Source organism: Bartonella sp. AA83SXKL, assembly GCF_042196965.1.
Lineage (GTDB): Bacteria > Pseudomonadota > Alphaproteobacteria > Rhizobiales > Rhizobiaceae > Bartonella.
The window spans coordinates 1-57671 of record NZ_JBHIRG010000008.1 but is presented as its reverse complement, the minus strand read 5'-3'; the positions used below and the strand labels follow the sequence as shown (position 1 = coordinate 57671).

Genomic DNA, 57671 nt, shown 5'->3' with positions numbered 1-57671 from the left:
ACAATTGTTGTAGCAATAAGTTATTGGGGGTTAGGCCTATTTGGGGGAGCGCTAATGACGCATTTTTTTGAATATGACTTTATTGGCTATTGGCTTGGCATGATTGGTGCAAGCTTAATCGTTTCTATCTTTAATTATATGCGCGTGGGTTATTTAATAAAATGCAATCCTATGTTTGGGGCAGAGTGAGTGTTATAAAGCGCTTGTAAAGCACTAGCTGTGAAGGCTTAGCTACTCACCGTCCATAGAGGCTGTTTTACTTCTATAGAGATAACAATATAGCTTACAAAACTTGCTTAATATTGAAAAGAAGTGCCTTTGATTGTAGCCTTAATATTCTTTATTGAATTTTAAAATAATATGGATTTATTAAAATCATTCGGCTTTAATTTAAGAGTAAGCTCGGTAGATTGGAAGAGTTTAATACCTTAAAAAATGACGAGAAAAAACGTGCTTATATTCATACGCCGTTGAGGAGGCATTTAAAAAAGTTGTTGTTTTTATAAGTTATTACCATTGCGATGCTAAAGTGTATGCATTTGTTAAAACAATCGCAGCCGCGACGGTGTTATTCTTGCAAGTCCTATTTATCACGGATCTTATTCAGAGGAATTGAAGAATGCTCTTGATAATTTAGATTATGATGCTTTTTGGATAAAGCTTTTGGTCTTCTCTCTCATGACAATATAAGCAAAAATGCGCACTGCCATGTGTATATTTGGTACTAATTGTGCATATGCTTTATGGGCAAGCTCTGCAATATCAAGTTGCTTCAGCTAAAGATGATTTTGCGTTTGAGAATGAAAACCGTACATGGAGACTGAACAGTGTAAATGTATGGGCTCGCTGCGCACATCTTGTTGATGAAATGTACAATAAGGGTGGAGGATATGATCAAAATTGATAGGAAATACCGTTATTTAGTCGTTGGTGGTGCAGGAATATTGGCTCTCTTGTGCCGGTTATTAGGGCTGAACAACGTGATTATCGCAGCGCGTTTTCGTTCTCATCAATCCAAAATTGAGTTATTTCAGACAAGGGCTAAATGTATATTTTGGAGATTATTATAAGCCATAGGCACAATTTTAAAAAGGGATACCACTATAGACGGGCTTGAAATATTGCATATTATGGGGGGCATTCGCCTGCACATGCATTTTCGTGTAGGTTGAGATTGAGCGGTTGGTCTTCTTACCGAAGCTGCTTGCGTATTGTTCATGTTTTTGGTTCTAATGCAGAGGATAAAATAATCTCTGGATGTGCGCATCATAATAAGATTGATTCTACATCTGTAAAATTAGGTCGGAAAAGGCGATCATAGGGCCAACGGTGGTCAATGAGAAAAGTGTTTATGATCATGAGATTTGTGAGAGCCGTATTGAGAAAGAGTTTGCGCAAAATCTCGATAATGACTCTGATGTAAGATTGTTTTTTAAACTGCCAAGAAATTTAAAATAACCATTCCCATTGGTTCTTATACGCCTGATTGGGCGGTTTTTTAGAGTGAGATGGCGCGCAAAAGCTTTATTTTGTACTGGAAACAAAAGGAACGAATAGCGAGTTTGATTTGTGCCTTAAAGAAATGCTGAAGATTAAATGCAGCAAGGCGCATTTTACCGCTCTTGAGACTGGTGTGGTGTTTAACGAGGCACCGGTGATGAGTTGGCGCGATTCTAAGCGGGGATGGTGGTAGAGAGAGTGGGGGCTGTGGTAAGAGTGGGCGGCACGAATGACGCTGTCTTTAGTTGCGTACCGCCAAGCTAATTTTGTGCTTTGCGAAATTCGCTAAGGCTTTTGGACGTACCGCGTTTACCGCGTAATAAAATCTTATGAATATCATGCAGAAGGCACGCAGAAATGGGTGATTGCGTGTCTAGCTTCCCAATGCCGTAATTAGGTACAGCTACATAATGAGATAGCTCTTCAATATCATCAGTTGCACTGATACTTTTTCTTTATTTTCAAACAATAATAGGTCAGATGGTAACGATTATGTCCTTTCTATCTAAGAAAAGAGTAGCACCGCTTGCGTATATGTACGAGTAAAAGTCAATCAACATTGGTCTGAGGTAAAAACCGTCAATTATTTCTAATACACCTAAGGATTTCATAGCTTACTCTAACGGTTTATATAAAGCCGCCCTTTTAAAAGGTGGATTGGGTGGAAAATTTATTGGGATATAGGCTTTATGAATCTCTCGAACTAAGCTTTCTACTATGCAGGCCCTAAGGCGTGATTGCATATATGGTCGCATCTGTTGCTGCGTTGTGTAGGCAAAGATCCTAAACTAGGAAAGGAGGGCTGCTCTTTTAATTACAAAGGAAGAATACGGCGCGTAAGTGAAGCAAAATGTATTTTGAGGAGCAGAAGGGGTGAGGCATTTGATGTCCAGTGGGTGACGGATTAACTGGAGTATAAGTAGGCATTGCTAGGGCGGAGTTTTTAGTTAAGAATTGCACTTCGTACGCTATAAGCTCTCTGCATCCTTCATATAGGCGTTGGATCATCGCCCAATGCAACGTAAAGGGGCTGTTTTGTCTTTAGCGTTTGTTTGGCTGCTTCTATAGCGCCGCTGGCTCTATCAGCCATTATGGTGATAATTTTCTCGTCCAAAGAATAGATCAATTGATTGCGTAATAGGGTATGTGTGCCTTTTTCGACCGTGTCTTTTTTTAAAAGCAGCTGTTACCTCGTGGCAGGGTTGGGGGTGTCTATATGATCAGCCTGCCAAAGAAATGGAAGCGTTATCGCGATAGCTACCAATAGTAGTCCAGCGATAAAGGTGGCAGCAAACTGCAATGATATAAAAGAACCAAGGACGCCGACCAAAAAGCTTCCGACCGGCGTTCCAGCATAGCCTATCACCCGAAAAGCAGAATTAGCTCGCCCGAGAAGTTGCTTTGGTGTGAGGCGCTGCCTGAAGGCGGTAACACCAATAAACCATAAGCTTGCTCCAACGCCAGCAATAAAGGTGACGCCCCATACGACGACAGCACTTTTTGAAAAGGCTGGAATCAGCAGCAAGACAACCGTTCAAACCGTCAGTGAGAACAGCTAGGCGCACCGGTGCATAGCGTATACGCGGCGCAAATAGGGCTCCTGCCATTGTTCCAAGCGCGTAGGCTGCAAACATCACGCCATATTGGCTGCTATGTAGGCCCAGATACCGACTGTCGGTAACGAAGAAGATGAATGAGGTTAGGAATGCTCCAAATACCACCGATAGAAAGAATGTGAGTAATGTAAGGGAGTAAGATGCCGATTTGAAAAAATGAAACGAAAGCCGGCAATGATATAACGGAAAGTGATGTTTTCTTTATCAGGTGTTGGCGATGTCGGAACAGCATGGCGAGCGGTAAAAATCAATGCGATAAAAAGCACGATTAACAGGCCGAGAAATAGCAGTGTGCTATGCGCTAAAATGCTGCTTGTTATGACAGGGGCAAGAAAATAGGAGACCCCGAAATCTAAAAACAAGACAATAGAGTAGAAGGTCATCAATCGCTCTCCCTCCATGATAAGTGGTGGAATCGTCATTATATAAGCTTCGGCAGAAACGACGATGAATCCAGCAATGGTTGCATAGAAGAAAATTTGTTCGGCTGGAGCAATCTGTATCATAAGTAGTATGAACAGGACAATATGCAGTAGCATGAAGATGAGGAGAGCTGTGGTAGCAAGTTTTATTTTGTCGCAGCGATCAAGTAAAGCGCCTGCAAGGATGCCGAAAATTGGCCACGCTAATGAAAAGAGACCTTGCGCCCAACTTACTCCGACTACGCCATATCCAGATTGTCTTGCTAATAGCGGGATGGCAGTGCGCAAAGCACCGCTGAGTAAGGCGAGAAGACTAACGGTTAGGCAAAAATAGCGTATGTTCTTGTTGGAAAAAAGCGTGAACATTCTGTTCTCCTTAAGATGCCACACAGGTTTCCACTGTTCCATCAAGTACGGCGGTTGTATTCAGCATGTTTGAGACATAGCCGTCCAAGATATTCCTATCCGCCTGAGGTAGAAGAAAATACATAAGGTTGGAATACCATTGCCAACCACGCTGAGTCAGCTGGAGATCGTTATCACTTTCTGCGATGAGACCTGCATCTATGAGCTGTTGTAGGTTATTGTAAACGAAAGAGGGGAGTGCGGTCCAGTCAATTCTTTCTTTTTTGGCATAACCGTTATAAGGTAGCCTCATACACAAAGCCTTGGAGGCTTGTTGCTCTGCTGATACCCAATTGTAGTATACTTTGGATTTGCCTTTAAGTTGTATGTCGGTAATGTATCCGCTTCGACTGGGATTGGCTCGTGTGACGAGTGAGCCGAGAATCGACATTGCTGACGCCCCAAAGCCAACGACATAATCGTCATGATAACCATGCAAATATTTGTGATAGCGGAAATGATTAGCTGAACTCGTTTTAGCGAGCGTTAGAGGAGTGTTATTGGCAATTTTGATATAGGAATGCCCATTACACGGCGCATAGCCGCAGCTGCGCATAACGATATCGCTAAATAATCGAAGCATCTGTCGATGCTGTAGGCTGGATGGCTTTAGCCCTTTTTGTGCGTAAGACTTATGCAGTTGCGACGTGATAGCCAGATTGTTGATTGCATAGAGGTTGATGGTTTCAGGGTGAAGCTCGCTGGCTTGCTTCAAATCGTATAATAGTTCTTCGGCTTGCTGGCTGTGCATGCCATATAGTAGGTCGAAACCGACATGTCCAATGATCTCTTGTGACCAAGCCACGGTATTGTTGATTTGTTCACGTGTTGAGGTGAGGTTAAACAATGATCGGAAACGCTCAATGAAACTCTGTATACCGAAGCTGATCCGGTTAACGCCGATCTCACGGGCAGCATAAAGTTTATCACGTGTGACGCTCTTCGGTTCGCTTTCCAGTGTAAATTCGGTTAAGGAAGAGAGCTCAAATTCGGTATGCAATACTTTTCCGATGTGTCGGATATTATCTGCAGACAAAAGCGACGGTGTGCCGCCCCCTATATAGATGATGCGGATGGTCCCTCTAAGCGAGCGAATGAAATTTCCTTTGTTTCTGATCTCTGTGGTAAGCGCTGAAATATAAGATTCGATTTGTTTAACATGCTTGTAGGCCCCTTTCTGAAAGGGACAGAAGGAACAGATGGTTTCGCAAAAGGGAATATGCAAATAAAGAGAAATGGTACGCGCTTGTGGAATCTGCTTACTTTGCGCTAGTTTATTAAAGTCTAGGTAATCGTAAAATTCATTTGAAATAGTGCGAAATAACGGATATGTGAAGTTGTAAATCGGCTTGAGTTGATCGAACTTCACAAAAGGATGATCCACGAGTTGCATAGCTTACCTCCCCCAATTTCTTAACTCGCACTATATTATTGACGGGCGACAGGTGATCCAATCATCCGAGTGTATTACCAAAGATTTTTACGGAACATAATGAATCCTCCTTTTGTAGAAGTTATATGTATTATACATATAACTCATTATATGAACAGATGAGCTTGTTTAAGAGGCAATGTAAAGATAAAAATATAAAAGAACTTTCTCTTGCAGCCTTATGGTCTGATATTGTAATTGGTATCCTGTTTTACGTGGTCGGGCTATGAATGCCTAGGGCGAGAAAAAGCAGGGTATTTTAATGGACGTGCGGGGCATCATTGTTATGTTGCTGCGACTTGGAATTTGCGTCTGGTTATGAAATATCATTAGCGCAAAAAGATGGTTTTAAAGGTAGAGATACATTTTTTAATATCCCTGTAAAACTTCGAGAAGAGATAAAATTATCTATTAGAAAACATATAAATATCCAGTGTGATAATATTATCGAATTACATGACATCATCACTCTTGCACGCCATTTTGACATATTACCTAAAATCTCATTGAGATTGTGCCATGTACTGGCAAACGGGGATAGATCGTGTTTTGGTATGACTGCGGCGAAGTTACGTGCCGCATTATCTTTGCTAGAATCCAATAGGATTAGGCTTAATGGGGTGCCTTTGCATGTGAGCTCTAATTTGAATTCGACTGAGTTAATAGTATCCACCTTAACTAAGGCTGGAAAGGATATTTACGCATTGAAGGATCAAAAAAGTTTTATCAGTCTAGGCGGAGGATATCCGACTTCCACAGCATTTTGCGATGCCGTGACGGTCAATGACGAATACCCTCGTAAAATTTATGAGGCATTATCACAATTGGGTTGTGATTTACATAAGCTTACGGTAATTATTAAACCTAGGCGTATTATATCTAAAGATTATGGTTATTTATTCTCAAATATTAGCTCTATAAAAGAACAGAATGGTACGAACTTAATTATAATCTGGGCTCTGGGGATGTGTGCTCAATCTGCACAGTATCACTAGATCATAAGTCAAAGTATGTGAAAGCAACTGATACAAAAAAGATTTTACGATAGTGAAAGATCGACGTAAAGGACGTTAGTTCAAAGGAAATTGATATTATTGTGTTCTCATATCCTCATTTTTTGGCTTTTTAGATATAAATAACACACCTCCTAGTGGGCTGGAAACTATCAAATGTTGGATCACGCATGGCGCAATTAGCAAAAAATCCTATCTATTGGATTTGGTATGCTCTACTAGATTCTCAGCTCTAAATATTGTGTGCGAAGTGCAATGTCAAGCGGTGGGAATTGATATAAGTGCAGAGTCTGTACCATCCGCTCAGAACAAGGTTGATAGCTCTGTTATGCAGACGATGGTTAAGTTTCATGTCGGAAATGCTGAGCGTATGACTTATACTGAAAATACATTTACGCATATTATGGCGGGATGAGTGTTTGTAAGCACTAGCTGTAAAGGCTACTCACCATCCTAGGGTGTTTACTTCTATGTGGATAACAATAGAGTTACAAAACTTGCTTCATATTAAAAGAAAAGTTTCTTTTCTTTTAATATGAAGCATTGCTACAACCAAAAGGAAATTAAATATCTCGCCTTTATTATTCTCGTCAATGTTTGCTTATATATGATTATTTGAATCGGAATTAGGTTACGTACAATATGGTATTTCTCGCTGTTTTATATAAGGAGAAGGTTCGCACCGATGTATTGGGTGCAATATCAATTTTTTCACTATGGTGATAGGATAGCTTTTTGAGCGTAAAGTTCTTTTACCTTGATGGATCTTATAGTATTCTTCAAAAATATCAGTTGATAAATTTTTTTCGTGTCGTTTATGCATGGGCTGATACAATAAGAATAGGACTTGATTGTTTTTAAAGTTGGTATGTTATGGCTGTAAAAAATGGTAAACAAACGAAAAGTAAGAATTTTAAACCTGTTTCTCGTTTTCTCAAAAGTTTACGTGGTGTGCGCAATTGGGAACAAGTTTTACAATGGCTTGCTTTTCGTAAGGTAGAGGATATTGAATGTATTACGCCTGATCAAGCAGGGGTACCACGGGGCAAGATGATGCTTTCTAAAAAATTTACATCGGAAACATCATTGGCATTGCCTTCAGCAGTTTTTATGGCAACAATTTCAGGGGATTATCCGGAAGATGGTCATGGTTTTGAATATCCTAAAGCAGATGGTGATTTACGCCTTGAGCCTGATCTTTCTACGTTAAGCATTGTTCCATGGGAAGATGCTCCTACGGCACAGGTGATTTGTGATCTTGTGTATCAAAATGGTCAGGTTGTGGATTACACACCACGCAATGTTTTACGAACAGTGGTTCATTTTTACACAAAAATGGGTTTAAGCCCTGTTGTGGCACCAGAAATTGAGTTTTATTTGGTACAAAAAAATCCCGATCCTGATTATCCGTTAGTTCCACCGGTTGGTCGTTCTGGGCGTTCAATTGGTGGTGGACAGGGGTATTCCATTGCTGGTGTTAATGAATTCGATGATTTGATTGATGATATTTATCAATTTTCAGAGGCACAAGGATTGGAAATTGATACCCTCATTCATGAAGAAGGAGCAGGACAGTTTGAAATAAATTTACGTCATGGTGATCCTATTGAATTAGCGGATCAAGTTTTTATGTTTAAACGAACAATTCGTGAAGCAGCACTAAAACATAATATGTATGCAACTTTTATGGCAAAACCCATTCAAGGGCAGCCGGGTTCTGCTATGCATATTCACCAATCGGTTGTTGATAAGAAAACCGGTATGAATATTTTTACACAGGAAAATGGTGAAGAAAGTATCTGTTTTCGCCATTTTATTGGTGGATTGCAAAAACATATGCCAGGCGTACTTGTGATGCTTGCGCCTTATGTGAATTCTTATCGACGTCTTGTCCCTGATAATTCGGCTCCTGTTAATTTGCGGTGGGGATATGATAATCGTACTACAGCTTTTCGAGTTCCCCGTTCTGCTCCTCAAGCGCGACGTGTTGAGAATAGGCTTCCTTCATCAGATGCGAATCCTTATTTAGCCCTTGCGGCTTCTTTAGCGTGTGGTCTTATTGGTTTGCAACAAAAAATTGAGCCGGATGAGCCAGCGATAAATAATGTAAACGCTGATAATATTGAGTTACCGCGTGGGCTCATTGAGGCAGTCAATTTGTTTGAACAAGATACAGTGATACGTGCTATTTTAGGGGATGTGTTTGTCAGTACTTATGCTGCAATCAAACGACAAGAGTTTGAAACTTTTATGGAAGTAATCAGTCCGTGGGAGCGTGAATATCTCCTGCTGAATGTTTAAATTTTATGACGATGATTGATTATAATTCAATTTCTCCAGGAATTTCTTGGTATGAAGATGCTTTAAGAGAACGTCCCTCTTATCCTTCTTTTTGTGAAAACAGACAGTGTGATGTGGTCATTATTGGAGGCGGATTTACGGGTCTTTCGGCTGCTTATCATTTAGCCAAGGCTGGAGTAGATGTTGTTTTATTTGAAGCATCACGTTTTGGTGATGGTGCTTCAGGGCGCAATGGTGGACAGCTGGGAACAGGGCAACGGCAATGGGTAGAAACATTAGAAAAAAAGTATGGTTTTAAGCGAAGTAAGGCTCTGTTTGATTTAGCAGAAGAAGCTAAAAGAGATATTTTATCTTTATGCGCAATGCCTAATTGTCCTTGTGATTTGATAGGAGGACAGCTTTCTGTAACCCATAAAAGGCGTGAGCTTCTCTCTTATCAACGGCATATTGAGGCGATGCAGCGTTATGGCTATCACGCGCTTACTTTTATGGATAAGGCTGAAACATTTGAGCGACTTGGATCAACTTTTTATTGTGGTGGTATTTATGATGCGGATACCGGTCATATAAATCCCTTAAAATTGATTATTGGGTTGGCAAAAAGAGCCCAAGATGCTGGTGCTAAGCTTTATGAGAAGTCACAGGTAACGACCGTAAGGCGCAAGGGAGCACATTGGAAAGTAATAACAGAAAAAGGCAGTGTAACAGCAGAGCATGTTTTACTTGCAACAAATGGGTATAAATTTGGTCTGGAGCGTTTTATTGAAAAAAATATTGTTTCTATTCGCTCTTATATTGGAGCAACGGACCCATTACCAAAGCATAGTTCAATTCTTATAGGGGGGGAATCGGTTGATGATTCCCGTTTTATGGTTCGCTATTTTCGCAAAAGCATTGATAATCGTCTCTTATTTGGTGGTGTAGAAAGTTATGATAATAAGCATCCTCTAAATTTAGATGAACGTATAAAACGGCAAATTGTTGAAATTTATCCTCAATTACATTCTATCAATTTAAGCCATCGGTGGGGAGCAACGGTTGCCATCACAGTTGAACGCATGCCCTATGTTCGCCAAATTTTTTCAAGGATGACTTATTGTGGTGGTTATTCAGGGCATGGCGTTATGCTGGCTCCTTTCGTGGGAAAATTATACGCAGAATGGTTAACTGGAAAATATGAACGTTTTTCCTATTTCCAAGACTTAAAGATTTCATCTTTTCCGGGAGGAAGAGTTTTGCGTTATCCGCTTATATTTTTAGCAATGCGTTGGTTTTCTTTATTGGATCGCCTTTAATGGAAACATTGCTTGAAATGAAGAAAATTAATGGCTTATTTAGTATCTGTCTGCTTTAATGATGAAAGCTTTTATAAGTGATATGGGATTTCATAATCGAATAGAAAAATAAACAAGTTCATGGTGCGTAAAATTATTCCAGTTTCTTCCTTTGATTGTATTGTTTTTGGTGGCAATGGTGATCTGGCGTTGCGCAAGCTTTTGCCGGCTTTGTATCATTGTCAGTGTGCTGGGCAATTCAGTGAGCCAACACGTATTATTGGGGTTTCGCGCACTTCCTTAAGTCGTGAAGAATATCAAAATTTTGTCCGCATTTCTTTAGAAAAACATATCCATCCAAAAGATCTAAATTCAACAGAACTCAATCGTTTTCTTGCACGTTTAACTTACGTTTCTGTTGATGTTTCCTCAAATCGAGGGTGGGAGGATTTAGCCTTCCTTCTGTCACAAGATTCAGCGGATATTCGAGCTTTTTATTTGGCTGTTGGTTCGTTACTTTTTGCTGATATTGCGATGAAGTTGGAAAAAAATGATTTGGTGACACCACAAACACGGATTATTATTGAAAAACCAATTGGTTGCGATGTAAAAACAGCGGTTTCACTTAATGATGTATTTGCAAGCGCCTTTAATGAAGAGCAGATCTTTCGTATTGATCATTATCTTGGGAAGGAAACTGTTCAAAATTTAATGGCATTGCGGTTTGTTAATACACTTTATGAACCGCTATGGAACTCCAATTATATTGATCATGTTCAAATAACCGTTGCTGAATCTTTAGGGTTAGAGGGGCGTACAGAATATTATGAAAGCACTGGTGCTCTACGCGATATGGTTCAAAACCATATGCTACAATTACTTTGTTTGGTTGCGATGGAAATACCATTTACTAACAGTGCTAATGCTGTGCGCGATGAAAAACTTAAAGTTTTACATTCTTTAACACCGCTTGATGTCCATAATGTAGGGCAGCATACTGTACGTGGGCAGTATCTTTCTGGTCTATCAAATGGTATATCGGTAGAGTCCTATTTTGATGATCTGGGAAGAGTGAGTAAGAGTGAAACCTTTGTAGCACTTAAGGTTAAGATTGATAACTGGCGTTGGGCTAATACGCCTTTTTATTTACGGACAGGTAAGCGTATGTTCACGCGAATGTCTGAAATTGTTGTTGTTTTTAAACCTATTCCTCATAATATTTTTAATGTGGATTTAGATGAAATTTTTTCTAATCGGCTTGTAATTCGTCTCCAACCTGATGAAGGTGTAAAACAATGGTTGATGATTAAGGATCCAAGTTATGGCGGTATGCGGTTTCGTCACATTCCATTAGACATGAGTTTTGCTTCCGCATTTTCTGAACGTAATCCTGATGCTTATGAACGTTTATTAATGGATGTTATTCGTGGAGATCAAACACTGTTTATGCGTCGTGATGAAGTTGAGGCTGCTTGGCGTTGGATTGATCCAATCATTGAGGGATGGGAAGCAATAAAACAGCCTGTTCACAGTTATAACGCTGGTTCGTGGGGGCCGTCTGCTTCGATGAGCCTCATGGAACGTGATGGGCGTATATGGAACAATTTAGTTTAGAGCAATAAGTATGTATAGAATGAATATTGACCGTTTAGATTTTGAAACCCCTCAGACTTTAGCCTTGGCATTAGCAGATCGAGTAGCCGCAGAGCTTAGTGTATCTGTTCTTGAGCGCAAGAGAGCAGTTTTAGCGGTGTCTGGTGGTAAAACACCAGAATTGTTTTTTCATTATTTGTCAAAAGCGGATATTGATTGGCAAAAGATCATTATCACTTTGGTCGATGAACGTTTTGTCCCTACACACGATGAACGTTCAAATGAATATATGGTACGGTGTCATTTGTTACAAAATTTTGCCGAAAAAGCACGTTTTGTAGGGCTTTATCATAAAGCAATTACTGCTGAACTTGCTGCTTTTTCAGCGGCGAGTCGTGTTAATACTTTGCCTAAACCCTTTGATGTTGTTGTTTTAGGAATGGGGGAGGATGGACATACGGCATCTTTTTTTCCTGATGCTGATCGTTTAAAGCAAGCGCTTGATTTACGAACACAAGCACTTGTTTTACCCCTTCATGCTAAGAGTGCTGTTGAGCCAAGAATCTCACTAACTTTGCCAGTTATTATGCAATCTCGTTGTATTATTCTCCATTTCGAAGGTTTTCAGAAACGCGATTGTTTTGAAGAAGCTTGTCAAGACGGGTTTGAAATAGAAATGCCTATTCGGGCAATTTTGCGTAATTCCCCTCATCTCGTTCAGGTTTATTGGTCGCCTGCAGAAAATGAAATAAGTGAATCAAAGTATGCGACACAAGGTGAATAAAACGTAATCTCTCTCAATGAATGAGGGGAAGAAACAATGAAGGGGGAGAGAAATATGGCACTTTCCAAGACAATTGCCACAGTTACACGAAGGATTTATGAACGTTCTCGATCAACACGAGAAATTTACTTAGATCGTATTGCAAAAGCACAAGTTCATCGCCCCAAACGGAGTTTTTTAGGATGTGCCAATCAGGCTCATGGCTTTGCTGCTTGTAGTGCAATAGATAAAGAGCGTTTGAAGGGAAATATCGTTGGGAATATTGGCATTATCACGGCATATAACGATATACTTTCAGCGCATCAACCTTTTGAAAAGTTTCCTCACTTAATTAAAGAGTCGGCCCGTATGGTTGGTGGTGTTGCACAGGTTGCAGGTGGTGTTCCCGCGATGTGCGATGGTGTTACACAGGGAAATGCGGGGATGGAGCTTTCCCTTTTTTCGCGTGAAGTAATTGCAATGGCGACAGCTATAAGCTTATCACACGATGTCTTTGATGCAGCATTGTATCTTGGGGTGTGTGATAAAATTGTACCAGGTTTATTGATTGGTGCACTAACATTTGGTCATTTACCAGGAATTTTTATAGCAGCTGGTCCCATGACAAGTGGTCAAGGTAATGATGAAAAAGCGAAGATACGTCAACTTTACGCGGAAAATAAAATAGATCGCCAAACACTTTTAGCATCAGAAGCACGTTCTTATCATGGGCCAGGAACATGTACATTTTATGGAACAGCTAACTCTAATCAGGTGATACTGGAGATGATGGGGCTTCATATGCCGGGAGCTTCTTTTATTAATGCGAATACACCATTGCGTGATGCTTTAACAAAAGAAGCTACGAAACGTGTACTTGAAATGACAGATCTTGGTGATCATTATAGTCCACTTGGTATGATCATTGATGAGCGTTCTTTTGTGAATGCCATTGTAGGATTAAATGCAACAGGAGGTTCTACCAATCATACGATTCATTTGATTGCTATGGCTGCTGTTTGCGGTATTAAATTGACATGGCATGATATTGCAGAAATTTCATCCGTTGTGCCTCTTTTAGCGCGCATTTATCCTAACGGTTTAGCAGATATTAATCATTTTTATGCTGCGGGGGGAATGGGATTTATTATTCGCGAGCTTATCGAGGCAGGTTTGGTACATGAAGATGTCTCTACGGTTTTTGGTAAAGATCTCAATGCTTATGCAATTGAAGCAAAGCTTTCTGCTGATGGTCATGTGGTACGTGAAGCGGCTCTTAAGGAAAGTGGTGATCATAAGGTGTTAGCGGGGTGGAGAAAGCCATTTCAGCTTGATGGTGGTCTTCGTGTTTTATCAGGAGATTTGGGAACAGCTATTATAAAAGTTTCCTCTGTTAAACCAGAGTATTGGCAGATTAAAGCACCAGTCTTTGTTTTTAATGATCAAGAGGAACTACAAAAATCTTTTAAATCTGGAGTGTTGCATAATAAAGACTTTATCGCTGTCATTCGCTATCAAGGACCAAAAGCCAATGGTATGCCAGAGCTTCATAAATTAACGACCATTTTAGGCGTTTTACAAGATCGCGGTCAAAAGGTAGCATTGATAACCGATGGGCGTATGTCAGGAGCGTCAGGAAAAATTCCTGCTGCTCTCCATGTGACACCAGAAGCAGTGGATAATGGCCCCATTGCACGTTTGCAGGATGGTGATATTGTTTTTCTTGATGCTCATGAGGGTAAATTAACTCTTTTGGAGGATTTAGCAAAATTTAACGCGCGAAAAATCATACCTCCGGATCTTTCAAAAAACGAACATGGTGTTGGACGCGAACTTTTTCATGTTTTTCGTCAATTCGTTAATCGTGCAGATCAAGGGGCATCTGTTTTTATGACATGAAAAATGCAAAAATAAATAAGCTGAACCATATACAATGAAACCATATACAAGGAATTGTTACAATTTTTAGAATTTTGGTATAGGCAGATTGTGTGATCGCGCAGCTGCTTTGAGTGTATTAACCATAAGCATGGCAATTGTCATTGGTCCAACGCCTCCTGGAACAGGGGTGATCGCAGCAGCTTTTTCTTTTACGTTTTCAAAATCGACATCACCAACAAGACGTGTTTTCCCTATACCTTTTTCTGGTGCAGCAACGCGGTTAATACCGACATCAATAACAATTGCACCATCTTTTATCCAGTCTTTTTTAATCATTTGTGGGCGGCCTACAGCTGCTACTAGAATATCAGCGCTTCGACACACATCATCAAGGTCACGGGTACGACTATGGGCAATTGTCACAGTGGCATTGGCTGCTGTTAAAAGGGCAGCCATAGGTTTTCCAACAATATTAGAGCGTCCAACAACGACAGCATCAAGTCCAGATAAATCTTGCCCACAGTGTTGTTCAATCATCATCATGGCTCCAGCTGGAGTGCAGGGAATCATCGCATCTTCAAGTGCGTTTGCTGCGAGTTTTCCTACATTAATATAATGAAAACCATCAACATCTTTTTGGAAAGCAACGGCTTGTGTTATGCGATTTGTATTCATATGAGCAGGGAGAGGCAGCTGTACCAAAATACCATGAATTTTGGGATCAGAATTTAATGTTGCAATAAGTTGAAGGAGTTCTTTTTCTTGCGTTTCTTTGGAAACGACATGTTTGATTGAAAGAAACCCACATTCTTCGGCTTTTTTATTTTTTGAGGTGACATATACTTGACTTGCAGGATCATCTCCAACGATAATAACAGCGATACTAGGTTGTATATTATAGTGATGGCGGAGCTTTGCTGTTTCGGCCTTAACTTTCACAATAATCTCTTCAGCAAGTTTTTTTCCGTCGATAATATTATTCATTCAGAGATCCTTTCGGTAAGGCTGTTTGTTTTTTTTGTAAAGCATTTTCTAATAATACGATAGAGTTTTATAGCAATATTCATATGAGAACAGTAAGAATGGTTTTATAATGTTGTGGATTTATAGTTTTGAAGACTTTTAAATAATTGCTTTATAAAGAAGCAGCAACATTGCTGTTTGAATAAATTTTGGATAAAGAACAAAAATAATGAAGATACAAAGTGGATATAGTGAATTATAGGGTTATAAAAACTTTTTATGATCATTTAAGTTTGTTTTTAATCTGTTATAGGGGGATAAGTATAGAGGGATAATGTGCGCATCAGAATAATAAAATTTTTGAGCGGAGTTTTTATTACAATTATCTTTTTATTTGGAGTGGGGATTCTCGTTTTACCTTATCTTATTTCTACAGATGCGATTCGTATTCGTTTAGCGCAGGATTTAAGTGCATGGACGGGTTACAATGTGCAATTGCGTGATCCACCGCGGTTACATCTTTTTCCTTATCCTAAAGCATTTCTTTCTGGCGTTACTTTAACATCAAAAATGGATGATGTTGCGCCATTAATGGAAGCTGAATCAATAGAAGTTGATCTTTCTGTCGTCGATCTTCTTTGGGGACATATTTCTTTTTCAGAGACGCGGATTATGCATCCTCAATTTGTTATGGAAAAGCCTGTTAAAACAATAGCAGATTTTTTTGATCGGTTTTCTCGCTCACAAGGTGCATTAGGGGTGGCAATACGTAATACGCGTGAAATATTAAAACATAATCCTGAGCATCCAGAGATAGAGCACCTTTTAAAACAACCTTTTGGACGGATTGTCATTAAAAATGGTGTTCTTGTGTATCACGATAGTTTTTCAGGAGTAGCAGAAAAAATAACAGGATTAAATGCAACTTTAGATTGGCCGGAATCAACTCAGGAAGTACGGTTACGTGCAGATGCGCGTTGGCGCGGAGAGTTTACAAAATTATCACTTGATGCTTCTCAAGCATTACTGCTTTTTGCTGGAGGCAAAAGTCATATTAGGGCAAGTCTCAATTCTGTACGTGGGGGAATAACTTTTACAGGAAAGGCTCGATTATCTGAATATTATATTTTTGACGGAAAAGTGTCAATGCGTTCTCCTGGATGGAATCAGACATTGTCTTGGGTTGGTGGAAATCAGTTTTGGGGACATAAATTAAAAATACCCATTGTATGGGAATCTCATTTTTTAGCGCAGCCAATGCATATCCAAATGAACAATGTTACATTTACGATGGGGAAAGCCAATGCGCGAGGAGCTTTAAAACTCGATTTTCAAGATTATGTACCAAATGTCATGGGCTCTTTAGCCTTTGATAATCTAGACCTTAGCCTCTTGGGTTCAATGTTTTTTTCAGGTAAAAAGAAAAATGCCTGCTTTGACATTAGAACTTTTGATTGTATTGGCGTGGATATACGACTTTCTGCGCCACAAGCTAAAATAGGAAATATTTCACTCACAAATTTAGCTGCTGCAATACAAATAAGAGATGGTCATGGTATTTTTGATCTTGGACATGCGAATATTTTTGGTGGATCTGTGCAAAGTAATATTGAAGTTACCTCAGCTGGACAGAAAGTGCGTATTGGAGGAAATATTTCAGGTGCTTCTATTGATATGCAGGAGACTTTAGAAATCTTGGGATTTATTCCATTTATACAAAGCAAAACGAATTTTACTGCAACGGTACGAACACTTGCTGATTCTTGGCCAGAAATTTTTACGAAAATGCAGGGTGAGTTAACACTGAAGATGTCTTCTGGTCGGCTATTAGGGTATGATCTGAATGAATTACAAACAAGACTTTCAAATAAACAACAATTTCTTTTAATGAATAATGATACTTTTTCAACAACATTTGATCACTGGGATATTCAGACAAGCTTTTCAGAAGGTATGATGAAGGTAACAGAGTCATTAATGCGTACAGCAGACTTGAGCTTATCCATTCAAGGAATCATTGCAACTGCTATTGCGCAAGGGAAGGAAAATGAACTGATATTACAGGCACAACTACGCAAAAACTATAGATCAGAAACTTTATGTAAAGATGTCCAATGTCTTGCTAATAGCCTTGCATGGCCTTTTACATTTTCTCTAAGCTCTAAAGGACAAAATCATGGTGATTTTTGGGTTACAAAAGATATTAACGCAGATTGAGTATCGTTTTTCATCTGTATAATATTCTATCCTATAATGGTAATTCGTCTTTTTACAACTTAAAATTGTCTTTTAAATTTAAATCAGAGCTCCCATTATCGGAAGATTCTCTCATTTTAAATCCGTTCGTCGTGAAGCAGTAAAAACCATCCTCACCGTCATAATAAGTGAGGTTGGTATAGATAAATGACTGAAGAGAGGAATAAAAAACCTTCTTATGGAATCTTTCAAATACAAGAGATTCATAATATCGGTGCTAATCTTATAAAAATTGCTAAAAAACATTAAAATTTTAAGGAGGATGTTGGCCAGTGCTTATTGAATCGCAGAAGAAATACCATAGCCATCTTTGGTAATTGTATGCTTCCCGTCGGCTCCAACAGAACCAATTCCCACTGTAATCAAAATAAAGGCTAAGAGGGTTGTAATCGTAATAATTGTAGCTTTTTTAGCAGACATATTTTTCCTCCACGGATGCATCAATGACTGAATGCAAAGATGAATGGTGCATTATTTAAACTTTTATGAAAGCAGAATCACTTAAGGATCTATAAGTTCCTATTATTATCTCATAAAGCTAAAAAAACTCTATAATTCTTTAATATATTATAGTTCTATAGATATAATTTTTTCTTTTTGCTATATATTTTTCTTCATTTTCTCGATGACGATAGTGAGCATTGGCAAAATTTTTATGCGCATAAATTATAAACTTAAAAGATTATTTATCCGACAGACATTGGCTTTGAATGAAGAAATAAAGATAGAGGGGGCACAAGCTTCTTATCTTATGCATGTTTTGCGTATGAAAGAAGGAGCAGAAATTTTACTTTTTAATGGACAGGATGGTGAGTGGCTTGCTAAACTTATCACTGTTAAGAAAAAATTTGTTGTGGTTCAGCTTATCCATCAAGAAAGATTACAAACGACGCATTCCAATCTTATTTATTGCTTTGCTCCACTCAAAAATGCGCGGTTGGATTATATGGTGCAGAAAGCTGTTGAAATGGGGGTATCGATTTTGCAGCCTGTTATAACGCATCATACGCAGGTTAAGCGTATCAATATGGCGCGTATGGAAGCCAATGTTATTGAAGCTTCTGAACAGTGTGGAATTTTATCTCTTCCTGAATGCGTATCGGCTCTATCATTAGCAGAACTTTTAGCACAGTGGGATGAGACACAGCCTTTATTCTTTTGTGATGAAGAGCATAAATCGCATAATCCATTACCTTCTTTTAAAAAGCGTGGCGTTACAACACCTGGTATTCTTATTGGACCGGAAGGTGGCTTTAGTGAAGAAGAGCGGAGCTTTTTAAAAAAACATCCTTTTGTGGTTCCAATATCACTAGGTCCGCGTATTTTACGCGCTGACACTGCCGCTGTTGCTGCTTTGGCTCTTCTTAATGCTACCGTGGGGGATTGGGCAATGGATTGAGAAATCTGTAAAATCATTCTAAACAATTTATTTAAGATGATGATACCAATTATAGGATACGGTAAGTTATGGCGCTTGATATAACTGATGAAAGTGAAATTTATGACTTAGATTCTTTGGTTAGCTATTTCCAAGGGGGGTATAAAGCAGAAGATGATTGGCGCATTGGTACAGAACATGAAAAATTTCCGTTTTATAGAGATGGTTTTCACCCTGTTCCTTATGAAGGAGAGAGGGGAATCCGAGCGCTTTTAGAGAGGATGCAAAGCGCCTTAGGATGGAAACCTATTTTAGATGAAGAGAATATTATTGGGCTCGTAGGATCAGTTGATCAGGGAGCCATTTCTTTGGAACCTGGGGGACAATTTGAATTATCTGGTGCACCATTAAAATCAGTAAGCCATACATATTACGAGTTGATGGAGCATTTAACTCTTCTCAAAAAAATTGCAGAACCATTAGGTATAGGTTTTTTAGGTCTTGGAGCTAGTCCAAAGTGGACTTTAGCTGAAACGCCGCGAATGCCTAAATCACGTTATCAGATTATGACTGATTATATGCCTAAAGTGGGGTATAATGGTCTTAATATGATGTATCGCACATCAACAGTTCAGGTTAATCTTGATTTTTCATCTGAAAGTGATATGCGGCGAAAAATGCAAGTATCCATGAAGTTACAGTCCATTGCAACGGCATTATTTGCAAGTTCGCCCTTTACAGAAGGGCGCCCAAATGGCTTTTTATCGTGGCGTTCTGAAATTTGGCGTAATACGGATAATCAGAGGACAGGCGTTCTGCCCTTTGTATTTTCTGAGCGTTTTGGTTTTGCTGATTATGTTGAATGGGCCCTTGATGTTCCAATGTATTTTGTTGTGCGTGATGGTCGTTATTATGATTGTACACACATAACGTTTCGTCAGTTTATGAATGGAGCATTAAAAGGACAAGTTGCAAATTCAATTCCAAACATGGGAGATTGGATTAATCACTTATCAACGTTATTTCCTGAAGTCCGCTTAAAAAGATTTTTAGAAATGAGGGGAGCTGATTGTGGTTCTTGGAAGCGCATTTGTGCGTTGTCGGCTTTTTGGGTTGGGCTTCTTTATGATAGGGAAGCACTTAATGAGGCAGAGGCTTTGACAAAAGATTGGTGTTTTGAAGAAGTTTTAGAGTTGCGCCAACGCGTTCCTAAAGAAGGGCTAAGAACTCCTTTTCGTCAAACTATTCTTTTAGAGTTAGCACGTCAAGCTCTCGCTATTGCTCGCAAAGGCTTAAAAAATCGCAAACAGTATGATACGAATGGTTTTGATGAAACAAATTTTCTTAATCCTCTAGAAGAGGTTGTTGCAATGGGACAAACAGATGCTGAAAAATTTTTGTCCCATTACTATTCTATTTGGAATGAGTCGGTAGAACCTTTATTTTTAGAATGTGCCTATTAAATTTGAAGCAAAGATACTTCCTACTTTTTTAAAAATGCATATCACCGTGGTGGTTCATTCACTCATTTGCTCTAGAGAGCATATCCTACCTTGCTTTTAACATTTCTCATAACGGAAAGGATACAATACAAAAATCTCTTGGGCAGTGTGATTTTTATACCCAATAATATCACGATATTTCCGTAATCGTAATGTTGTCCCTTTGTACAAAAGATAGTTCATAAGAGATAAAGCTTATTATCAAACATTTTTTATTCACTTGGCTCATCTACTTATGAATAGGTCTGAAAATAATATTTTTCACTTTTAAAAGGGATAAAAAAATATAATTTGCGGTTAATAGTCAATTATTATAATTCAATATACAATGCTTATATGAAAGAGTATTTTATTATACAAAAATTACGATATCAATCTTTCAGTGCGCTAAAAAGACAGTAGAAAAAATACCGATAGATCTATGTATGTATAACTCAATTTTATTTTTATAAAAAAAAGAAATATATTATGTAAATAGATAGAAATAAAGATTATTATATATAATGAATGTGTTAATTACATCATTAAATATTGATAAATAAAAAATATTATCTTCATAGAGTTATATGAAATTATAAGCTATTCATAGATAAGAAATAACTATTTGTATGCAAAGGGGTATTATATTAAAATACTATTATTCTTGATAAAGAGGCACGAGATAAAGAGATTGAGCTTGTAACGAATGAGTGTTTGAATACGCACAAAAATTCAAAAAAGCACAACATTTCTATAGCAGAATAATCTTTATCAGTATGAGCGCAACTTATTATAGGCAATTAATTATCCCCATACATTGTAAATCTACTGTAAGACTGCTTTTAATGCTTTAAACTGTACTATTCATAAAATTTATAATATTTGTAGGCTTAAAGCCTCTCATTGTAATCATATATCCTCAGTCTTTTCCATTGTTTTCATTATCTAGAAATTTGTAATCGTCTTTGTTATGCTCCACTAGGATAAGCAGCTTTAAAATGTGCTCGTCCTTCATCCGTAATGGCATCACGCCTCTGTAAACCAGATGTTTTTCTTTCCTTTATTGAATTTGCAAATAAATGGGATTGTTTTTCATCATGAACAGTTACAGAGATTCAACGTTTTTATAAAGATACAGTGGAAAGCATTGACCTGTATCTATTGCATCTAGATTAGGCAAATTCTTAGCTATCAATACAGAAAAAACGCTTCGTGCTCCTATGCCTGTAATTTGTATCATCCTATTTTCAACTTTTTGTCCTATCAGGACTATACGAGGCATTTGGTAAATTCCATCGTTGAGATTCCGATTATAATAAAACCACTGTTGCGTAAAAGGATGATATGAACTCTGAGTGAGGCATGCCTCTTCAAATTCAAAACCTTTCTTCTTATTAGTTCTTGCGTAACATTATAACTCCAACTTATCTTTTTTATATCTAAAGTGACAAAATTATCTACAGCACGTGCACGTGTTGTTCGATCAGCATATGAATAGGTATCGTTAAAACGTTTTACTGCGCTATTATAAAAAGCAATCATATTATTTATATTTGCTGCTCAAGCTCCGCTCTCCAATGTTGCGACAGCTCTTGCACTAAGATGTTTCATCAGAGGTATTTCTACTCCTTTCTTATACATTTTTACCCATACGGCTAGCCCTGCTTGTGACGTGCAAGCAAATGATTTTGATTGATTCAAGATAAACAGGTTTGAAATGAGAGAATCTTACGTTATTCGGGACTCTCATTTAATATGCAAAACAGTAAATTATCATTATAAATCAACATCTTGTCTTTCAAAGCCTTTTTATGACTATAAAAAGAGTTTTGAAAAATAAAAAAGCTTTCATTGAGAGCAAAGAAAGAATGTATAAAAAGTATTTTCAATAAAATAATTATATTTGAAGTGCTGATCAAAGCTATTGAGAGTGCAGTCCATAAAATGAGCAGAAGTAGCTTGTTGGTGTATTTTCTAGAAAAATCATGAATGTTCGATTGTTAATTCATCCTTGCTTGGAAAGCTCGCTTCAGTTCAAATAGAAAAAGAGAGAGGTAAAGAGATTTATAGGATAAGATATGCTGGAATTATTCAGTATTAAGATGCAATGAATGTTGCTTATATTTCTCTTTTTTAACTATTTTATGAGAGTGAAAATTTAAATAATAAGAAAATAATTTTATTTATTTTCTTTAAACATTTATTAGTAGATAAAAAATTCTCTTTTAATCTATAAATTAAAAAAATAATGATTTTGTAAAAGCCTTGTAAGCTTTATAGGTTAATTTTAAATATCATGCATTGATTTTGAATTATGCAGATTATTTATGTCAACCATAATAATAGTGAGCATAGACAATGACATTTAATTTTTTCGTCAATTTATTTCTATTTGTTATTTTTTTATTGTTGGTTTCTCAAAGTAAGAAAATGCAATGGAGTCTTTCACTACGTGTTATGCTATGGCTTATCCTTGGCTTGATTTTTGGAAGTGTTTTGCAGTTTATTTATGGAGAGGGTGAAAGCACTTTATTGAAATCCGTTGAATGGTTTAACATTGTCGGTGAGGGCTATATTTTATTGTTGCAAATGATTGTTATGCCACTGGTTTTTATCTCTATCGTTTCAGCAGTTGCTCATTTACATTCTGTTTATGCTGTTGGAAAGATGAGTATAATAACAATTTCAATATTGCTTTTTACAACGGCTCTTTCAGCATTGGTTGGTGTGCTTGTGGTTAATTTTTTTGGATTAACAACCGATGGTTTGGTGCATGAAGGGCAAAATGTTTCTGCTCTTCTTGAAGGTCATATTTCTAAACTTGGAGATATGAATATACCAAAGATGATTTTGTCTATGATTCCTAAAAATCCATTTGCTGAGTTGAGTGGAGCTAAACGTACGTCAATTATTAGTGTTGTGATTTTTGCGTCATTTTTAGGTGCATCGGTTCTTCTTTTAAAGAAAGATGAGCCAGAAAAAGGAGAAAAAGCGCTTTTATTTATTCAAGTGGCACAAGCTTGGATTATGCGGTTAGTCCGTATTGTGATTGCTTTGACGCCTTATGGTATTTTTGCACTTATGACGAAAGTAGGAGCAATATCGCGTATTACAGATATTTTAAATTTACTGGTTTTTATCATTGCCTCTTATGTCGGTATTATTTTAATTTTTGGAATTCATGGTGTATTGCTTGGTATTTCTGGGATTAATCCCTTTCGTTTTTTCAAAAAGGTTTTACCGGTTTTAACATTTGCTTTTAGCAGTCGTTCAAGTGCTGCAAGTATTCCTTTGAATATTGAAGCGCAAACACAGTGGATAGGTGTACCACAATCCATTGCGAGTTTTGCAGCTTCTTTTGGGGCAACAATTGGACAAAATGGTTGTGCTGGTCTTTATCCAGCGATGCTTGCGACCATGATTGCACCCTCTATGGGGATTAATCCTCTTGATCCTACTTGGATTGCTACGCTTATTGGTGTTGTAACGTTGAGTTCTATTGGTGTTGCTGGTGTGGGGGGAGGTGCTATTTTCGCTGCATTGATTGTGTTACCAATTATGGGGCTTCCTGTTACTTTGGTTGCTGTACTTATCTCTATTGAACCGCTAATTGATATGGGACGTACTGCTCTAAACGTGAGCGATTCAATGATAGCTGGAACGGTCACCAGTCAAATATTACGGACAACAGATAAAAGTATTTTTAAAAAATAATTTTAGATTATATTTTTTGGGGCTGTAAAACATCTGTAAGAGATATTTGCGCTGAACCAGGCTGGAGCGGTTTTTGTTGATTGGGATGAGGAGCCCAACCAGAGAGCCAGATGAAAGAAAAATGTGCACGAATACGTCCATCAGGATCACTAAATCGTTGTGCATAGATTTCAGCTGCGCGGAGAAAAAAACGTTTGGATACAGGGCGTCGTGAACGATTTATGAGTGCATTTTGCATTCCCATAGCTTTAAGATCGTGCATAAGGTCGAACATTGTATTATAACGTATTGTGATATCTTCAACGTCTGCTACAGGAAGGGCAAAGCCAATACGCTGTAAAAGAGCGCCTGCATCACGAATGTCGGCAAAAGGGTAGACCCTAGGGCTTGCTCCATCATAAATTTCACTTTCAGCTTGCAGCAGGCTTTCGCGCAATTCTCTTAATGTGCCAGCTCCTGCCATAACAGCAAGAAATAAGCCATCTGGTTTAAGGGTATTTTTTATCTGGCTTAGAACACCAGGGGTATCATTGGTCAATTGTAATGAAAGAAGTGAAACAATAAGGTCACAGTAACTTTGAGGTAAATCAAGAAATTCTCGATGACGTAAATGAAATTTTTTATCATGGCTTTGATAAAGCGGATCGGTCTCAATGCGTTCTATAGAACAAACTTTTCCAGATTTCATTAAAGCTTGCGCAGCAAGGTCTGTATGGCTGTGTAAATCGAGAGCTAATGTAAAGAGGCGATCAACAGTGCTAAGGCGTTTATAGAGATCTTCTGCCATGTGAGAGAGTAAAAAGTCACATCCTTTTTTTGCTTTTTGAAAGGCACGTTTTCGGAATTGTTCAATGCGGTTATGATCAAAAATTAAAGGATGCGACATATTGTAGAACACTTTCGATCTATGAAAGAATATATTTTGAAAAGGTTCATTATTTGTACAAGCTCTGTCAAGTTTATAATATGAAAGAAATAAATTTATAGAAGGTAAGAGTTTTTAAAGGAATTAAAATTATAAATTGAGGAAATACAAAGGAACTTTTGTTCTAAGGGAAACTTGTAAAAGCCTAAATTTATAATGTTGTATTTTCGAGAAGCGGCGTTAAATAGCGGAGATATACTAAGTAAGTTCGTTGAACGCTTGAAAACGATGCTTTATCCACCAATTTGTCCTGGATGTAAGCAAAATGTTTCTACTTATGGTACGATTTGCTCCGAATGTTGGAAAGAACTTCAATTTATCACGAAACCTTATTGTCCTGTTATGGGGACTCCTTTTGTTTGTGATATGGGGGAAGGTTTTCTTAGTGGTGAAGCACTCCGTAATACTCATCCTTTTTCACGTGTTCGCTCAGTCATTGTTCATAAAGGGCTTGCACGAACTTTAGTAACGCGCTTAAAATATGGTGATCATATAGAATTGGCATCATTTATGGCCAATTGGATGATGTTTGCTGGACGCGAGGTTATTGATGATTGTGATGTTATTATTCCCATTCCATTGCATTTTCGTCGTTTTTGGGAGAGGCGTTATAATCAATCTGCTGAGCTTGCACGTTATATTGCAGCATCACAAAAAAAGCTTTTAAAACCGAGTTGGCTTGTTCGTTGTCGGCATACCCGTCCGCAGGTTAGTCTTTCTTCGAGAGAGAGAAAACTTAACGTAAAAAATGCTTTTAAGGTTTCGCATAAAGTTAAAAAATATCTCAAAGGATGTTCTGTTTTGCTGATTGATGATGTATTTACAACGGGTGCAACAGTTACAGCAGCAGCTGCTGCATTAAAAGATGCAGGTGCACGACAGGTTGATGTGCTAACATTTTCGCGTGTTCTCAAAGAAGATTCTATTTTTCCCTCTTCTTAAGAGGAATTTAAAATGAATATTATTAAAAAATATTGGAGGATAATACTATGAAAGAGATAATAATTTATACACGTCCTGGTTGTCCTTATTGTACAAAAGCACGTGATTTGCTTAATAAAAAAGGCGTAAAGTATACAGATATTGATGCTTCCACATCCCTTCGCCAAGAAATGGTACAGCGTGCAAATGGACGTAATACATTTCCACAAATTTTCATAGGTGATTATCACGTTGGCGGTTGTGATGATCTTTATGCTTTAGAGGCTGAGGGAAAGCTGAATTCTCTATTACAAGGCATATAATATTTGTAAATTACATATTCTTAAGACCGTTTTGCAAGAAGGAGATAGTTAACGCCCATGTCTTTTGAGCGATTCCAGCTGTCGTTTAATGGGTTATAAGTAATACCTATCTCATCAATGACAGTCAGAGCGTTTTTTGATAAGAAATTTTTAAGTTCTAGAGGTTTTAGGAATTTTTTATAATCATGGGTTCCTTTAGGAAGCCAACGTAGAATATATTCAGCGCCTACAATAGCAAGCCCCCATGCTTTCCATGTGCGGTTGAGTGTTGAGACAAACATCAACCCTTGTGGTTTCAACATTTTTGCTGTAGCTGCTATGAAGAGATTAACGTCAGCGACATGTTCAACAACTTCCATATTAAGGATGATATCAAATTTTTCTCCTTCATTGGCAAGTACTTCTGCTGTCGTCGTGCGGTAATCAATGGAAAGGTCATTTTGAGCTGCATGGGTTTTTGCGACTTCAATATTTGTTTGTGCAGCATCAACGCCTACAACCATAGCACCAAGACGTGCCATTGGTTCACATAACAAGCCTCCTCCACAGCCAATATCAAGAATTTTCAAATTGTCAAAGGGCGTAAGTGAAGAAGGGTCACGATTAAACTCTAAACAGATTTTTTCTCTGATGTAAGCAAGGCGTGTTGGGTTAAATTGGTGAAGAGGTCGAAATTTTCCTTGTGGATTCCACCATTCTGTAGCAATACGTGAAAAATGATCAATTTCACTTTGATCAATAGTTGTTTGTGTTTCATCGATCATGTTGCCTTCCTTTTATTTTTAATGATCAGGTCAAGTAGATTTTATACAAAGTCAAGAGAAATTAATATAATCATAATGAAACTTGCACAAATGATAGATATTCGCTATGTCGAGAAAATGGTTAATTGATACAGCATCTAATTCTCATTACTGTTTGAAATAAGAGATGTAAAGGTAAGAGTGTTATTAATGGCGCGCATTGTCATGAAATTTGGTGGAACATCTGTAGCAAACATTGAATGTATTCATAATGTTGCACGGCATGTCAAAAGAGAGGTTGATGCAGGCAATGAGGTAGCCGTTGTCGTATCTGCGATGGCTGGTAAAACAAATGAACTTGTTCAGTGGACAAGTGATGCTTCCTCTATGCATAGAGATGCTCGTGAATATGATGTTGTGGTTGCTTCTGGTGAACAGGTTACTTCAGGTTTGTTGGCTTTGACACTTCAAGAAATGGGGGTGAATGCACGTTCATGGCTTGGTTGGCAAATTCCTATTCATACAGACAATGCGCATGGCCGTGCACGTATTACTAATATTGATGGATCTTTTTTAATCGAGTGTTTTCAGGAAGGTCAGGTTGCCGTTATTGCTGGTTTTCAGGGGTTATCTCCGGATAACCGGATTTCTACCTTAGGGCGTGGGGGATCAGATACAAGTGCTGTTGCTATAGCCGCTGCTGTACAAGCTGATCGCTGTGATATTTATACAGATGTGGATGGTGTGTATACAACGGATCCACGTATAGAGCCGAAAGCGCGTCGTTTACCAAAAGTAGCTTTTGAAGAAATGCTAGAAATGGCTTCTCTTGGTGCAAAGGTTTTACAGGTTCGTTCTGTTGAATTGGCAATGGTTCATAAGGTTCGTACCTTTGTGCGTTCAAGTTTTGAGGATCCTGATGCGTTAGGCATGGAGGATCCAATGAGTTCTTCTGGAACACTTATTTGCGATGAGGATGAAATTGTGGAACAACAAAATGTTACTGGTATTGCTTTTGCTAAGGATGAAGCACAAATTTCCCTTCGGCGGCTTGCTGATCGTCCAGGGATTTCGGCAGCAATTTTTGGTCCCTTGGCTGAAGAACGCATTAATGTTGATATGATTGTGCAAAATATTTCTGAAGATGGCTCAAAAACTGATATGACTTTTACGGTACCATCATCAGATGTAGAAAAAGCCGTTACACTTCTTGAGAAGAATCGCAAAGAAATTGGATTTGATGTTCTCCAATTTGAAAGCGATCTCGCCAAGGTATCTGTGATTGGTATTGGAATGCGTAGTCATGCAGGTGTTGCCGCTACAGCATTTAAGGCTTTGGCTGAAAAGGGTATTAATATTCAAGCAATTACGACCTCAGAAATTAAAATTTCTATTTTGATTGATAGTGCTTACACTGAACTTGCGGTTAGAACATTACATGCTGTTTATGCACTTGATAAGGGATAAGTATTTTTTAGTTTCAACAGAGTTTCAATAACGTAAAGCTTTAATATATAATTAATAATTTTTGTTAAGGATAATTTATATTTTAAACTTAAATGGAATATTTAATACAGCAGAACTCTCTTATTTTAAACTTGTTCATGATGAATTTAAAATGGTCACTTATATATTACAAGAGAAAGATGTTTAGGTAAAAAACTCTGTTTAAGAAGGGATATAAAATATGCCGTCTATAAACGTTTTAGAACCTATAGAGTGGGATGGAGAAGACTTATACGATAAGCCTTAATAGAACTAAGGAACAATGCACTGCGTTTATTCAAAGAATGCATGTTACATGAGGGACAGCCTCGTGAATACAGATTTAATATTATAAATCTTAGAGAAATGGGCGCTCATTGGATTAGTGACGGAATTACCAAAAATAGAATTGATGATGTATTTTCTAGAGATGTTTAGTTTGTCATCAAATGATTGTTTATGACTTTATGTATATCTTGAAAATTTAATTTTTCCATATTATGAGGCAATAAAAAAATATATCTTTATAGACAATATTTATGTTGCACTATAAGTTATAAAATTACCATATCTTATGCGTTTATAGCTTATTCAGAAGTACTTTTCATAAAATCATGTAAATATAGATCAAAATTAATGATAATGTTACAGTGTGTTGCTTTTATGATTTTATTAATTAAATTTTTTTTCATGTCTATTTCTCTTTTTTGAATTATGATTAAGATTTTCAAAGTTTTGATACCTCCATATGTTCTTTAGGTTAACTTTCTGCCCTTAACTACTCTATTATAAGTATTTTCTGTGTCATACTGCCAATCACACATGAAATACATTCTTTCGTTTTTGCAGTATATTGTGCTAGTTTCTTATCATATTTACATATTTTGCAAATGGTGGTCTTTGTAAGCAAAACTCTTCTTGTGAGAAATATAGCCATATTATTTTACTCTTCTTGTATTTTATGTGGCGTTGTATAATTTGAAAGTCTCGAAAATATTGCTTTTTAAATTATCTATGAAGAGTATTTTATGGTATCAAGAAATATAGAGCGAGCTCTTTAAACAAAAAGAAAATAAATATCAAATAAGAGCGGAAAAAGGGGAGAACAACGATATATATGCTCTATTTTTCCACCAATCATATGTTTTAGAATAGTCTAAATGACTAGGATTTTCTTTTTTCCCGCGAGTTAATTACGTAAACTAGAGTGCTCCCTATGGAAGCATGCTTCAAGTTTAATTCTTTCATGGAGTGAGACAAGCGATGTGTCGATGATAAAAAACGGGAATATTTTTCCACTCCATTGTCAATCTAGTAGTAATGTTATGACGTTGTTATTCCAAAAAAATCTTTTGTTTTTTGTTACCTGTATCAATATCTAGTATCAGCGTAGATGCATGTTTGACGATATATATTGAGATGGGTAAGGGGACTACGAGAAACTCCTGTTTTTGTATGCCAGATAGGAACAAGGATGTTGCGTATACCTGTTGGGGTAATTTCTGAAATGGAGATAAAACCTAATTGGGGGAGAATATGAAGCCATAAAAGTGAAAACCAACTTCCATTTTACAACTTCCTTTTAATTCTGCTTTACAACTTTCAAAGGGGTTGACAGCAATATCTTTTAAATAATGGATATTACACATTGGTTCACGTTTTTGTTTATTGCGTTATTAAATCATATATGCCTTTCACGTAAAAAAAACGCTATTATAGTGCCAATTTACGCGCTTGTTTTAAAGAAATATTTCTCCCCAAGCCCATTACGGCGTTTGTGGATGGTGTAGCGTAAAATTTATTGGGGCCCCATCTCCTTCTTAGATCAAAGGTGTCAGTTGGTCGTCATCATTTAATTTTTAGTTTTCGTGTTGAACAGCTCTTGTATGGATATGATGAAGCATTCTTATTTCTTTCCTCAATAATCCATATTTCTCTTCGGCTTGTGACGTGTAAGCGAATAGTCTTGATTGATTCATCATGTACAGATTTGAAATGAAAAAATCATACGATATTTGAATTTCATTCAAGATTTATAATGATAAATTAAATATTTTTACCCAAAAATAATGTGCTTTTTAAGAAGATAAAATTAAAGTTGTTTAGAATACCGGCAATAAAATCAGTAACGAGGAGGGTGGTTTATTGGAAAAAAATAAACCATGGAATTACTTAACTGATTATTGAACTTTGCTTATTCTTATCTGTTTCGTATAATTAAACATAAGATATTGATTCATAATAATTAATTTTTTCTTTATAGTGAATAATAGTCTCGACGAAAGGCAGCTTTTATGAAACCACGAAGCCTTTTATATTGAAACAATTAAAATTATTTCTGTGCACAACATGAGTGGAGCTGGTGCATGAGTAAAAGAATATTGAAGAAAGGAATAAAATATCTCTTATAAGACTTCTTAAGAGTCAAAGGTGTTTCAACATTAGAAGCTCGTAAATAGTATGATGATGTTAGTTTTCTCCTTTATAAGTGTAAAGATGAGGCGAGACAACAGCTTTTACATTAAATATCGTCCGAACCCAACAAATGAGCGAAATCGCTTTTTAAAAGTTCTGCATAAAAATGTATTTTCAGTTAGTTTGTTAGGAACTATGAGAAATTCCTTTATTGCGCTTAATATAAATAAATCCATATCCCAGACCAATAAGAGCAGATAAACCAGAGCCACAGAGGACCCCAATTTTTGCCGCATCAAGCAGAATAATATCTTTAAAAGCGAGCATTGAAACAAAAATAGACATTGTAAAGCCAATTCCTGCTAAAAAACCAATGAGTAAAACGCCTGTCCAGGTCATATGAGGGGGGAGGCGGCATAGCCCTGATTTTACAGCTATATAACTGGCAGTGATAATACCAAGAGGCTTACCGATGAAAAGACCAATGACAACACCCAGAACAATCAAGAATGATTTGTCAGAAGAAAGATCAAAGTTTGCAAAACTTACTCCTGCATTTGCGAAGGCAAAAACTGGCATGATACCGTATGCAACCCATGGATGCAATGCTTTTTGAACACGTGTTACTGGGGCGATCATGGCCCGTTGTCCTTTGCGCATCTTTTTCAATGCTGTTGAAATATGATGCAGATCTGTTTTTGTATTTTTTTCTTGAAGAATTTGCATAGCGTTACTGAGCATGGTGAGTGGCGCTACAAGAGTACGGGTAGGAAGAACGGGAGTCATCATCCCTAAGATTACGCCAGCAAGCGATGGGTGAACGCCTGTTACCATTAAACCCCACCAAATGATTGCACCAGGTAAAATGTAAAGCCATGCTGATGCAAGCCCGATCCACTGAAAAAATAGTACCAAAGCAATACCCGCTCCTGCAATCATTAAACCGCTAGGATCAATGTTTGTTGAGTAGAAAAAAGCAATAATAAGAACAGCGATAATATCGTCAATAATTGCTAATGATAGAAGAATAATATGAAGATTAGAAGGAATTTTTTTTCCTAGAAGAGCAAGAATACCTAGAGCAAAGGCAATATCTGTTGCTGTTGGCACAGCCCAACCGCGGATATGTCCTTCGTTAAAATTGAAGATAAAGTAAATAATTGCAGGAACACAAACGCCCCCTATTGCAGCAACAATTGGTAAGATTGCTTGTTTAAAATCGGCAAGAGCACCTTCATGAATTTCGCGTCGAATTTCCATTCCAGCGACGAGAAAGAAAATAGTCATAAGAGCATCATTAACCCAGAAATGTAAATCCCATGAAAGAGTGAAATGACCCAAATTAAAGCCAAGAGGTGTATGCCAAAAAGATTCATAGAAAGCAGCATATTTAGAATTGGCAAAAATAAGTGCAGCAGCAGCAGCTAATAAAAGAACAACACCACTAAGAGCTTCAATATGGAGAAAACGCTCGATAGCAGAAAGCGCTTGATTAGTGACACGAGAAACGCGATTAGGCAGGCGATTTGAAGATAAATCAGACATGAACAACTCCAAGCATCGTCAATTTTAGATTCTATACTCTCTGTATAAATGACTTTGTATGATACCTTCTGTATCATACAAAAGAAAAAAGAGGAATAAAGTTCTTAATTTATAGACAAGATCATCATGTTTAAAGCACAAAATGTTTAACGCGACGCTTCATTTTTAATAGTGAGATGTACTTTGCTTAAAGCCTTAGATAGATCATTTTGTAGAGCAGATTCGAGATCAACTATTGCGAGACCTTTATTATCGTTTGCTTTAATTTTAACGATCAATGTTTGTGGATTTTTAGCAAATTCTCCTAAGGATTTTGAAATTTTTTCTGCTTCGTCATGATTTTTTAGCAGAATTTTTGGGGTCTGCGTCATCATTAGATAGAAATCGTCATAAAGTTCCTTTTTTAGATCATGTTGGCTGTCATTAAGATTTTGCGCAAGATAAGAAAAAAGCTTATCAATGAAACCTGCATCCGTATATTGTATATCAATTTCATTGATGCCAAGGTCTTGAGACGCAGCAATCATTATATTTTTCTGACCAGAAAAAAGCTTTTCATCAACATCAATAACCTTAGCCGATATGTTCCCAGATCCAACGTTTTTCATATTGAAAGACATTGTATCAAGAAAGAGTATACGTTTTTTTTCATCGTAAGAAATATCAATTTTTCCTGAAACATTAAAGCGCTCAAAGTTCAGATTTTTGAAGAAATCTAAGTCTTTTTCATTCATTTTTTTAGGTAAAACGGAAAGGTTATTGAGAGAAAGAAAAAGCTTTTTAGGGATAGGTTGTTTCCACAAACTTGGTTTGAATTGGAATGATTCGAGCGTTGCTTTCAACTGCGGTATATCAACGGTGATATTATCAACTTTGGCATCCGCTGAGGTAATGGCGAACAGTATGTTTATAAGAAGACCATTTTGTGCTACTTTTTCGGCGATTTTATTATTCTCTTTTCTTGCATTAAGATAAGCTTTGATTAATTTTTCAGGAGGTTGCTCAAGCGGTTTCATCTTTAAACCAGATGTTTTAAACTGCCCAAGGAAGAAAGAGCTGTTTTTTTCTGCTTCTTCAAAAATATCGACACTTATATTATTCAAAGAAATGGGGCCAGTAACGGTTTTACCTTGATTGAGAGCATTGTTTTTTCCAAAAATGATAGAGTAGGCATAGTTGATGTCGATATCATGGGCTTTTATTGTATCACTTTTAGCCATAAGTTGCATCTGTTTGGCACCATTTGCTACGACCGTTTTAAGATCCATATTTTTGATACTAACTGAATGGATATGGTTATTTCTAAAATCAGAAAGCTGGAAATTCTTGACTTCAACCGTTTCTATTCGGTTATTTTTATTTTCTATAGAAAGTTGTATATTGGGAGCAATAATTGAGGAAAGCTCAATACGCATCATTGATTGTAAAAGCCGTGATGTTATCGTTCTATCTTTTTCTTTTAAGGATACACTCCGAAGAGAAATTTGGGGAATTTGCACATGAATATTATTATGCTTTAAATCAACATTATAAAATGTAAAAGTTCCGGGAATAAAGGAAAGGGGAGGACGGGCAGAAATGGCACCAATTCTAAGTGATGTACCAGCTGGAACAGGTAATGTCACATTCTTCAAATTGATTTTACCTAGAATGCTTACTTCAGATGTTCGGGCTTTTATACCACGACGGGCTATTTCTTGTTTTACAAAACTGTCAAGATAGGGTTTTGCGATATAAAATCCACCAACAATTATAATTGCCAAGATAGCAACAAATCCAATAATACAAGTGAGCCAATATCTGAGGTTACTTTGATACCCACTATTAAGATTGACCATTCTTTCTTCTTTCATTTTTATCACTCTTTGAATTGAGAGTGAAGATAAATTCTTTTAAGCAACGACAAAGGTTTAAATATAGCGTGTACCAGTTTCAACAATTATCTACTCTCTATATTAGAGTTATTCTCATCTTTTTTGCAATATAGCTTTATCAACTTTTATCAATTTTCTTTGAGTTTAGCTCTTTATAGAAAAGAACGCATAATAAGGAGAGGTAAGTTTATGCGCATCATAATTTTTTATCACTTTAAAATTATCCTAAAATATTCCGATGTCTGCTTTTATCTTGCTGCTGTTTATAGGAATATTTAAAACATAAAAAATATGTTCTTGTTCATTATAATTTAATGGGGAGAGGTAAGTGTTATGACAGAAAATCAAATAATGGCTTTTTCGATCATTGGTCTCATGATGGTTGTTTTTATTTGGGATCGATTTCGTTATGATCTTGTTGCTATTTGTACATTATTAATAGCTTGTGCCCTTGGTCTTGTCAGTCCGAAGGAAGCTTTTAGCGGTTTTAGTAATGATATCGTTATTATCGTGGGGAGTGTGTTTGTTGTCAGTACGGCTGTATCGCGCTCTGGTATAATGGAGTTTATTATTCAACGGATATGGCCAGACGTGAAATCTGTGCGTCTTCAATTAGCCTTTTTAGTTCTTTCTGTTGTCGTATTATCAATGTTTGTTAAAAATATTGGTGCTTTGGCTATTATGCTTCCGATAGCTTTTCAGTTTGCACGTCGTTCTCAGGTTTCTCCTTCTGTCTTTTTGATGCCCATGGCCTTTGGTTCTTTGTTGGGGGGGCTTATGACACAGATAGGAACATCTCCCAATGTTGTTATTTCAGCGATGCAAGAACGTTTAGCCGGAACACCTTTTACTATGTTTGATTTTACACCAGTTGGTGCGGTTATTGCGACGGCTGGTGTTTTATATTTGGTTCTTTTTTATTGGCTTTTGCCTGTGCGTGTGCGTTCAGGTGTATCGTTTGATGATGCCATTGATATTCGTAATTATGTTGCAGAAGTGCATATTCCAATAAATTCACCGATTGTGGGAAAAAATATTGTTGATTTGGTTAAGCCATCAAGTGGTGATGTTATGGTGATTCAAATCATCAGAAACAAAGTATCTATTTCACCATTACCAGATTTTGTTTTGTCTGAAAATGATATTATTTTGCTGGAAGGGTCGCATACAGGGTTAGATAGCGTGATGAACTCTGCTCGTTTAGAGTTTTCTAAGGGGCGAACTATTGCTGCAGGTGATAAGGACAGTGACATCGATATTATTGAAGCAGTCATCACCCATAATTCACCTCTTATTGGTATTAGTGCGAAAGAGTTTTCCCTATTTGATCACTATAATGTAAATTTGCTTGCGTTAAGTCGTCAACATGAAAGGGTGCGGGGAAGACTTGATGATATTATTTTCCATCTTGGCGATGTGATTGTTTTGCAAGGACAGGATGCAGTTATTCCAAATTTGTTAAGAGAATTGAAATGCCTGCCCCTAGCAAAACGAAATATTGTGTTTGGAAATTTACGACATGGTTTCATCTCTTTAGCTGTTTTATTTATAGCAATTATTTTTACAGCTTTTCATATTGTTCCCGTTGCGTTTTCTTTTTTTTCTGCTGCTGCTGCAATGGTTATCTTTCGCGTTTTGCCCGCGCGTGATCTGTATCAGGCATTAGATGGCCAAATATTAGTACTATTAGCGGCTCTTATTCCAGTGAGTGAAGCGTTAGAGAAAACAGGATGTACGGATCTCATTGGTCAATGGCTGAGCCAATTGGCAATATTTTTCCCACCATCTGGTGCCTTAGCACTTATGTTGGTGACAGCTATGTTGGTCACGCCATTTTTGAATAATGCAGCAACAGTGATGATGGTAGCACCAATTGCGTCAAGTTTTGCTTATTCCCTTCATTATAAGCCTGAAGCTTTTTTGATGGCTGTTGCAATTGGTGCGGGTTGTGAGTTTCTTACACCTATTGGACATCAAAGTAATATGCTCGTGATGGCGCCAGGAGGATATCGTTTTAGTGATTATCCACGTTTGGGTGCTCCATTGGCGGTGTTGATCGTTATTATTGCTGTTCCAATGCTTATGTGGGTTTGGCCCTTACAATAGGATATTTTAAAAAACTTTAAGGATCAATTATAAAAAGTTGTTAATCGCATGAAGATAAGCTGAAGGGATACACTTTGTATATAGAACTTTAACTGAAGATTTGGAATTATACCACACTTTAATCATAGCGCTTCGGTATTTTTGATACAGATAAGATTTATCTATTTGGTTTTAGTAGGTATTCGTGGAAATTTACTGTTTATTCAAGTTTTTTCAAGAATTGGTTTTTCTATTATAATTGTATAATCCAATACAACCAACGATTGCGGTTGAAGACTTCAAAAGATTATCCCTCTATATAATGGGGAGAAAGTTCGCTTGAGATGATAGGCAATCATGATAAATATTAAGGCAGTGAATTTTTCATAAGACTCAATATATGTAAAAGCTGTAATGTGAACAAACAGGGTGCTTACATCATTTTCGATTAAGACTGTTGCAAAAATCTGATTGAATTGGCTACATGTTGATTTAAAATAAATAAACGAGCAATTTAAAGATTTTTAGTTAATTAGGGCTACCATCTTTATCCATTTATGCGTAAAAGCATAGGTGAAGTAACTTTTTTCAAGGTATGATATATGTCGTATGATAGTTTTATTGCTGAAGTGAATGCAGAATTTCGTCAGGAAAAGGCGCTTGCTTTTTGGAGACGGTATGGTTTTTCAATTATTGGAGCAGCTATTCTTTTTATATTCATGATAGTTGCTTATCAAGTTTATCATCATACACAAATAAAGAAAGCTGGTTATATTGGTGATGCATTTGTAAAGAGTCTTGATCTTGCGGATACACGTGATTTTGATAAAGCGATAAAGCAATTAGAAACGGTTAAAACCTCTCATTTTGGGGGGTATCCTTTTCTTGCTCGTTTACGTGAGGCTTCTTTACTCATGGAGAAAGGTGATATTATTAAGTCAGTGGAGATCTTTGATTCTGTTGCAGTGGATGAGAAAGCACCGCAGATTTTGCAGAAAGTTGCAAAAATTCGGGCGGCTTATATTCTGGTTGATACAGGGACATTAACTGATGTTGAAAAGCGCATCAAAGATATGGCAAGTGATACCGATCCTATGCGTATGTCTGCAAGAGAAGCTTTAGGCTTAGCTGCTTATAAGGCGGATAAAATGGATGAGGCGGTTTATTATTTTAAGAAAATTTCTGAAGAAGGTTCTTTGGGTTTAAAAATAACAGATCGGGCTCGAATGATGCTTGAGCTTATACAAGCTGAGGGCAAGGCAAATAAGGAATAAATCGATGAGCCTTACCATTGCTATCGTTGGTCGTCCCAATGTTGGGAAGTCAACACTATTTAATCGTTTGGTTGGGCAAAAATTGGCTTTGGTTGATGATAAGCCTGGTGTAACACGTGATCGGCGTATTCATGCGGCAAAACTTCAAGATCTACGTTTTGATGTGATTGATACCGCTGGGCTGGAAGAAGCAGGTGATCATACACTTGAGGGGCGTATGCGTTCTCATACAAAAGTTGCAATTGATGAAGCGGATCTTATTTTATTTGTATTTGATGCAAAGAGCGGAATAACACCGAGTGATTTAAATTTTTCTTCATTGGTTCGCAAATCAGGAAAGCCAATTGTGCTTGTTGCCAATAAGTCTGAGTCAAGAGCGGCAACAGGAGGAGAGTATGAGGCGTGGTCATTAGGTTTGGGGGAGCCGTGCCCAATATCGGCTGAACATGGTTTGGGACTTAGTGATCTGCGTGATGCAATTATAGATGCTGTTGGGTCAGAGCATGCTTTTGGCAACAACAAAGAAGAAGATAGAATGATACAACCTGCATCTGTTGGTGATGATGTAAAGGATTTGGAAGAAGAGGAGCTTATTTACGATGAAAGTAAGCCCATTAGGATTGCAATTGCGGGGCGTCCCAATACAGGAAAATCCACTCTTATCAATAGTATGTTGAAACAAGAGCGATTGTTAACAGGACCAGAAGCAGGACTCACGCGTGATTCTATTTCTGTAGATTGGGAATGGCGTGGTCGTCATATTAAACTTTTTGATACTGCAGGTTTACGTCGAAAATCGAGAATTCAAGAAAAATTAGAAAAACTATCTGTTGCAGATACTTTACGTGCTATTCGTTTTGCAGAAGTGGTGGTCATTGTTTTTGATGCAACGATACCTTTTGAAAAGCAGGATTTACAAATTGCTGATCTTGTGATTCGTGAAGGGCGTGTTCCAGTTATTGCTTTCAATAAGTGGGACCTTATTGAAAACAGTCAGACCACATTGATTGATTTGCATGAAAAAGGTGCGCGATTTCTTCCTCAAGTTCGTGGTTTGAGAGCTGTTCCTTTATCAGGACAATATGGTCAAGGGATTGATAAACTGATGGAAAATGTCATGATGATGCACCGTGTATGGAATCGTCGCATTTCGACGGCTAAATTGAACCAATGGCTTGGAACTGTTGTGGCACATCATCCACCTCCTGCGGTTTCTGGACGTCGACTTAAGGTTAAATACATCACACAGGTTAAGACACGTCCTCCTGGATTTATGATTTCCTGCTCGCGCCCCAAAAGTATGCCCCAGTCGTATTTGCGTTATCTTGTCAATGGGTTACGTGAAACATTTGATATGTCTGGTATACCCGTTCGCATATCATTACGAGCTTCTGATAATCCTTTTGCGACACGTTCCAAGAAGAAATGATAACTCTTTAATTTTTTAAGTGAATGAAATCTATACTTAAGAATCTTAAAAATAAGTTTTTTAATGATCTTTCTTTTCATAAAAGAAAAAGTTTTATTTGCTAAAGTTTTAATTTTATTGATAATCATTTATCATGAGCGCTATTGAATAGAGCTCTCTCATCTTGATAAAGATCATTTATTTGCATGTCATGAGAAGAGTTTAATAGGGAGTATTTAAGAAAGAGTACATAATCCTCTTAATGGGTTATTTAAGTGCAAGAATAGATGCACAATATGAGGGTAGGGGAATATAATTATGATGCTTGTTTGAAAAGCAGCATTAGATTATCGTTTCATAAAAATAAAGCTTATGAATAAGCGCTTTTGCTTGTTTGTCTGAATAAAAAGCAAAAATATTTGCTGAATCCACAGATATTCAATTGTAAGGAGCGAAGTTTATAAAAGTAGATTAAAATTGTATAAAGTGGTATGGTAATCATATTTAAATTTTATTGTGTTCTATTGGCTTAATCTATTTGAAATTTTTGATTTATTAATATCTTGTATTTAAAGGAGCTTCTCTTAATACCCTCAAGCTCATTTCGTGATGAGGCTTGTAATGGTGTATATAAAATACTTTGCGAATAGGATCATACAGAAACCATTGATTATTATCATTTTCATAAAATGAAAAGTGCAAGTTTATTCGAATAAAAGGAGAAAACCAACGTTCTCATACTGTTTTTAGTTTTCTATGTTCTCTTTCAAAACTAGGACTGATATAACATTGGGAGCCGGAAAATAAGATGGTATTAGTTTACACCTTTCGTTAAGCGTAAAATGGTTGTTCTATAAGTTTTATATTATTCACGGGAACTTTTCGTTATACATTCACGGGTGCTGTCGTGAAATCGGTTTAGGTGCTTAGAATATCTTTTTAAGAAAGCATGTAAATTGAAAAATACGTTATTTCTGCAATGAAATTTATACGATAACTTGTGATAGATTTCTTTTAGTATCTTGACGAATAAATTCGGGAACAATATGATGCACACGGTTTTATGAAATGTATTCTTACGTTGCTTTTTAATTAAGGAGCCAATGATGGCAATGGGCGAGAAACCCGTTATGAGCCGTAAGGAGGCTGAAGAGAAAAAGCAAGGAGAGTGTCTTCATTCAGAGGATTTGGAATGTCGTAGTAGGAACTTAAGCGTAGCTTTAGTGCGCAAGCAAGCATTAAAGAAGCGGGAGTATAAGAGTAAGCGGGAAAAATCACAAGGAAGGATGGCAGGTGCAATTAAGCTTTCCAGTGAGTTTCTGGCAAGTATTATAGTTGGTATTGTTTTGGGGTTGGGGTTTGATAAGTTAGCAAGTTCATGGCCTTGGGGATTGGTATTTTTTCTCTTCTTTGGATTTGCTGCGGGTGTATTGAGTATTCTTCGGTCTGTGGGGTATGTTTCCTCCAGTCAATTAGGAAAAAAAGGCGTATTGCGCCAAGATAAACAAGATAAAGGGGCCAATGAGAGGTCCGATAAATGAGGTTGAAGTGACAGCACACGCTCCAGATCCTATTCATCAGTTTGAGGTTTCAAGGCTGATTAAGATTTCCATAGGAAATATGGATTTATCGTTTACAAATGTATCATTGTTTACAGTCCTCACGGTTGTTGTAACTTCTATTTTTCTCTTTATTTCATCATCGAGTCGTGGATTGGTTCCAACGCGGATGCAGTCTCTTTCGGAAATGGCATATGAATTTGTAGCATCGACTCTGCGGGAATCATCTGGTGTGCAGGGAATGCAGTTTTTCCCTTTAGTTTTTTCTCTGTTTACTTTTATTTTGGTTGCTAACTTTATTGGTCTCTTTCCTTATTTTTATACGGTTACGTCTCAAATCATGATCACGTTTTCGTTAGCAATGGTGGTAATCTTGACGGTGATTGGTTATGGCTTTTATAAGCATGGGGTCAGTTTTTTGAAACTGTTCGTTCCCAGTGGAGTTCCTGTTGTGGTTTTACCTCTGGTGACAATGATTGAGGTTATTTCTTTTCTCTCCCGTCCAATTAGTCTTTCTCTTCGTCTTTTTGCGAATATGCTTGCTGGTCATATTACGCTTAAAGTGTTTTCTGGGTTTGTTGTTTCAATGATTGGGGTAGGACTCGTAGGTGTGGGTGGTTCGATTTTACCGCTTATTATGACTGTAGCAATTACTGCTCTTGAGTTTTTGGTCGCATTTCTTCAGGCTTACGTCTTTACGGTTTTAACTTGTATGTATCTTAATGATGCAATTCATCCAGGACATTAATAGAACTGGCGGTTTTCCGTCGAATAATGCAATTTCGCTTTAAAGGAGAATAACATGGAAATGGTGCTTGCAGCAAAATATATTGGTGCTGGTCTTGCTTGCTTTGGTATGGCTGGAACAGCTTTAGGACTTGGTAATATTTTTGGTAGCTATCTTTCTGGTGCATTACGAAATCCATCAGCAGCAGATAGTCAGTTTGGACGTCTCGTCTTTGGTTTTGCTGTAACAGAAGCTTTGGGAATTTTTTCATTGCTCATTGCTTTATTACTTCTTTTTGGGGTTTAATCATCATCAAAAGGGTATATCTGTTCTTGCATGAGGAAAGATTTACCCTTTTAGGCTCTTAACCAGAGAGATGCCAGAGAGATGTTAGTCAGTTATCATCGGTTATAGAGGGCTTTAATAAGCTATTTAAAGGATGAAAGAAGATGTTTGTTTCAAGCGCTTATGCACAGAACACTGAAACGTCGATAGAACATATTAAAAAGGTGGCAGAGCATGCAAATCGTGTGTTTCCGCCTTTTGATTTTGTGCATTTTGGTTCGCATTTTTTCTGGTTGGCAATTTCTTTCGTACTTTTTTATCTTTTTATCTCCCGTGTAATTGTACCACGTATTGGCGGTGTTATTGAAACACGGCGAGATCGAATAGCATCTGATTTAGATCAGGCAATGCGCATGAAGCAAGAAGCAGACATTGTTGTTGAAACTTATGAGCGGAAATTAGCGGAAGCGCGTTTGAATGCGCAGGCTATAGCGCAGGTAGCTAGTGAAGAATTAAAAGAAAAGGCAGAGCTTGAACGGAAAGAAATTGAAGAGAGTCTAGAGAAAAAACTCGCAGATGCTGAAAAACAGATAACAAAAATTCGGGATAAAGCGATGCAAAATGTTGGTTCTATCGCTGAAGAAGTAGCTCTTGAAATTGTGAAAAAATTGATTGACGTTGATATCAGCAAAGAGGCTGTTCGTTCAGTTGTTAAAACTGCGGATTATGGAGGAAGACAAAGATGACTGATACTTTTTGGGCATTTGTTGGGTTAGTTCTTTTTTTGGCTCTTTTAGTCTATTTCCAAATTCCACAGAGGGTTATACACCATCTTGATGCACGCGCGAAACGTATCAAAGATGAACTGGATGAGGCGCTGCGTTTTCGTGAAGAGGCACAGGAAATATTGGCTGAATATCAACGCAAACATGCAGAAGCAGAAAAAGATGCGCAAGAAATTATTGCAGCAGCAAAGCATGAAGTTGAATCTGTTATTGCTGAGGCCCGTGCAAAAGCAGAAGAATATGTAAAAAACCGCAATAAATTGGCAGAACAAAAAATTGCCCAAGCAGAAGCCGATGCAATACGCATGGTTTCTTCATCGGCGATTGATTTGGCAATTTCTACAGCACGTACCCTTATTGCAAGGGAAATAGATTCTAACAAGGCTGATGAACTTATCAAAGAGTCTCTTGAGAAAGAATCATTTATCAAAATGAAAACATATCTTAATTAATGATATTTGAGAGATAAAGAACACTCTCTTTGGTTGCATAATTTTCTCAATATTAATTAATAAAAGTCATAAAAAAGAAAAAATTATCTTCATTGTTTTTATCAGTTAATAGGGTATTTTGATTTTAAATGACAAGTTTTGAGAAGTCTGCAACCGATTGTGTCACAATGTAAGTGCGTTTGAGAAGAGCAAGACGGTTAGCACGAATATCAGGTTTTTTATCATTCACCAATACTTTTTCAAAAAATATATCAATCAATTTTCCAAGTGGCGCTAGCACACTGAGGGCAAATGATAAATTTGTTGCATTGATGGGGGCAAGAACCTTTCTTTCTACTTCACAGATTGCATGATAGAGCTGCTTTTCTTCTTTCTCGACAAAGAGCTCAGGATTAATTTCATTCGCTATTGTTGTGCTTTTTTGAAATTCATTTTCAAGAATATTGGCAGTACGTTTTACAGAGGCTACAAAGTTCATTCCATCATGGGTATTGATAAAAGCGATAAGCGATTCGACACGACGTGCAACCAATAAAAAATCATCAGAATCTTTATTTAAAACGGCTTCAAGGGCATCGTAACGAGCACCTTCCTCTTTTAGATAGATTTTCAAACGGTCATGAAAAAAGAATAACAGGTCTGATAAAATATATTCATTTTTTTCTGGAAGCAGATTCATCAATTGTGAATTTTCTCTTTGAGAGATTTCATATTTATTTTTTTGTTGTAAGAAAAGATTCATTGCTAACTGAAACAGTGGCATAAGATTGATTTTCCAATCTCGCGAAAGTACAAGCCTAATAATTCCCAATGCTGCTCGTCTTAACGCATAGGGATCTTTTGAGCCCGTTGGTTTTTCATTAATGAGCCAAAAGCCAACGAGCATGTCAATTTTGTCGGAGAGCATAACGGTTATAGCAAGTGGTTCTTGTGGAAGACGATCTGTTGGTCCTTGAGGTTTATAATGGTCTTCGATTGCTACAGCTATGCGAGGATCTTCCCCTTGAAGAAGGGCGTATTTTTGCCCCATAACACCTTGTAGTTCAGGAAATTCTCCGACAATTTCTGTTTGCAAATCAGCTTTTGCAAGGATGGCTGCACGTTTTGCTAAAAGAGGATCTGTTTGTATCAAAGGGGCAATTTCTTGTGCGAGTGTAGCAATGCGTTCTACCCTTGCTCCTTGTGTACCTAATTTAGCATGAAAAGTTACATTCAAATGATCAAGTCGTGCCATTCTTTGATCGAGAGGCTTTTTTATATCAAGTTGAAATTTTTTTATAGAAGATTCCAATTGTTGAAGATCAGGCAAATCACGCTGATCGGTTTGCCAAAAATGAAGTGCATCAGAAAGACGGGCACGGACAACCTTACTATTTCCTTTCGAAATTTCTTTGCCTTCATCATTTGCAAGAATATTAGAAACGAGAATAAAATGATGAGAAAGTTTTACTTTTTCTCCTTGTTTGCGGGTGACAAAACATTTTTGATTGGCTCGAATGGTCAAGCGAATAATTTCTGGAGGAATATCAAGAAATGATTGGTCAAAATCACCCATCAAGATAACAGGCCATTCAACAAGACCAGCAACTTCTTCTAGGAGGGGATTGTCTTGAACCAGTTCTAAACCGTTTGCAAAGCAGAGATTTTGGGCATCAGCTAAAATAATATTCTTTCGTCTTTCGGCATCCAGAATGACTTTATGGGTTTCAAGTTGAGTAACATAGTCATCAAAGCGGCGCACTTGAAATGGCTTTCCATCACTTAAGAAACGATGACCATAAGTTAAATTATTGCTTTTAAGAGAACCAATTGTAAACGGAATAACATGTGTTTCACCAATTTCTGGTCCGAAGATGCAAAGAATGTTTTGTAAAGGTCTAATCCATTTCAGAGTACCACTTTGTGCTGAATCTTTTCCCCAACGCATAGATTTCGGCCACGGAAAGTTGCGGATAATATCCGGTAAAATATCGGCAATAATTTCTTCTGCAGCTCGACCTTTTTTAACAATTTTAGCAATATAAAAATGACCTTTTTTATCATCATGTCCAATATGCGCTTCAGAAATATCGTTTAATCCTGTTGCACGTAGAAAACCATCAATTACATGCTGTGGTGATTTTATACTGGGACCTTTGCGTTCTTCATGGATATCTTTGGAGCGTATGGAAAGTCCGCGTATGTCCAATGTGAGCCGACGAGGTGTCCAATATTCACGAGCAGCTTCATAGATCAATCCAGCATTCACAAGTTGATCTGTAACAGATTTTTTAAGAGCAGCAGCAGCTTTTCGTTGCATACGTGCAGGGATTTCTTCACTGAAAAGTTCAAGAAGAAGATCAGACATTAGGCTTCTCCAGTATATATTTGTCCAGCTTCTGTGAGTAAGAAGGCTTCCCCACAACGGCGGGCGAGATTACGAACGCGAAGAATGTAATTTTGTCGTTCGGTTACAGAAATAACGCCACGTGCTTGCAAAAGATTAAAGATATGGCTCGCTTTAATACATTGATCATAGGCAGGAAAAACACAGCGATGGAATACATTTTCTTTATTTGGTTTTCCAGCATCAAGAAGTGCGCTGCATTCGCGTTCTGCATCGATAAAGTGCTGATGGAGCAGTTTTGTATCAGCAAATTCGAAGTTATAATATGAGTATTCCTGTTCTGCTTGTAAAAAAATATCTCTATAACTTATTTTGTTTTCTCCCTCCAAACCATTAAAGTTAAGGTCATAGACGTTATCAACCCCTTGGATATACATCGCTAGACGCTCAAGACCGTATGTGAGTTCCCCTGAAACAGGAGCGCATTCAATGCCGCACACTTGTTGAAAATAAGTAAATTGAGAGACTTCCATTCCATCGCACCAACATTCCCATCCAAGCCCCCAAGCACCAAGAGTGGGACTTTCCCAATTATCTTCAACAAAGCGAATATCATGCAGTTTTGTATCAAGCCCGATAGCTTGTAGCGACTTTATATAAAGTTTTTGTAGATTGAGCGGAGAGGGTTTGAGAAGCACTTGGAATTGATAATAGTGTTGTAAACGATTTGGATTCTTACCATATCGGCCATCTGTTGGACGTCGAGAGGGTTGGACATAAGCAACTTTCCAAGGGCGTGGTCCTAGAGAGCGTAATGTTGTTGCTGGATGAAAAGTCCCAGCTCCGACTTCCATATCGTAAGGTTGCAAAATTGCACATCCATAGTGTGCCCAATAATTTTGCAAAGTTAAGATTAGTCCCTGAAAAGAACGTTTTGGGTTAAGATGTTCAGGCAGTTTCACGCTTTATACTCTTTATATTGGACTAAACAAAAAACCAAAGTAATTTTAGTTTCTCTATTTATTATTCATGTGGTTTATGGTTAAGCATCGTTTATTGCAAACCAAATTTCAACTTTTCTTGAATTTGTTCAGAATTTTCTGGTTTTCCGTCAATTGCGTGGTTCCATTGAAAGATTGCTTCACGTTTACGCCCAACTTTCCAATAGGCATCCCCTAAATGATCATTTAGTGTTGGGTCCTCAGGTTGTAATCTGACAGCATTTTCTAATATTTGCACTGCTTTATTATATTCTTTTAGTTTATAATAAGCCCACCCTAAAGAATCGAGAATATGACTGTTGTGAGCTTGTAAAGCAGAGGCTTTTTGTAGCATACGGAGCGATTCTTCAAGCTTCTCACCACGTTCCACAAGGGAATAGGCTAAATAATTAAGAACCTGCGGTTGATTTGGGAAAAATTCAAGTGATTTTCGCAAGTCAAGTTCTGCTTTTGGCCATTGCTTTAAACGTTCAAAAGCAATACCACGCTGATAAAAGAGTTTCCAATCGTCCTGCTGAAAGTTTTTTATCTTTGTAATAGCGTAGTCTAGAGTTTTAATGGCCTCAAGAAATTTATTGTCCTGCATATAAAAAGCAACGAGCGTTATCAAAATATTACGATCATTGGGAAATTTTTTATTTAACAATGTGAGTAATTTTATTGCTTCTTTGTAATTGTTGTTATTGGCAAGAAGGAATGCAAGATGAAGTTGTCCATCTTTATAATAAGGAGATTTAGGGGATAAAGCGCGATAAAGTTTAATTGCTTGATGTGGATCGTTCAATTTAGCAGAAATGTGTGCGAGCTGAAACAGTATTGCGTCATTTTGAGGGTATAAGGCGAAAGATAATTGCTTAAAAATACGTGCAATTCGCCCTGAGTTTTTGTGGTTGAGGGCTGTTCCAAAATTATATAATACCTCGGCGGCTCCTTGTTGAGGTGTTTTAATAACTCTCTCTAAGAAAGATTTTTTTTCAATTTTTTCTCGAAAGTTTTTAAGGACTTCTCGACCTGACAACATTTGTTCACCATGTTGGATTGTTTGAAGAGCTTGGTTACGCATATTATGGCGCAATTGGAATGAGGCATAGGCTATGATAATACGCTCATAAGTATTAGGAGCGATAAGAGTCCCCTGTTTGTTACTAAGTGCTTTAATGAAATATTTTTTTGCATCCTTTGGCTGTTCTGCAAGGTCGCTCATAAGTGCTAGATGATAAGATATAAAAAGGTCATACCAGACAGGACCTTTGAGTTTCTTAAGATCAGTGATTGCTTGAGATTTTTGTCCAGATCCAAATTTAATCCAAGCACCGATGAGTTCAGGTATTGGATTATTGGATTTCGGAGGTTCTTTTGATTGTAGAAGAAAATTGGCATTCTTATAGTCTTTTTTGATGAGACTTTCTACTGACAAAGTTAAGGAAACAAAGGGAGTTATAACATCTTGCTCTTTGAGTTTTTGGGCTTGTTGGACAGCTTCTTTAAAGTTTCCGACCGAGAGCATAGCTTCAAGGAGCTCTTTTTGTGTTTCAATGTTATCAGGTTGATAAATGAGTGCTTGTTTAAAGTAATTGATAGCAAGTTCTGTTTTATTTTCATGATTTGCAACCCTTCCAGCTAAATAAGCACCTGTAAATGAGCTTGTATGAATTGCGGTGCTTATTTTACTGTAGGTGGGGAATGGCATCAGCATGATACCCACGATAAAGAGGGTAAAAATTCGGGATACCGTTGCAGAGCACATGGAGCTAATCCTTTTCAAGATAATCAATCGATAGTGTTGTTTATAGATCATATCTCATTACTTTATTGAGAAATACTGCGATTCTTGCAAAGAATTCAGTTTACGCGCGCAATACAAAATTCAACAGTCTCAACGAGAGCATTGTAAGCAAGATTTTCGTTCATGGGAACAAGAGCATCAATTGCATGTTTTCCGTAGATGCGTGCTTGTTCTATTGTATCTGTGATACTATCATACTTTTCTATTAAGTGTTGCGCGTATGCGAAGGCTTCATTATTGTTATTGCCATCTTCAAGTGCTTGTTTCCAGAAATTTTTTTCTACTATATTTCCACGTTCATATGCGATAATAACAGGCATTGTTATTTTTCCTTCTCTAAAATCATCCCCTATATTTTTTCCTAAGCTTTGAGCACTACCGCTATAGTCAAGTGCATCATCAATCAATTGGAAAGCTAAACCTAAAGATGTTCCATATTCACGTAATGAAGAACGCTCTTTATGTCCATAGCCAGCAACAATCGGTCCTACTTCAGCGGCTGCTGAAAAAAGTGCGGCTGTTTTGGCATTGATGATTTTGAGATAGTCTGAAGGGCTGGTTTTGATATTTTTTGCAGCAGAAAGTTGCATGACTTCTCCTTCAGCAATAATTGCAGCAGCGTTCGCTAGGACAGAGAGCGCTTCTATGGAACCGACATCGACCATCATTTTAAAAGCCTGACCCAACAGGAAATCACCAACAAGTACGCTTGCTTGATTCCCCCAAATCATCCGTGCCGTGGATTTTCCACGTCGCAAATTACTTTCATCAATCACATCATCGTGTAGTAATGTTGCTGTATGCATAAATTCAACAGCTGTTGCGAGTTTTATATGTCCGTCACTTTGATAACCGAACATATGAGCAGAAGCGAGCGTAATCATTGGGCGTAATCGCTTTCCACCTGATGAAATAAGATGGTTAGAAATTTCAGGGATCATCTCAACCTCTGATTTTGCCATAGAGAGAATAAATTGATTTACGCGCTCCATATCTTTTTGAGTAAGATTGACAAGAGATTGAAGAGAAATTTGATTATTTCTTATTTGTTCTGGTTTGATAGCTGCGCTCAATGTGTTTACTCCTAGAGTATTGCAATGGACATATATAAAATTTACTTTATTTACTAGCATAAAGGGGGTTTGGTTTTGACTCAAGCTTTTGATGGCGCTTTGAAGTGTAAGCTTGGAATGTTATTGGCAAGAAATGTTCTTTAGCGAGTGTAATCTTGTTGTTATGAAATAATAAAAAAATTTAAAATAGCAGCTGAATGGCAAAAATGCAGTTTATAAAGGTGAACATTAGGCTTTTAAATGGATAAAACAACGAATCAGAGTGGTGAAACAATTGACAGTTTTCACCGCGGAAAATTTTATTTGGTTCAACCCCATAAATATGGTCATCGTTCTGGAATGGATGCGATGTTATTGGCTAGTTTGGTTCCAAGTAATTTAAAGGGCAAGGTTGTTGATTTAGGCGCAGGTGCTGGAGCTGCAGGGTTGGCTGTTGCTTCGCGTTGTCTGAAAGTTCATGTTACCTTAGTTGAACGTTCAGCTTTTATGGTATCTTACGCTCAAAAAACGCTTATGCTAAAACAAAATAAACAATTTGCTAGCCGAATTTGTTTGCTAGAAGCAGATGTTACCTTCAAAGGGAATGCCCGTATAAAAGCAGGTTTGATAGATAATAGCTTTGATTTTGCGATTATGAATCCACCTTTTAATAATCCCACCGATCGTAAGACACCTGATAAACAAAAATCTGAAGCACATGTTATGTCTGAAGCAATGTTTGATAACTGGTTGCGGAGTGCAGCAGCTATTGTTAAGCCAGGTGGATACTTAGGGCTCATTGCACGTCCACAATCGCTGACAGATATCTTGCGTGCTTTAGAAGGGCGTTTTGGTGGTATTTGTATAATTCCTGTGCATGCCCGTGCGAAAACAGCAGCAATTCGTCTTTTATTTTACGCAAAACGAGGAAGCAGAGCAGCTTTATCTATTTTACCGGCATTGGTTATACATGAAGGTAATGACCATACTTTTTCACCTCGAGTTGATGCAATTAATAATGGATATATAAGCTTGTGGGAACTTTTCTAATAGTATCTTGTGTTTTTTAGTTTATTATTTAAAGTCTACACTTTGTCATTAGGGAGGTTTAGCTTTTGGGTGAAGTTATATTTCTGGTTGTAATGTGGGGATTGATTGGCGCTTTTGGATATTATAGCGTTGTTCCTTTTTGTTGTCCTTGCCTATTTAATTGTTCTTAATTTATAAGGAGATTTTGTTTTGATGGATTTTATTAAAAGTTTTATTCCACGCCGTTTTTCTTCCGATAAACTTGAAATTCCTGTGGTGCGCCTTCAAGGAGCAATTATGGATTCATCAGCATCTATATCTCGTACCCTTTCCCTCAGTAGGTGTGCAAATCTTTTAGAGAAGGCTTTCGCACACAAAAAGTCACCGGCTGTTGCACTTATTATTAATTCTCCTGGTGGTTCACCTGTACAATCGCGTTTTATCTTCAAGCGCATTCGTGACTTGGCAGAAGAAAAAAATAAAAAGGTTCTTGTGTTTATTGAAGATATTGCAGCATCTGGTGGTTATATGATTGCTTGTGCAGGGGATGAAATTTTTGCAGATCCTTCTTCAATTGTTGGTTCCATTGGAGTGGTTTCAGCTTCCTTTGGTTTTCCGGAACTTTTGAAGAAAATTGGTATCGAACGGCGTGTATACACAGCAGGAAAGAACAAAGTTACATTAGATCCATTTCAGCCAGAAAAAAAGGCGGATATTGAGCATTTGAAATCTCTCCAACTTGAAGTGCATCAAACTTTTATCGATTTGGTTAAAGAACGGCGTGCTGAAAAATTATCAGATGATTCGAATCTCTTTACAGGAATGTTTTGGAGTGGAAAACAAAGCGTTGAGCTTGGTCTGGTTGATGGATTGAATGATGTACGTTCTGTTATTAAGGAGCGCTTTGGTAATGATGCAAAACTTCGACTTATTATGCCTCCAAAAAGTTTTTTAGGACCTAAAACGCCTTCAGGAGTGACGGCACATACGGTTTATACAGTCGTTGATAGTGCATTGATGGCAGCAGAAGAGCGAGCGCTTTGGCAGCGTTATGGTTTGTGATGGAAAGGATCATTCAAGCCAGAGAGATTTTTATCTAAAAACAGATGCTAGAAGAAAAAAGGCTTGAAATGATATGAATGAGAACATGTCGTTTATTTTGTATGAGAACTCTTTATATTTATTGTTTTTTTAGAAAACGATTAAGAATATTCCAAGCTGTTTATAGGGCTCGTGCTAAAAGTATGGGTAAAAGGGGGGAATTTTTAAAAGAACCCTATGTAAGTGAATATTACGTCATATGATATCAAATGTACAAACTTCGTTCCAAAGACATTCCTATTTATTTACACCTATTAAATTGAATTTAGCTCTACATGTTGTGGGGCAACGTGCTGATGGGTATCATTTAATAGAAAGTTTGGTTTATTTTAGTCTTAGCGGTGATTGTCTACACTATGCACCTTGTGAAAATAATCAGTTTGTTTTGACGGGGCCGTTTGCAAAAGGGCTTGTTTCTCATTTAGACAATTTGGTTATTCGCGCACGGGACTTTATGCATAAGACTTTTCCGGAATGTGCTCAACCTGCTTTTTTTCGGCTTGTAAAAACATTACCTGTTGCTTCAGGCATTGGTGGTGGCTCAGGTGATGCAGCTGGGGTTATCAGCATGTTGCGTCGGCAGTGGAATCTTGATTGCTCTTACGAAGAATTAGCAAAAATGAGCTTAGTTCTTGGTGCTGATGTTCCCATGTGCCTTTGTGCATTAAAGTATCAGCAGCCGCTTTTGGTTAAAGGAATTGGTCAAGAGATGATACGACTAAAAGAAACTTGTTCATTAGCAATGGTATTGGTTAATCATGGACAAGAGATTTCAACACAAGCTGTTTTTAAAGCGTTAGAGAAGCGTCATAATCCTTCTTTAAAAATTAATACAGACGCTTTAAAGAGTGTTGATTCATTAGTTGAAGTTTTACAAGAAACGCGTAATGATCTTTTTTCTCCTGCATTAAAAATAGCACCTCAGTTAGCTGAAGTGTTATCTATATTAGATGAATGTGGGGCTCTTTTTTCCCGTATGTCTGGAACGGGAGCAACTTGCTTTGGCATTTTTAAAAATAAACAAACGGCGCAACAAGCAGCTCTTTTTATCAAATCAATGCACCCAAATTGGTTTATAAAACCTATCATGACTTTAGGAAATATTTGATAAATAAATATAAAAGCTTTTATTTCATCATGATTTTATTATACATAATAAAAGAGGGTAACCAAAGAAATGTGTTTTTTTATTTTTTGTGCAAGAATTCGCGGAATGTTTGAAGAGCCATTTAAAACTGTAATGCTTGCAAAAAATGATCAGTCTACAGAAATAGATGTATGTTTGTTGTATTTGTGATTTATCAAAGATGTTTAATTTTCCGCTACAACCAAATTTTTCGTGCGAATTGTATTTGCAAAAACAGGGTTTTTTTCATATAGCAGGTGTTGATGAAGTAGGACGGGGGCCTCTCGCTGGACCTGTGGTAACAGCAGCAATTATCTTGGATAAAGATCGTATTCCTAATGGGTTAAATGATTCAAAAAAACTTTCTTTTCTCCAACGAAATAGACTTTATCATGAAATTTTGCAAAGTGCATTAGCGGTTTCAGTTGCCAGTCTTTGTGCTCGTACAATTGATCAATCCAATATTAGAAAAGCAACTTTAGAAGCAATGCGTCGCTGTATTATAGGATTAGCCATTCCAGTCCACTATGTCCTTGTTGATGGGCGTGATATTCCTTCTGAGTTGTCCTGTCCTGCAATGGCGTTGATTAAGGGTGATCAGCGTTCGGTTTCCATTGCAGCCGCATCTATTATTGCAAAAGTAACGCGTGACCGGATGATGGAATGTGCAGGACAAGTTTATAAAGGGTATGGTTTAGAGAAGCATGTAGGTTATGCAACGCTAGCGCATCGTACAGCTCTTTATAAATATGGACCAGTTATAGGATTACATCGTTATAGTTTTGCACCACTAAAAGAGTGTAAAAAAGGCAATTAAAATCAATAATTTATTACAAGAGTAAGGGATTTTATAATCATTGATTCTGTTATATTTTTTTGGGTGTCTATCCCTAACCTTTTTGAAGCTTTTTTATCACTTATTCCCATCCATTTTTTCCAGATATATAATCAGATATTTCTAACATGGGCTTGACTCTTATTGTTATTAACCGTATAGCAATGATATACGACAAGGGGCAGTATATGGCAATTGTGAGTTTTAAACATAAGGGCTTAAAATTATTTTATACAACAGGTTCCACAAAAGCTATTTGACCAGATCACGTAAAAAATTACGCGTTATCTTAACGGCTTTAACAAGTGCTACTACGCCTGAAATGTTGAGAGCGCTTGCCTTTAAAATACACCCTCTTAAAGGTGAACTTACAGGGTACTATTCTATATGGATGAATGGAAATTGGCGTGTTACTTTTCGCTTTATAGGAACAGATGTGGAGCTTGTTGATTATCAAGATTACCATTGATGAGAGGAATGAAAAAAAATGATGCATAATCCCGCACATCCGGGTGAAGTTCTGAAAGTAGCTTTCTTAGAAGAAATGGGGATAACAATACAAAAATTAGCTGATCATCTCCATATGACAAGAGCTTCTTTATCAAGAGTGATTAACGGACATGCTTCTATAAGTACCGAGCTTGCTATTAAATTAGAATTAGCTGGTTTTAGTAAAGCAAAATTTTGGTTGGATATGCAAACAAACTATAATTTATGGCAAACAAAGCAACAGGCACAACCACCTATTTCTCTTCTTGTTTCTGATACACCTCAAACGCCGCTTTGATTTCGTTAATAATTTTGATGGTGCTTTGGTTTGTTTTTTTAGCTGCTGCCCATTGCTCTAACTTTTTTGTAGCTTTTTGATTGCTTCTATTGCAAGTCGTTTTCTATCGGCTGTTCTGGTACAAAGGGATGCCATTTTATCTTCTGTCCAGCCAAAAAGCGCTTTCATTTGTGAAACCGTAGCACCAGCATTGGCAGCACGTTTTGCTGCTAATTTTCGCAATCGGTGCGCTGATTTTTTAATACCCGACGCATTACATGCTTCATGAAAGAAGTTGCCAAAACTTTCTTTGACAAGCTTATTTCCACCTTTACCACAAATGAATGTTTCATCGCCTATGGGACCAATTTTAAGGGTTTCCTCTAGTTCTGATAAAATAGGAAGAAAAACATCTGTTTTAAATTGGCTCTTTTCTGTTTTTAAATGAATAATATTATCTGTTGTGATATCTTTCCAGCCGATACGAACGGCATCACCACGACGCAAGCCTGTATAAAGAAGAACATCAATCCAGACGCGTTCATGTGTACCATGTGACCAACGGTGATAATATTTGTCTATGTCCTCTTCTAGCCATGGCAGTAATCCCTCACTGTTTAAAGATTTTGGTGCTTTTATATTAAAGGCAGGATTTCTATTTAAAAGGGCATTATCAACCGCCCAATTAAAGAGACCGTTTAAAGAGGTCAAAAAATGTTTTGCCGCCGCGGGGGTCTCTCGCCTTCTGTCTACGGCTTCAAGAATGTGTTGTTTGTTTATGCTTTTATATGCACGATCACCGATATGTTTAGAAACATTATTCAGAATTCGATATTTAACTTTTTTAGTAGATTCTAATTGATTATGCCATTGCATGCTTTGTAAATACTGATGCAATAACCAATCGAAAGAGCCTTTTGTAAGTCTGTTTATTTTCTTGGAGATGCCATTTTGCGCTTGTTTAATAGCCAGCGTATATTTGCTCTGATGGAAATCAATGGACTGTCATAAATTTTAGTATTTCCATAAATTTTAGCTTTTCCACTAATAAATGTGCCACCGTAAACATGTGCATCCCCAAAAACCTTGGCATAACCATAGACTTTTGCATCATCACTTATCCAGCAATTGCCATCATGACTTAGATTGTCTTCTTTTTGTGTAAAAGCGCCAAGATCACCTGCCTTTACATCTCCAAAGTCTCTCAAAGCACGGATGCGGTAAAGTGTAATGTATCCACCAACCTCAATTGTTTCATCGGTCAGTTCATATTTCTTTTCCTTGATTTGCGCAGAATTCACCCGTAGCGTGAATCATGCATCACTTAAAAGTTGTTAGGAATGGGTAGGGGGCTGGGAGGCATATGGGCAATCCCATTTTAAAAAAATATGCAAATTTATTTTTTAGATGTGCTTAATTTCATATTTCCAATCAGGCAATGGAATGAGAGCTAATGCGAGTTGTCCTCTATGACACATGCATACATTGGCTTCAAAACAGGTGATTGCAACGCGCTTTTTGTTAAAAAAAATTTGATATAATTTGTTTATTGCACAAGAATTATCTTTGAGAGTTGTATTTTGATAATCTTCAAAAAGGCGATCATAATCTTTTGTGTTTTCAAATTTCTTCGTTTTTCAGAGGCAATTCCAAGTTCAGGCATATGCCATATATTCAATATCAATGTTGTTTACAACTTTCTCTAATTGTCTTTTTGAAAATCCGTATTTTCTGCTTATTGGATTTTTACGAATATCATACAAAAGTTTAATATTATTTTTGATAAGTTGATTGAAATAGTCCTCAAAGGATTTTCTTTCATAGCCAATGGTAAAAAACAAAGCTCTCATCTTTAGCAGACTGTATGATGATATGTTTGATGTTACACACGTTTAATTTCCTTAGTAAATAGGTGGGGGCTCCATGAGTGCCTCTTTCCAAAAGGATAAATCCTCTAGCGATTATCATAGTGTTGTGGAACAATCAGGCATCAAAGCGGGTGATGGCGGCTTTAATATCATTGTTAAAGACAAAACGACCCTAACCGGAGGCATTATTGCTAGCACAGCCTCAGCGGACAAAAACAGCCTGACCACAGGAAGCATTAGCACCAGTGATATCAGCAACAGTGCCCATGCTAAAGCCAGCAGCCATGGGTTTAGCCTTTCTGGGAATGATACGATAAAGAACATTGCCAAAAATGTTTTAAATCACGGCAAAGCCAAGGATGGAGCAGAAGGGGAAACCAAATCTGCTATCAGCGATGGGACTATCATCCTTACTGATACAACTGGACAGAGGGCGATGGGGCAAGATGCTGGACAAATCATTGATGCACTCAACCGCAACACCGCTACAGCCCACCAGGCTGTAGGACAGCTAGATGTCGCATCGCTTGAGGGGGTAGTACATAATCGCGTAGGTATGATCAATGATTTATCGGATGAAGGATTGGGATACTGGGACAAAATACGCGAATTCGCATATCTCAAAGAGCATCCTGAGGGTGAGGTTTTGCATGATGAAAATGGCAATGTCCTCTATGCAACAGATAAAAATGGAAAACCTATCAAAGACAGTTATGGAAGACAAGTCCCTCTGTATCGTTATTTAACGCCTGAAGAAGAAAAACATTTACAAAAAGGTTCTGATGGCAAGGTTCATATGTTTTACAATGGTATTTTTACCTCACCAGATGATGCTGCGCGTTATACTGTCCAGTTTGCTGACAATGATCATGGTCCCCTTTATTTTACATACTTCCCAGAAGCTGAAGACTGGGAAGTGGAAGTAGGGATAGCGATTTTTCAGAAGTTTCTGGAAGGTAGATTTTTTTTTGGATTGACCAATTCAACCAAGAAATTCCAGGATACAATGTATCTTTATGGCAATACAGGATTGCATGATGATGCCCATAGTCGTGGTACCATAACAGCAGGAAATGGATCACATGATTTAGTAAAGCATGGTGTTCACGGTATAGCAAAGGAAACAACGGTTAATTTTTTTGGTCCAGCTTATAATACTCAAGACATGGCAGATACGTTATATATCTTAAGGGATGGAAAGAAAACCACTGTCGGCTTGGAAAACCATGCAGATGATTTTGTTGGTGTTGTGTTTGGCAAAAATCCCGCTACTTTTGACAAGAGGCCCCTTGGTAGTAACGTAGTGAAAGAGGCAAAGAAAGTACTATTTGATTATCCAAGTCCTCATGTTTGTTATGCAAATGCGGATCGAGCATGTAGACATGATTATGGTTCATCTCACCGGATACAAATTGATTCAATTAATTCATGGAGCAAAAAATGAAACACATTTTAAGATTATTAAGCGGGATAATCCTGTTAAGTATAGCTGGGTGTAATTTTTTTAAGCCTGCTCCAGGGTATATGTATTATGTGGGAGAAGCCAGGAGCAGATTTTACTGAGATAGGAAAAGCTTTATTAGAATGTGGAATGCCAACGCCTTATGATGAGGATTCAGAAAGCAGAGAGCAGAGTATTAATGCACAGGCAACAGTCCATGCTTGCATGATTCAATCAGGATTCCACTATAAAGATGAACATGAAGGGGGATGGTGTTATACTTTTAAAGAAGACAACCTTCCAAATTGTCGTCTAGGTGCTGTCATCCCACAGGGAAGTGTCAAGAGGCGCTTAAATAGCCCTTATTGTAAAAAGCATTCAGAACAACTTGAATGCAAACCTTAAGTCTTGCTTCAGCAGAGAAAACCTTGAATTTACACCAAATAAAGCACCAGGTTGATGAGTTTGAGAAAGCCTTGTCCGTCCTTACGTGACAAGGTTTTCTTTTTATGCCGCGTCGTTATAACGTTGCTGTTTTGCTT

Annotated in this window: 47 protein-coding genes and 5 pseudogenes (1 of these 52 running past the window's edge); 35 read left to right on the top strand and 17 right to left on the bottom strand. The window is 37.4% G+C overall.

Going from position 1 to position 57671, the window contains the following annotated elements:
- The 5 genes from ACFINO_RS05580 to ACFINO_RS05560 form a co-directional block, all read left to right on the top strand.
- Positions 1-189: the 3' portion of an MATE family efflux transporter gene (locus tag ACFINO_RS05580; RefSeq protein ID WP_375655221.1), read on the top strand. It extends 1155 nt beyond the left edge of the window; only the last 189 of its 1344 coding nucleotides appear in the window; the start codon falls outside the window, past its left edge; its stop codon occupies positions 187-189.
- Between the two features lie 381 nt (positions 190-570).
- On the top strand, positions 571-690 hold the full coding sequence (locus ACFINO_RS05575; protein ID WP_375636642.1) for a hypothetical protein: 120 nt from the start codon (positions 571-573) through the stop codon (positions 688-690).
- Positions 691-730: 40 nt separating this feature from the next.
- A complete protein-coding gene (locus ACFINO_RS05570) occupies positions 731-904 on the top strand; it encodes a hypothetical protein (RefSeq protein ID WP_375655220.1) in 174 nt (57 codons plus the stop codon).
- A gap of 425 nt (positions 905-1329) precedes the next feature.
- A complete protein-coding gene (locus ACFINO_RS05565) occupies positions 1330-1458 on the top strand; it encodes a hypothetical protein (RefSeq protein ID WP_375655219.1) in 129 nt (42 codons plus the stop codon).
- 109 nt (positions 1459-1567) lie between these two features.
- Positions 1568-1693 carry a hypothetical protein gene (locus tag ACFINO_RS05560; RefSeq protein ID WP_375655218.1) on the top strand — a complete coding sequence of 42 codons (126 nt, stop codon included), beginning with the start codon at positions 1568-1570 and terminating at the stop codon, positions 1691-1693.
- Between the two features lie 1186 nt (positions 1694-2879).
- Here the strand turns inward: ACFINO_RS05560 and ACFINO_RS05555 are convergent.
- The 3 genes from ACFINO_RS05555 to ACFINO_RS05545 all read right to left on the bottom strand — a co-directional run bounded on the left by ACFINO_RS05555 (position 2880) and on the right by ACFINO_RS05545 (position 5336).
- Positions 2880-3137 (bottom strand): hypothetical protein, encoded by a 258-nt coding sequence (locus tag ACFINO_RS05555; protein WP_375655217.1) that lies wholly within the window; start codon positions 3135-3137, stop codon positions 2880-2882.
- A gap of 62 nt (positions 3138-3199) precedes the next feature.
- The gene (locus tag ACFINO_RS05550) at positions 3200-3904 is read right to left on the bottom strand and encodes an MFS transporter (RefSeq protein ID WP_375655216.1); all 705 of its coding nucleotides are present in this window, start codon (positions 3902-3904) and stop codon (positions 3200-3202) included.
- 10 nt (positions 3905-3914) lie between these two features.
- A complete protein-coding gene (locus tag ACFINO_RS05545; protein WP_375655215.1) occupies positions 3915-5336 on the bottom strand; it encodes a coproporphyrinogen-III oxidase family protein in 1422 nt (473 codons plus the stop codon).
- Between the two features lie 338 nt (positions 5337-5674).
- Between ACFINO_RS05545 and ACFINO_RS05540 the strand changes: the two genes are divergently transcribed.
- The 7 genes from ACFINO_RS05540 to edd all read left to right on the top strand — a co-directional run bounded on the left by ACFINO_RS05540 (position 5675) and on the right by edd (position 14218).
- Positions 5675-6370 carry a hypothetical protein gene (locus ACFINO_RS05540; RefSeq protein WP_375655214.1) on the top strand — a complete coding sequence of 232 codons (696 nt, stop codon included), beginning with the start codon at positions 5675-5677 and terminating at the stop codon, positions 6368-6370.
- 217 nt (positions 6371-6587) lie between these two features.
- Positions 6588-6803 (top strand): class I SAM-dependent methyltransferase, encoded by a 216-nt coding sequence (locus tag ACFINO_RS05535; RefSeq protein WP_375655213.1) that lies wholly within the window; start codon positions 6588-6590, stop codon positions 6801-6803.
- Between the two features lie 458 nt (positions 6804-7261).
- Entirely contained in the window at positions 7262-8689 is a 1428-nt protein-coding gene (locus ACFINO_RS05530; protein ID WP_375655212.1) for a glutamine synthetase family protein, read from the top strand.
- A gap of 11 nt (positions 8690-8700) precedes the next feature.
- On the top strand, positions 8701-9984 hold the full coding sequence (locus ACFINO_RS05525) for an NAD(P)/FAD-dependent oxidoreductase (protein WP_375655233.1): 1284 nt from the start codon (positions 8701-8703) through the stop codon (positions 9982-9984).
- A gap of 120 nt (positions 9985-10104) precedes the next feature.
- Entirely contained in the window at positions 10105-11577 is a 1473-nt protein-coding gene (gene zwf, locus ACFINO_RS05520) for a glucose-6-phosphate dehydrogenase (RefSeq protein WP_375655211.1), read from the top strand.
- Positions 11578-11587: 10 nt separating this feature from the next.
- Positions 11588-12340, top strand: a complete 753-nt coding sequence (pgl, locus tag ACFINO_RS05515) for a 6-phosphogluconolactonase (RefSeq protein ID WP_375655210.1) — start codon at positions 11588-11590, stop codon at positions 12338-12340.
- 54 nt (positions 12341-12394) lie between these two features.
- A complete protein-coding gene (gene edd, locus ACFINO_RS05510) occupies positions 12395-14218 on the top strand; it encodes a phosphogluconate dehydratase (protein ID WP_375634707.1) in 1824 nt (607 codons plus the stop codon).
- A 66-nt stretch (positions 14219-14284) separates the two neighbouring features.
- Here edd and folD read toward each other — a convergent pair whose 3' ends face one another.
- Positions 14285-15184, bottom strand: a complete 900-nt coding sequence (folD, locus tag ACFINO_RS05505; RefSeq protein WP_375618434.1) for a bifunctional methylenetetrahydrofolate dehydrogenase/methenyltetrahydrofolate cyclohydrolase FolD — start codon at positions 15182-15184, stop codon at positions 14285-14287.
- A gap of 315 nt (positions 15185-15499) precedes the next feature.
- Here folD and ACFINO_RS05500 point away from each other — a divergent pair, with 315 nt between their 5' ends.
- Positions 15500-17380, top strand: a complete 1881-nt coding sequence (locus ACFINO_RS05500) for an AsmA family protein (RefSeq protein ID WP_375642958.1) — start codon at positions 15500-15502, stop codon at positions 17378-17380.
- Positions 17381-17695: 315 nt separating this feature from the next.
- On the opposite strand, the gene ACFINO_RS05495 is transcribed toward ACFINO_RS05500, so the two are convergent.
- On the bottom strand, positions 17696-17839 hold the full coding sequence (locus ACFINO_RS05495) for a hypothetical protein (RefSeq protein WP_273790383.1): 144 nt from the start codon (positions 17837-17839) through the stop codon (positions 17696-17698).
- Positions 17840-18074: 235 nt separating this feature from the next.
- Between ACFINO_RS05495 and ACFINO_RS05490 the strand changes: the two genes are divergently transcribed.
- The gene (locus ACFINO_RS05490) at positions 18075-18818 is read left to right on the top strand and encodes a 16S rRNA (uracil(1498)-N(3))-methyltransferase (protein WP_375655209.1); all 744 of its coding nucleotides are present in this window, start codon (positions 18075-18077) and stop codon (positions 18816-18818) included.
- Positions 18819-18886: 68 nt separating this feature from the next.
- On the top strand, positions 18887-20260 hold the full coding sequence (locus tag ACFINO_RS05485) for a glutamate--cysteine ligase (protein WP_375655208.1): 1374 nt from the start codon (positions 18887-18889) through the stop codon (positions 20258-20260).
- A gap of 995 nt (positions 20261-21255) precedes the next feature.
- Here ACFINO_RS05485 and ACFINO_RS11685 read toward each other — a convergent pair.
- Positions 21256-21838 (bottom strand): annotated as a pseudogene (locus ACFINO_RS11685) (type ISP restriction/modification enzyme); the annotation flags it as partial.
- A 798-nt stretch (positions 21839-22636) separates the two neighbouring features.
- On the opposite strand from ACFINO_RS11685, the gene ACFINO_RS05475 reads away from it, so the two are divergent.
- Entirely contained in the window at positions 22637-23992 is a 1356-nt protein-coding gene (locus ACFINO_RS05475; protein WP_375612078.1) for an L-cystine transporter, read from the top strand.
- 7 nt (positions 23993-23999) lie between these two features.
- Here the strand turns inward: ACFINO_RS05475 and ACFINO_RS05470 are convergent, their stop codons facing one another.
- Complete coding sequence (locus ACFINO_RS05470) at positions 24000-24878, bottom strand: methyltransferase (RefSeq protein WP_375655207.1); 879 nt, start codon at positions 24876-24878, stop codon at positions 24000-24002.
- 195 nt (positions 24879-25073) lie between these two features.
- Between ACFINO_RS05470 and ACFINO_RS05465 the strand changes: the two genes are divergently transcribed.
- Together ACFINO_RS05465 and grxC are read left to right on the top strand one after the other, a co-directional pair.
- A complete protein-coding gene (locus tag ACFINO_RS05465; protein ID WP_375634703.1) occupies positions 25074-25859 on the top strand; it encodes a ComF family protein in 786 nt (261 codons plus the stop codon).
- Positions 25860-25906: 47 nt separating this feature from the next.
- A complete protein-coding gene (gene grxC / locus ACFINO_RS05460; RefSeq protein ID WP_375618441.1) occupies positions 25907-26161 on the top strand; it encodes a glutaredoxin 3 in 255 nt (84 codons plus the stop codon).
- Positions 26162-26181: 20 nt separating this feature from the next.
- Here grxC and ubiG read toward each other — a convergent pair whose 3' ends face one another.
- The gene (gene ubiG, locus ACFINO_RS05455; protein ID WP_375633543.1) at positions 26182-26925 is read right to left on the bottom strand and encodes a bifunctional 2-polyprenyl-6-hydroxyphenol methylase/3-demethylubiquinol 3-O-methyltransferase UbiG; all 744 of its coding nucleotides are present in this window, start codon (positions 26923-26925) and stop codon (positions 26182-26184) included.
- 189 nt (positions 26926-27114) lie between these two features.
- Here ubiG and ACFINO_RS05450 point away from each other — a divergent pair, with 189 nt between their 5' ends.
- On the top strand, positions 27115-28371 hold the full coding sequence (locus tag ACFINO_RS05450) for an aspartate kinase (RefSeq protein ID WP_375633544.1): 1257 nt from the start codon (positions 27115-27117) through the stop codon (positions 28369-28371).
- Positions 28372-30990: 2619 nt separating this feature from the next.
- Here ACFINO_RS05450 and nhaA read toward each other — a convergent pair.
- Positions 30991-32349, bottom strand: coding sequence for a Na+/H+ antiporter NhaA (gene nhaA / locus ACFINO_RS05445; RefSeq protein WP_375633545.1), 1359 nt, complete (start codon positions 32347-32349; stop codon positions 30991-30993).
- Positions 32350-32495: 146 nt separating this feature from the next.
- Positions 32496-34202 (bottom strand): hypothetical protein, encoded by a 1707-nt coding sequence (locus ACFINO_RS05440; protein WP_375655206.1) that lies wholly within the window; start codon positions 34200-34202, stop codon positions 32496-32498.
- A gap of 354 nt (positions 34203-34556) precedes the next feature.
- Between ACFINO_RS05440 and ACFINO_RS05435 the strand changes: the two genes are divergently transcribed.
- The 8 genes from ACFINO_RS05435 to ACFINO_RS05400 all read left to right on the top strand — a co-directional run bounded on the left by ACFINO_RS05435 (position 34557) and on the right by ACFINO_RS05400 (position 42798).
- Positions 34557-36329 (top strand): SLC13 family permease, encoded by a 1773-nt coding sequence (locus tag ACFINO_RS05435; RefSeq protein WP_375655205.1) that lies wholly within the window; start codon positions 34557-34559, stop codon positions 36327-36329.
- Between the two features lie 581 nt (positions 36330-36910).
- The gene (locus ACFINO_RS05430; RefSeq protein WP_375655204.1) at positions 36911-37582 is read left to right on the top strand and encodes a tetratricopeptide repeat protein; all 672 of its coding nucleotides are present in this window, start codon (positions 36911-36913) and stop codon (positions 37580-37582) included.
- Between the two features lie 4 nt (positions 37583-37586).
- Positions 37587-39011: a ribosome biogenesis GTPase Der gene (gene der / locus ACFINO_RS05425; protein ID WP_375655203.1), complete on the top strand. Its 1425-nt coding sequence runs from the start codon at positions 37587-37589 to the stop codon at positions 39009-39011.
- Positions 39012-40096: 1085 nt separating this feature from the next.
- Positions 40097-40531 carry an AtpZ/AtpI family protein gene (locus ACFINO_RS05420; RefSeq protein WP_375618449.1) on the top strand — a complete coding sequence of 145 codons (435 nt, stop codon included), beginning with the start codon at positions 40097-40099 and terminating at the stop codon, positions 40529-40531.
- A 7-nt stretch (positions 40532-40538) separates the two neighbouring features.
- Positions 40539-41297 carry a F0F1 ATP synthase subunit A gene (locus ACFINO_RS05415; protein WP_375623586.1) on the top strand — a complete coding sequence of 253 codons (759 nt, stop codon included), beginning with the start codon at positions 40539-40541 and terminating at the stop codon, positions 41295-41297.
- Between the two features lie 54 nt (positions 41298-41351).
- On the top strand, positions 41352-41582 hold the full coding sequence (locus ACFINO_RS05410) for a F0F1 ATP synthase subunit C (RefSeq protein WP_005773968.1): 231 nt from the start codon (positions 41352-41354) through the stop codon (positions 41580-41582).
- Positions 41583-41725: 143 nt separating this feature from the next.
- Positions 41726-42307 carry a F0F1 ATP synthase subunit B gene (locus ACFINO_RS05405; protein ID WP_375633551.1) on the top strand — a complete coding sequence of 194 codons (582 nt, stop codon included), beginning with the start codon at positions 41726-41728 and terminating at the stop codon, positions 42305-42307.
- Positions 42304-42798 carry a F0F1 ATP synthase subunit B gene (locus ACFINO_RS05400; RefSeq protein ID WP_375633552.1) on the top strand — a complete coding sequence of 165 codons (495 nt, stop codon included), beginning with the start codon at positions 42304-42306 and terminating at the stop codon, positions 42796-42798. The genes ACFINO_RS05405 and ACFINO_RS05400 overlap by 4 nt, the downstream gene beginning before the upstream one ends.
- 124 nt (positions 42799-42922) lie before the next feature.
- On the opposite strand, the gene glyS is transcribed toward ACFINO_RS05400, so the two are convergent.
- From glyS to ACFINO_RS05380, 4 genes are all read right to left on the bottom strand, one after another.
- The gene (gene glyS / locus ACFINO_RS05395; protein ID WP_375633553.1) at positions 42923-45145 is read right to left on the bottom strand and encodes a glycine--tRNA ligase subunit beta; all 2223 of its coding nucleotides are present in this window, start codon (positions 45143-45145) and stop codon (positions 42923-42925) included.
- Positions 45145-46086, bottom strand: coding sequence for a glycine--tRNA ligase subunit alpha (locus ACFINO_RS05390; RefSeq protein WP_375633554.1), 942 nt, complete (start codon positions 46084-46086; stop codon positions 45145-45147). Before ACFINO_RS05390 ends, glyS begins: the two co-directional genes overlap by 1 nt.
- A 91-nt stretch (positions 46087-46177) precedes the next feature.
- Positions 46178-47872, bottom strand: a complete 1695-nt coding sequence (locus tag ACFINO_RS05385) for a tetratricopeptide repeat protein (RefSeq protein WP_375633555.1) — start codon at positions 47870-47872, stop codon at positions 46178-46180.
- A 95-nt stretch (positions 47873-47967) separates the two neighbouring features.
- The gene (locus ACFINO_RS05380) at positions 47968-49044 is read right to left on the bottom strand and encodes a polyprenyl synthetase family protein (protein ID WP_273787893.1); all 1077 of its coding nucleotides are present in this window, start codon (positions 49042-49044) and stop codon (positions 47968-47970) included.
- A gap of 180 nt (positions 49045-49224) precedes the next feature.
- Between ACFINO_RS05380 and ACFINO_RS05375 the strand changes: the two genes are divergently transcribed.
- The 6 genes and pseudogenes from ACFINO_RS05375 to ACFINO_RS05350 all read left to right on the top strand — a co-directional run bounded on the left by ACFINO_RS05375 (position 49225) and on the right by ACFINO_RS05350 (position 53841).
- Positions 49225-50013, top strand: coding sequence for a tRNA1(Val) (adenine(37)-N6)-methyltransferase (locus ACFINO_RS05375; protein WP_375633556.1), 789 nt, complete (start codon positions 49225-49227; stop codon positions 50011-50013).
- 192 nt (positions 50014-50205) lie between these two features.
- Positions 50206-51054 (top strand): S49 family peptidase, encoded by an 849-nt coding sequence (locus ACFINO_RS05370; protein WP_012754808.1) that lies wholly within the window; start codon positions 50206-50208, stop codon positions 51052-51054.
- A 238-nt stretch (positions 51055-51292) separates the two neighbouring features.
- Positions 51293-52201 carry a 4-(cytidine 5'-diphospho)-2-C-methyl-D-erythritol kinase gene (locus ACFINO_RS05365; protein ID WP_375655202.1) on the top strand — a complete coding sequence of 303 codons (909 nt, stop codon included), beginning with the start codon at positions 51293-51295 and terminating at the stop codon, positions 52199-52201.
- 166 nt (positions 52202-52367) lie between these two features.
- Positions 52368-53036: a ribonuclease HII gene (locus tag ACFINO_RS05360; protein WP_375655201.1), complete on the top strand. Its 669-nt coding sequence runs from the start codon at positions 52368-52370 to the stop codon at positions 53034-53036.
- Between the two features lie 206 nt (positions 53037-53242).
- Positions 53243-53523 (top strand): annotated as a pseudogene (locus ACFINO_RS05355) (type II toxin-antitoxin system RelE/ParE family toxin).
- 18 nt (positions 53524-53541) lie between these two features.
- Positions 53542-53841 carry a HigA family addiction module antitoxin gene (locus ACFINO_RS05350; RefSeq protein WP_375618459.1) on the top strand — a complete coding sequence of 100 codons (300 nt, stop codon included), beginning with the start codon at positions 53542-53544 and terminating at the stop codon, positions 53839-53841.
- Between the two features lie 57 nt (positions 53842-53898).
- Here the strand turns inward: ACFINO_RS05350 and ACFINO_RS05345 are convergent.
- The 3 genes and pseudogenes from ACFINO_RS05345 to ACFINO_RS05335 all read right to left on the bottom strand — a co-directional run.
- Positions 53899-54798, bottom strand: a pseudogene (locus tag ACFINO_RS05345) (tyrosine-type recombinase/integrase); the annotation flags it as partial.
- Entirely contained in the window at positions 54750-55121 is a 372-nt protein-coding gene (locus tag ACFINO_RS05340; RefSeq protein WP_375633559.1) for a hypothetical protein, read from the bottom strand. The gene ACFINO_RS05340 and the pseudogene ACFINO_RS05345, both read right to left, overlap by 49 nt.
- A 102-nt stretch (positions 55122-55223) precedes the next feature.
- Positions 55224-55670, bottom strand: a pseudogene (locus ACFINO_RS05335) (DUF488 family protein).
- A gap of 73 nt (positions 55671-55743) precedes the next feature.
- Here ACFINO_RS05335 and ACFINO_RS05330 point away from each other — a divergent pair.
- Both ACFINO_RS05330 and ACFINO_RS05325 read left to right on the top strand, forming a co-directional pair.
- A complete protein-coding gene (locus tag ACFINO_RS05330; protein WP_375655200.1) occupies positions 55744-57132 on the top strand; it encodes a filamentous hemagglutinin in 1389 nt (462 codons plus the stop codon).
- Positions 57129-57534, top strand: a pseudogene (locus ACFINO_RS05325) (hypothetical protein). Before ACFINO_RS05330 ends, ACFINO_RS05325 begins: the two are co-directional and overlap by 4 nt.
- Positions 57535-57671: the final 137 nt, after the last annotated feature.

Excerpts from the sequence above, each read along its gene's own strand:
- ACFINO_RS05550 (WP_375655216.1), bottom strand. The coding sequence starts at position 3,904 with ATGTTCACGCTTTTTTCCAACAAGAACATACGCTATTTTTGCCTAACC.
- ACFINO_RS05545 (WP_375655215.1), bottom strand. The coding sequence starts at position 5,336 with ATGCAACTCGTGGATCATCCTTTTGTGAAGTTCGATCAACTCAAGCCG.
- ACFINO_RS05530 (WP_375655212.1), top strand. The coding sequence starts at position 7,262 with ATGGCTGTAAAAAATGGTAAACAAACGAAAAGTAAGAATTTTAAACCT.
- ACFINO_RS05525 (WP_375655233.1), top strand. The coding sequence starts at position 8,701 with ATGATTGATTATAATTCAATTTCTCCAGGAATTTCTTGGTATGAAGAT.
- zwf (WP_375655211.1), top strand. The coding sequence starts at position 10,105 with ATGGTGCGTAAAATTATTCCAGTTTCTTCCTTTGATTGTATTGTTTTT.
- pgl (WP_375655210.1), top strand. The coding sequence starts at position 11,588 with ATGTATAGAATGAATATTGACCGTTTAGATTTTGAAACCCCTCAGACT.
- edd (WP_375634707.1), top strand. The coding sequence starts at position 12,395 with ATGGCACTTTCCAAGACAATTGCCACAGTTACACGAAGGATTTATGAA.
- folD (WP_375618434.1), bottom strand. The coding sequence starts at position 15,184 with ATGAATAATATTATCGACGGAAAAAAACTTGCTGAAGAGATTATTGTG.
- ACFINO_RS05495 (WP_273790383.1), bottom strand. The coding sequence starts at position 17,839 with ATGTCTGCTAAAAAAGCTACAATTATTACGATTACAACCCTCTTAGCC.
- ACFINO_RS05490 (WP_375655209.1), top strand. The coding sequence starts at position 18,075 with ATGCGCATAAATTATAAACTTAAAAGATTATTTATCCGACAGACATTG.
- ACFINO_RS05485 (WP_375655208.1), top strand. The coding sequence starts at position 18,887 with ATGGCGCTTGATATAACTGATGAAAGTGAAATTTATGACTTAGATTCT.
- ACFINO_RS05475 (WP_375612078.1), top strand. The coding sequence starts at position 22,637 with ATGACATTTAATTTTTTCGTCAATTTATTTCTATTTGTTATTTTTTTA.
- ACFINO_RS05470 (WP_375655207.1), bottom strand. The coding sequence starts at position 24,878 with ATGTCGCATCCTTTAATTTTTGATCATAACCGCATTGAACAATTCCGA.
- ACFINO_RS05465 (WP_375634703.1), top strand. The coding sequence starts at position 25,074 with ATGTTGTATTTTCGAGAAGCGGCGTTAAATAGCGGAGATATACTAAGT.
- grxC (WP_375618441.1), top strand. The coding sequence starts at position 25,907 with ATGAAAGAGATAATAATTTATACACGTCCTGGTTGTCCTTATTGTACA.
- ubiG (WP_375633543.1), bottom strand. The coding sequence starts at position 26,925 with ATGATCGATGAAACACAAACAACTATTGATCAAAGTGAAATTGATCAT.
- ACFINO_RS05450 (WP_375633544.1), top strand. The coding sequence starts at position 27,115 with ATGGCGCGCATTGTCATGAAATTTGGTGGAACATCTGTAGCAAACATT.
- nhaA (WP_375633545.1), bottom strand. The coding sequence starts at position 32,349 with ATGTCTGATTTATCTTCAAATCGCCTGCCTAATCGCGTTTCTCGTGTC.
- ACFINO_RS05440 (WP_375655206.1), bottom strand. The coding sequence starts at position 34,202 with ATGAAAGAAGAAAGAATGGTCAATCTTAATAGTGGGTATCAAAGTAAC.
- ACFINO_RS05435 (WP_375655205.1), top strand. The coding sequence starts at position 34,557 with ATGACAGAAAATCAAATAATGGCTTTTTCGATCATTGGTCTCATGATG.
- ACFINO_RS05430 (WP_375655204.1), top strand. The coding sequence starts at position 36,911 with ATGTCGTATGATAGTTTTATTGCTGAAGTGAATGCAGAATTTCGTCAG.
- der (WP_375655203.1), top strand. The coding sequence starts at position 37,587 with ATGAGCCTTACCATTGCTATCGTTGGTCGTCCCAATGTTGGGAAGTCA.
- ACFINO_RS05420 (WP_375618449.1), top strand. The coding sequence starts at position 40,097 with ATGGCAATGGGCGAGAAACCCGTTATGAGCCGTAAGGAGGCTGAAGAG.
- ACFINO_RS05410 (WP_005773968.1), top strand. The coding sequence starts at position 41,352 with ATGGAAATGGTGCTTGCAGCAAAATATATTGGTGCTGGTCTTGCTTGC.
- ACFINO_RS05405 (WP_375633551.1), top strand. The coding sequence starts at position 41,726 with ATGTTTGTTTCAAGCGCTTATGCACAGAACACTGAAACGTCGATAGAA.
- ACFINO_RS05400 (WP_375633552.1), top strand. The coding sequence starts at position 42,304 with ATGACTGATACTTTTTGGGCATTTGTTGGGTTAGTTCTTTTTTTGGCT.
- glyS (WP_375633553.1), bottom strand. The coding sequence starts at position 45,145 with ATGTCTGATCTTCTTCTTGAACTTTTCAGTGAAGAAATCCCTGCACGT.
- ACFINO_RS05385 (WP_375633555.1), bottom strand. The coding sequence starts at position 47,872 with ATGTGCTCTGCAACGGTATCCCGAATTTTTACCCTCTTTATCGTGGGT.
- ACFINO_RS05380 (WP_273787893.1), bottom strand. The coding sequence starts at position 49,044 with ATGCTAGTAAATAAAGTAAATTTTATATATGTCCATTGCAATACTCTA.
- ACFINO_RS05375 (WP_375633556.1), top strand. The coding sequence starts at position 49,225 with ATGGATAAAACAACGAATCAGAGTGGTGAAACAATTGACAGTTTTCAC.
- ACFINO_RS05370 (WP_012754808.1), top strand. The coding sequence starts at position 50,206 with ATGGATTTTATTAAAAGTTTTATTCCACGCCGTTTTTCTTCCGATAAA.
- ACFINO_RS05365 (WP_375655202.1), top strand. The coding sequence starts at position 51,293 with ATGATATCAAATGTACAAACTTCGTTCCAAAGACATTCCTATTTATTT.
- ACFINO_RS05360 (WP_375655201.1), top strand. The coding sequence starts at position 52,368 with ATGTATGTTTGTTGTATTTGTGATTTATCAAAGATGTTTAATTTTCCG.
- ACFINO_RS05350 (WP_375618459.1), top strand. The coding sequence starts at position 53,542 with ATGATGCATAATCCCGCACATCCGGGTGAAGTTCTGAAAGTAGCTTTC.
- ACFINO_RS05330 (WP_375655200.1), top strand. The coding sequence starts at position 55,744 with ATGAGTGCCTCTTTCCAAAAGGATAAATCCTCTAGCGATTATCATAGT.